The organism is Okeania sp. KiyG1 (genome assembly GCF_014132355.1).
GTDB lineage: Bacteria > Cyanobacteriota > Cyanobacteriia > Cyanobacteriales > Microcoleaceae > Okeania.
Genome location: NZ_BLZO01000011.1, coordinates 115,343 through 163,314, shown reverse-complemented (window position 1 = coordinate 163,314; position 47,972 = coordinate 115,343). Strand labels below are relative to the sequence as shown.

Genomic DNA, 47,972 nt, shown 5'->3' with positions numbered 1-47,972 from the left:
AATAGTGCATCCCAAAAGCATCACAGGTGAATAGAGTTTGGGTTTTGCTGTCGTAGGTAAAAATAGTATCTGGCCAATGCAGATTTGGAGCAGAAACGAATTCTAAAACGTGACCGTTGCCTAAATCTAATTGGTCTCCATTTTTGACAATTTGTTTATTAAATGGTATATGAACTAAATTTTCTAAAAATTGGATTGCTACTTTTGCCCCAACAACTGTAACTTGGGGAGCTAGTTCGATAATGTCTTTGGCTAAACCACTATGGTCTGGTTCGGTATGACTAATAATTAGATAATCAATTTCTGTCGGTTTAATTAGACCCCAGAGGATGTCTAAATATAACTGACGAAATTTTGCATGGGATGTATCAACCAGAGCATTTTTTTCTCCTCGAATAATAAAGGAGTTATATGTGGTACCATTCTGTAGACCAAATTCTATATCAAAGCGATCGCGGTCCCAATCAAGGGAGCGAATGGCCGTGGTATCAGGAGCAATTTTACTTGTCTCTGTTGTTAGTCTATTTTTTACTTGGTCTGTTACTGCTACCATAAGAGACCTCTCTCTAATTTTTTTTAATTTGATTTTTAACAAGCTCTCAACTAACAGTTTTCGGCTTTTTCTACGGAGTTATCCGTCAACAGCTTTGAGGTTTGTACCTTAAATATCCAAAAATTTTATACCTCGGAACTATTTTAGGGTTTTTATCCCTAATAGGTAGTAAGTTGGACAGTTAAGAAGAAGTTTAAATCTCCCCATACACAATTTTTTGGGATTTATCGCAGTGGAAGGGAAAGAGAGGACATATCAAAAGTGGAAAACTCAGACAACGCCAGATGTTTCCTTCTGTCTCCCCCTTTCAAAGGGGGTAGGGGGATGGCTTTTGCCTCCTGCCTTCTGCCTCCTGCCTTCTGCCTTCTGCTATAAGTCAACTTAGGCTGATAGCTTATTACTGAAAGCTGAGAGCTTTATAATATCTTTACACAATTTAACTATAAGTTTTTTATAGAAAATTTTATTAGAAAGTTAAGAATATCAAATAAGGCTTTACTTATTTTCACTTTTGCGAGATATTTTTATCAAATTATGGTAAGGTTATGGGGTTTTGCTACTATCCAATGGCACAAAGGAGAGACAATGAAACACCGATTAACCACCGTGGGAGTTGTTACAACTACTTTAGTGCTGGGAAGTGCGATTCTGCCAATATCGGCACAGGCGCAGCTTTGTTATGGGTATGGCTCTGAGAAAGCAAATTATGAAACGGCCAACTTTAATATTAATATTTGCGAAACTCAAAAGGGTGAATATATATTCATTAGTCAACCTAAGAATGGAACTGAGCAAGATTGGCTGATTGTTGGTAATGCCACAAAAAGAGGTAGTTCTTGGGAAGCTTATGACCCGGTACGAGGAATTGAATATATTATTGGCCCAGACCAATATCGTGTAGATTCGACAACAGAGAATGGCCTCACAGAGCCTGTAATTAGTTACCAGGCCAAAGCAAGGGCTAAATTAAGAACTTGTTATATTCTCAGGCCAAATGGATTATATATTTTTGAGTCACGCAATTCAGCGAGTCGTAGAATTGGAGTGGTAGAAAATGGTCAGAGAATAGAGGTTATGGGAAATGAAGAAATTGGTAGTGGCACTCAAAGATTTATAGAAGTGACAAGTCCATATCAAGGATATCTAGTTTCTAGAGATAGTAATGGAAGCTATATCTCAGATTGTTCTCCTTAAATTAAGTCAAAATTCAAAAGTCAAAAGTCAAAAGTTAGAAGTTAGAAGTTAGAAGTTAGAAATTATATAGAATCTGGTTATATACAGCGCTCCCCGTTGTTATGAGGTACAGTCCGAAGCGGGCAAGATGCCCGCACTACAATACTTTCATCATTTACCAAAAAATGAAGTCCACGCGCCTCCTCTTTTAAGGGGATGAAAAAATATTCACTTCAGTATTTCAATCCCAATGCTTTAGTGGTCGGTACTGATAACTGATAACTGATAACTGATAACTGAAATGACCCTGTACCTCGTTTGCCCGAAATATGCTGTATTATGTGTTGATAATTTCTTAAATTACTTCAATTTCTCCCACTCCCCACTCCCCCACTCCCCCACTCCCCACTCCCCTACTCCCCTACTCCCCTACTCTAATGAATCAATACTATGCCAAGGTTGCTAAAGGGTTAGAAACTATTGCTGCCCAAGAATTAGAAAGTTTAGGAGCTAAAAATGTCTCTCCAGAATTTACTGGGGTAAGTTTTACAGGGGATAAGACTTTACTTTATCGAGTTAATCTTTTAAAGTAAACTTTCAACTCTCAAGATTTAGCTTTCAGCAAGCTGATAATTAGGGTGTTTTGAAAAATTCTTTTGGCAAGGGTAAAAAAAAAGGTTGATTTAATTTTTCTGTTAGTTTTATCATGTCACTATCAAGGGTTAATAACTTAAATTTTTCTCTTTGACCTATTTGATTAGCATTAGCAGTAACTATTCCATTAGCTTCAGCAGACAAATATTTGCCATGAGCAGATAAAAAGCTACATAATTCTCAGATAGTTTTTCTATTTTAAACTTTTTCCAAGAGCTAAATTTGGATTTATTTAGAACTAAATTATTGTTATGTTCAGCACATAAAGAATATCCATCGTTCGTTGTCAAAAAAAACTCTGATTTACTATTTTCCCCAGGAATCTCAACAGCTTTTAATTTAATCAAAGGATTAAAATTTTTCCATGTACAACTACTTTAGTATCTTTGACAGATACATAGAAATTTTCAAAAGTTGCAATTAAAAACATTCTAATTTTCTTGTTACTAAATAGAGTTTTATTTTCAATATCATTATTTTGACGACGTATTATGCACTTAGGTTTATCTACAATAATCTGAAGCTGGCGTTCTGAACAAAAACACTTCACTGCTCTCTGAACTCCTGGCCAAAATGGGTCAAAATCATCTCCTATTAATACTCCTTCTTCAGTTAGCAAATCCCAATATTTGACAAAATCTGAATAAACATTTTCAAAATCATGACCTGCATCTATATGGATAATATCCCCTTTAATTCCAAGATTTTTTAACATTATGGCAGCATTGACACTGGTTTGTGGTATTGGAATAATATTTTTTTCTAATCCTTTCCACATCACATTTGCTAAAAATTGGTAGTATAGTTGAGGGTATCCAAACTTGAGCTGAAGAGATTGTTGAAAATTTTTCGGGTGTTTTGGTTTCCAATGTTCCGGACTACCCAAAAAAGTATCTATGGCAATTACTATTACTTCAGGATTAATTTTTTTAGCTATCTCTGCCATGTGAATTGTGGATTGTCCTTTCCATACTCCAACTTCAATAATCACTTTAGGTTTGACTTCAGATATAATTTCAGCAAACACTTTATGTCTACCATTCCAACCTTGCAAATCTTCTGGGTATTGTTGAAAATCAAAACCATTGTAAGGGTTTTCTGGAAATATTTGAGAAATTAGGTGACTATAGTTAGCTGAATTTTTAGTTGGGTTTGGTTTCATATTTTTTATTTTTTATAGTTAGGGTTTGCTGAAAAAGTCTTATGGGTAAGGGTAGGATACAGGAGGCAACCCACCCCTAACCCCTCCCAACCCACCCTAACCCCTCCCTGGAGGAGGGGGAGACAGGAGACAGGAGAAATGGGAATTATAGAGGAGGTAGGAGCAAGAATTGTAAGAATGATTTTTCTGCCCAAATCTTGACCAAAATCCGCTCATTTTTGAACTATTACCACTTAAAACCTCGCACTTTTTGATACTTAAAAAGGCTAAAAGCTTTATATATAAATACTTTTAGGTTTAATCAGCAAGCCCTAGTTATGATTAAAGAGTTAAATAAATAGTTTTTGATTGATTTTATAAAGTACAAAAATTAGGAAGTTGTTAAATTATAACACTTAAGCGATTAATCAATTAGTGAAATAATTGCTTCATCCAATTTGGGTACATCTCAATTTTTAAGAAAGCTAAAAATTTATCCTTTCTAGGAAAATAGAAAGTAGGAACTGGGAATAGAAAAAAAGTATTTTTGCGAATATTTGAGATGAACTATCCAATTTTTCCAACTCTACCATCAAATCCTGTTATTGTAGGCTAAATACCAAAATTATTATTTCTAGGCAATGAATCAATACTATGCAAAAGTTGCTAAAGGTTTAGAAGCTATTGCTGCCCAAGAATTAAAAAGTTTAGGAGCGGAAAACATCTGTCCAGAATTTACTGGGGTAAGTTTTACAGGGGATAAGACTTTACTTTATCGGGTTAATATCTGGGCAAGAACTATTTTTAGAGTTTTAGTTCCTATTGCGGAAGTTCGATGTGTTAACCGAGAAGTACTTTATAAAGAGGTAAAAAAAATTCCTTGGCAGCGATATTTATCTCCTAAAAATACATTAGCAATTAATTGTACGGGAACTAATGAAAAACTAAAACATACTCATTATACGGCTCTGCAAATTAAAGATGCTATTACCGAGCAACAAATAGAAAAGTTTCGCTACAGGTCAAATATTGATACTAAAAATCCTGATATATTGATTAGTGCTCATATTCAAAATAATAGTTGTATCCTCAGTTTAGATAGTTCTGGTAGTAGTTTACATCAGCGTGGCTATCGTCTAGCAATGGGGTTTGCTCCTCTGAAAGAAACTTTAGCAGCAGCCATTTTAGAAATGGCAGAATATTCTCCAGATATACCTTTTTTAGACCCTTTATGTGGTTCTGGAACTTTACCTTTAGAGGCAAGTTTAAAAGCATTAAATATTGCACCGGGATTGTTGAGAAATCAATTTTCTTTGATGAACTGGCGTGATTTTGACAAGTCTCTTTGGCAAGATTTATTAACAGAGGCTAGAAATAGTCAATTAACAGAATTAAAATCAATAATTGTCGGTAGTGATCGAAATTCTGAAGTGCTTTTTCAAGCTCGAACTAATGCTGAAAGATGTGGGGTAGGAAATCAAATTAAGTTTATTAAAACAGATTTATCTAAATTAAAACCTCCCGCAGATAAAGGGATTATTATTTGTAATCCTCCTTATGGCGAACGTTTAGGAGAAGTTGAAGAATTGGGCGAACTTTATAAAATGTTGGGGGATATTTTTAAACAACGTTTTACTGGATGGACGGCATTTATTTTGACAGGAAATAAACAATTATCTAAACAAGTAGGATTAAGAACTTCTCGGAGAATTCCTGTTTATAATGGAGCCATTCCTTGTACTTTATTGAAATATGAATTGTATTAAGTAAATTAGGAGTCAGGAGTCATTTCAGTTATCAGTTATCAGTTATCAGTTATCAGTACCTCTAGTTAAAGTATTGGGATTGAAATATTGAACTTTATTTTTTTTCATCCCCTTGAAAGGGGAGGCTATTGACCTTATTTTTTGGTCAGGAGTTAGGAATTTCTAATATTAAAAAAGGTTGAGTAAACTCAATGCACGACTTTTGAGAAATGATATAGCAAATTCCTGGTATCAGAAGTACAGAGATTAACAATTGAATTTTTGTAGTGTGGGTATCTTGTCCGCGATGAGTATACTTTACTAAAGTGGAATCTCCTGTATTATATTAAATCTGTTTAATTAGGTATAAAAATATTGGGTAGTCCTGCATAGTAATGGTATATCCCACGTTCCGCACGTCAAGAGCGTAACATCAAAAGTAGCATAAAAAATAGTAGTTTGATAAGTATTTATACTGTAAAAATTATCTTCATTGAGCTTTCTCAGAAGTCAAATTCTCAGGAAAATATTAACCATAAATACTCAAAACACACCAGACAATTAGTCGGTATCATTCCCTACTGACTACTGACTACTGACTATTGACTACTCACCTTTTATAGTACATTTTGATTTTGTCGTGGGGAATGTAGGGTATATAGCAAATGCATAGTAATGGTATATAGCAAAAAGGAATACCTGGCACGGGAGCAAGATGCTCCCACTGTTTTCGTAACAAATATAATGACAATGCAGGATTATTACAATGAATAATCAAAAATATTGGCAAACGAAAAATTTAGAAGCAATTCAGCAAAGAATTTCTTGGCTGCACGAACAACCAGATGGAATAATTTTTTCTCAACCTTCTGGCATACACTTTTTAACTATAAAAATCCAATTCATCATTCAATTGGTATTAGTGGAGCAAGTAACTTTAAAAATGAATTGGGTTCAATCTATACTTAATTTGAATAATCCAATATATTTAATTTTTCCTTATACTCAAGCAATGATGTTAGCTTTAGTCTGGAATAGTCAACCACAAAAAATTTATATAGCAGGTTTTGGAGGGGGAAGTATTCCTCAAGCTTTTCACCATTATTTTCCAGATACAATAATTGAATGTGCAGAGGTTGATGCGAGTATATTGTCAATAGCTCAGAAATTTTTTGGGGTAGAATTAAATGACAGATTAAAGGTGAAAATTCAGGATGGTAGGGAATATTTAGAGCAACAAACTCAGGAGAATCTGTATGATATTATCATGATTGATGTAGCTTTTGGTAATGGTTATATGTCTTATAATTTAGCTACTAAAGAATTTTATGAGTTGTGCGATCGCCATCTATCAAAATCCGGGGTTATAGTCGTAAATACATTAAATAGTAATGACTTTGAAGCAGAGTATATCAAAACTATTAAAACAGTCTTTCCTTATATTTATATCTGTCATACTAGCGGCAAAAATACAATTATTATTGGTACTCGCAGTTATCCTATAAATAAAGCAGAAATTAGAGAAAAAGCTAAACTTCTTCAAGATTATCATCAATTTTCTTTTCCCTTAGTTGACAGAGCAAATGAAATAAAAATGATTGATGAATTATCAAATTTAAACTTAGACCAAGTTTCAATTCTCCAGGATACTGCTTCACCTGCTAATTATTTTGACTCTTGGTTATTTTAAGGAAGAAGGGCAGTTTTAAACTTGGGGGGAGCAGCCTGATCGTTACACTTCAAAAAACCAACATCTAACAAGTTTGCTTCTGGCCTGAACAAACCTTCAAGTTGGCGATCGCTCTCTAATTCTGACCAGTTAATGGGAGAACCAAAGTTGCCATAATTTCTACTATAACTAGGTTGAATTATATATAAATTTATTAAGTCTAAGTAATTTTTGATTATCCGGAACATCTAGAAGTTTTGCTTGAATGGGGATATTTATTGGTTCTGTTTGTTGAATAAATTGCTGCTTACAATTAAGCAATTCTTGATTATTAGGAACATTTATAAGTGCTGCTTCAATAAGTTCTAATATTTTATTTTGTGGCTCAAGCTGAGTAATCAAATTACTCACAATTTGATTATAATTTCCCCCACCAACAATATTGTCAAGAGACACTTCCATTTCCTCTAGAAGCATCATTTTAAAATCTCCTTCAAAAGGAAAAGCACTTTGTATAGCTTCCCGCAATTGCTTATGTTGTTTACCTGTTAGTTTCATAAGTATTTTTGTCTCAGATTAACTTGACTTTGACTTTATTTTTAAGTAAAAAATTAAGTAAGTGGCTATGAAAAATTCTCAGTATGCTTCAATAGGAGGTACTGATAATTGATAACTGAAATGACCTACTGAGAATATTAATAGTTTTACTTATAAAAATACACTTTTAATTCTATTTTTTAATTTATATCTATGGAATGTCCTATTAATTTAGATTGTTCTTTGCTCAGTGATGAAGTTAAGTGTGAAAACTTAGGTTATTGTCGGGATTTAGCTGAACCCATACCTTTACCCGGCCAATATATGGAGATTAATTTGGTAAGTCGTGATGGAAGTATCGAAAGATTTTCTTATTTAATGGTTCTTTTTCTGGGTCATCATATCCTGCGAGGAGATACGAATAAAGAGTTAGAAGAATGTGGGTGGTCTCCAGCATCTTATTCTGAATATTTAGATAGGCATATAGATCGTCGAAAATCTACTTTTATTACTAACTCTTTTCAAAAGTACGGAGACCTTGATACTCTTTATTTTTCCGTTGATGCTCCTATAGATTCTAGGAAAAATTGTCTTGAAGTTATCAAAGATATACCATCATTAGGTTGGTATAAAGCAGTTCCTTTGTGGCAAAGGAAATTTTACTAAATATAAAGTAAGCATTCAGCTCTTCGGTGCGGAATGCTACGCAAACAGCTTTTTTTATAAATTAAGCCAACAAATGAGTTAATAACTAATAACTAAAAGCTGATAAATGACTACTTTTACTTTTTTGACTTTGGAGTGTCATTTCAGTTATCAGTCTAGCTGTTTGCGCAGCATGACAAAGGTCAAGCAAGAGGCTTGACATAAGGAATATTCTTTTTTTATCCCCTTAAAAGGAGAGGCTTTAAATCACTATTTTTCGGTAATAATAAACCGGGTTTATGGGAGGTAGATATTAGTATTTGAGGTATTTAATAAACCCGGTTTGCTCTGCTTTTACCTTTTTTTACTACTCCGAAAAAATTACTTCTCTATCTTCACAGAAAGAATTTTATCTCCCTGACGAATAGCATTTACAACTTCCATATTCTCTGTTTTCCCAAAAGTTGTATGAACACCATCTAAATGAGGTTGGGGAGAGTGACAAATAAAGAATTGACTACCACCTGTATCGCGACCAGCATGAGCCATTGATAAAGTTCCGGCCAAATGTTTATTATTATTAATTTCACATTTAATTTTATAACCAGGGCCACCTGTTCCTGTACCTTGAGGACAACCACCTTGAATCATAAAATTAGGAATAACACGATGAAAATTTAAGCCATCATAAAATCCTTTCTCACTTAGTTCGACAAAATTTTTCACAGTATTTGGGGCATCATTATCAAATAATTCTAGATTAATGGTTCCCTTCTCAGTTTCCATGATAGCTCGTGTCATGTTTGGAATTTCTCCTCAAGTTAATTTGTGACATTATACGCTATTTAGCAACAATATTTTTCTAATCTAGCGACGTTTAAAAAAGTAGCAAGTAAGAAGGAAGAAGAAAGAAGGAAAAAGGAAGAAGGAAGAAGGTTGATATTTCGTTGTTTGAGATATTCCATAAATTCTAATAGTAATGGCAGTTGCTATAATTTATAAACTCTGAATTGACTTATAAATTAGTTAATGATGGAGAATTATGCAAATATGCTATGGATAAAGTTAAAATTATTTTGCTGTGCTATTATAAAAAACAATCAGATAAATTAGTATTGGTTATATTTAGCTATTTTTTGAGTCAGCCTTAACTATTGACCAGAAAATTAGGTTTCAAGCCTCCCTTTTCAAGGGGATAAAGAAAAGAAAATTCCGTATTTTCAAGCTTCCCTACACCAGAAAGTACTGTTAACTGATAACGCAGTTCCTCCGATAGGAGGCTAACTGATAACTAATAACTGAAATTACGAAAAAATTAAGGTATAGAGCCTCTCCATTCATCGAGAAAAAAGAAAAAAATTTCTTTTAACCCAATCCTCTTCTTTTCAAGGAGAGGTAATTCTAAATTCGCGCATTCTAAATTCTAAATTCTTGAAACCTTTCAATTTCCAATAAAACTTGCCATTTAATAATTAAAATTATTCTCAATCAAATCAAAAATAACTCTAAAACTTAGATAATATTCAGACAGTTTTAGTAGCAGATATTTTGTCTTTGTTTATCTTAAATTTAATATCAAGTCTCATGAATTAGACGTAAATATTAATTTTCTGATCACAGGACTTACGCAAAATATCAAATAATACACAATCTGTAGGGGCGAATGGCATTCGCCCTCGCTATATGTAGAGTCTATGCGTAAGTTCTGTTATCAATTAATTATACTTGAGAATCTATCAAATTTCCCCCTACTCCCTACTCCCTACTCCCTACTCCCTATTAAATTAAATAGTCAAAACAATCTTACCAAGCATCGACCCTGCTTCCAACATTCGATGTGCTTCTATTGCATCATCTAAAGCAAATGTTTTATTCACATGAATCTTTAATTTTCCTTGGTCAAATAACCGCCCACATTGTTGCAAAATATTAGCTTGGTCTACTTGAGCTTCCATCAAACCTTTCATCATTGGAGTTAACATTAATTCCAACCCTATTCGCAGATTTCTTTGCCTCGCAACTTTCAAATTTCCTAAGTTAGTATCTGGTTCTAAAATTGTTACTAAATCGCCATAAATTTTCACTGCTGGAATAGTATCATAAAAAACCTTTCCACCAATAGTATCAAAAGCTAAATCTACCCCTTCTCCATTCGTCCAATCTAACACCGCCTGCACAAAATCTGTATTCTTAAAAATCGCTAAATCTGCACCTAAACTTTTGACAAAATTTGCTTTTTCTTCTGAACTAATAGTACTAGCAACCTCAGTTTCTTGTAACTTTGCCAACTGTATCGCCACATGACCAACCCCACCAGCACCACCATGAATTAACACTTTTCTGCCAGCTTCTAATTTTCCTCTGTCATACAAAGATTCCCAAGCAGTAATTAAAACCAAAGGTGCAGCAGCAGCTTCAACAAAGGTTAAAGAAGTAGGTTTTTTTGCCACAAATCTTTCATCAACAACAGTCAATTCAGCATAATTTCCAGGAGTTGCTCCGATGCCACTATGACAAAAATAAACCTCATCTCCCACTTTAAAATTTTCAACATTTTTACCAACTTCTGCTATAATACCTGCACCATCACATCCTAAAATAGCAGGTTTTTGGTCTGGGAAAAAAGTGCCACGAGTGCGTAATTTTGTATCAATAGGATTTACTCCAGCAGCTTTTAAACGCACTAATATTTCTCGGTCATTTTCAATTACAGGGTCTGCAACTTGTTGTACTTGTAAAACTTCCGGTGCCCCTGGTGATGTCATTACAACTGCTTTCATAGTTGATTTTCCGCTGATGTTAACTCTGTTGGTAAAAACATTAAGTTTACATTAATTTTTATATTTTGTCTATAGGGGACAGGGAGTCATTTCAGTTATCAGTTATCAGTTATCAGTTATCAGTCCTACTTCTGACTTCTAACTTCTGACTTCAATTAACGCTCCTACTCCTGACTCCTGACTCTTGTAAGGGCGAATGCCATTCGCCCCTACTACCTGACTTCTAACCGAAGTTTAAAATGCACTCCCGTCACCAATTAAAATCAAAGGCGACCAATAAAACGGATGAATATTATCCCTAACATAACCTAACTTTGCCTGCCGCAACGCCTCAACCTTCGTCATTCCTTCCTTCACATTCTCATAAAAATTCACCATAATATCCTTCGTTATCCCATCCTCCGCATTCCATAAACTAGCAATAACTGCATCAGCACCCGCACGCTCAAATAAATAGGCAACTCCCGCTATTTCTTCACCGTTGGAGTCTGCTTTCATGGCAGTTTGGCAAGCACTCAACACAATTAAGTCTGTATTTTCCAATCCTAAAAGTGCAGCATCGGCAATATTAAAAGTTTCTCTGTTGGCAAACAGAATAGTATTTTCCTCTAAACCGACACCAGGGCAACCTTCTTTTTGAAAGCAACCGTGAGTAGCGAGGTGCACTAAGGGAAAACCCGAAGATTCTGTTTTGAAACTGGCGAGGGTTGCCTTTTCCTGAATTAAGTGTTTGCCTGATAACTTTTCTACGATACTTTTGGCTTCTATTTCTGCTCCAGGGAGGTCTATCTTTGTAGGAGTGGGATTGCCAAATGCTAATACTGTGGGCGAATTGGTGGTTTTGGAATGCTGTTTTCTGGTGGCGGAGATGCGGGTGAGGTTGTGGATAGGGTATTTGGCAATTAGGTATTGGTCAGTTTCTTTGTCGTAGAGGGTTTCAAAGGGAATATAGCGGAGTTTTCCCGTGGCAATAATGGCGAGTTGTTTGGGAGAATAAGCTGTTATTTCTGTTTCCATGGGACGAATGAGATAGTCGTAGAGTTTTTCTTGGTTAAGGTCGTAGTCATCAGCGTTGGGGTTTTCTAGTTGGGCGCGATATTCGGTGAGAAGGCGATCGAATTCTTTGGCATCGATGGGTACTTTTTTGACTATGGTGGGTTTGTCTCTGGTGACAAGGAATATGGCTATGCTATCGGGAATACCTGCAACGCCAGTTAAAATAGCAGGTTGAATAACAACGGTATCCGGTGGAATATTGGCTTTGAGTTTGTCGATGTCTTCGGGTTTGAATTCAAAAAGCTCGGCAACTTCTGGATATTTATTGGTAATGTTGGCAGCGAGTTGGTTAGTTTCTACTTGTAACTGGTTGAGTTGTTGGGAAAGTTGGGTACTTGATACATTATATATCTCTAGAGAAGATTTTGAAAGAAGTTGATTTTTTTCTGGTTGTCGTCGGTTGAGTGGTTGGGGAAGTGGGAGACTCCATTTACCTTCTGCTCTGCCATAAAGAATTTGTAAGGTTTGATAGTTTTGATTCCATCGATCGATGAGTTTTTGTACTTCTTGGTCTTTTACTTTAGCATCAATAAGGCGAGTGTAGTCAGCAAGTTCAAATGTGGTAGCAAGGCTATACCATTTCAATGCTTCATCAGGTTGATTTTCGTCAATGAGGAGATTGATAAGGGCGATCGCTAGACCTTGCTTATTTTCAATAAAAGCTTTCCGGTGTTGTTTTTTTAGGTCTGCTCGTATTTCTAGGATTATTGTTAATGACTCTTGGAAAGATTCTATGGCTTTCTTTGGTTGTTTAGTATTTCGGTAAACAAGACCAATTTGACTGCGAGTAGCAGCTTCCTCTAAGCGATCGCCTACTTCTTGACTAATGAGTAAAGCTTGCTGGTGGTATTCTAATGCTTTTTCAAATCTACCCATTTCCCTGTAAACTCCACCAATGTTATTGAGAGTAACAGTTTGCTTCCGGATGTCACCTACTTCTTGACTAATGAATAAAGCTTGCTGGTGGTATTCTAATGCTTTTTCAAATTTACCCATTTCCCTGTAAACTCCACCAATGTTATTAAGATCATTAGCTTCTTCTTTGCGATCGCCTACTTCCTGCCAGATGGGTAATGCTTGCTCAAAATATTTTAACGCCTCTTCCGGTTTACTCATTATAGCGTAAACCCAACCTATATTATTGATAGTATTGGCTTCTCCTTTGCGATCGCCTACTTCCTGCCTGATGGATAAAGCTTGCTCAAAATATTTTAATGCCTCTTCAAATTTACTCATTTTACCATAAGCTAAACCAATGGTATTGATAATATTAGCTTTTCCTTGGTGACCGCTTAATTCTTTATGTAACGATAAAGCTTGCTCTAGGTATTCTAATGCTTTTTCTGGTTTATTTAGACCAATTAGGTAAGTCATACCAATGCTATGAATAGTGTTAGCTTCTCGACTTCGATCGCCTAATTCCTGATATAAAGATAAAGCTTGATTTAGGTATTCTAATGCTTTTTCAGGTTTATTTAGGCCAATTAGGTAGGTTGCACCAATGCTATGAATAATATCAGCCTGCTTAAGGCGATTGCCTAATTTCCGCGAGACGAGTAATGCTTGCTCAAAATATTTTAATGCCTCTTGAGGTTTATTTATAGTGAGATAAACTCCACCGATATCATCTAGAAGATTAGCTTCCTCAGAACGACCGCCAATTTCCTGCCAGATAGCTAATGCTTCGTGTAGATACTTTAGTGCTTCTTTAAATTTATTTCTGTTGAAATAGAATACACCTATATCATAGAGATCATTCGCTTCTCCAGAGTGATCGTCAATTTCCCGCCTAATAGATAAAGCTCGATCATAGTTTTTTAAAGCCTCTTGCAATTCATCAATACTGTTGTAAACATTAGCGATATTATTGACAGTATCAGCTTCCTTAGAGCGATCGCCAATTTCCTGCCAGATGGATAAAGCTTGTTGGTAAGATTTTAATGCTTCTTGAGGTTGATTGAGAGACAAGTAAATTCTACCAATGTCATTGAGAATATCAGCTTGCTCTGAAGCAATGTCATTGAGAATATCAGCTTGCTCTAAGCGATCGCCCATTTCCCGCCAGATGGATAAAGCTTGCTGGTAATATTTTAATTCTTCTTGTGGTTGATTGAGAAAGAAGTAAACTGCACCAATGGATCTTAGAATATTAGCTTCTCCAAAGGGATATTTCAATTCCCGCCAGATGGATAAAACTTGCTGGTAATATTTTAATACTTCTCCGGGTTGATTGAGAAAGAAGTAAACTGCACCAATCATTTGGAGAGTAATAGCTTCTCTAAAGCGATCGCCCAATTCCCTATAAATTATCAAAGCTTGGTTATATAAGTCTAATGCTTCTTGTGTTTTTCTAACATTACTGTAAACTTCACCAATACCTCTTAGAGTATCAGCTTCCCCAGAGCGATCACCCAATTCCCTATCAATTGTCAAAGCTTGGTTATATAAGTCTAATGCTTCTTGGTTTTTGCCAAAATTACTGTAAACTCCACCAATACCTCTTAGAGCATTAGCTTCCCCAGAGCGATCGCTAAATTCTCTATAAATTATCAAAGCTTGGTTATAGAAGTTTAATGCTTCTTCTGGCTTATCTATTGCAAGTATTAAACCAAGAAGATGGCTTGCATCTGCCTCTTTTGCCTTTTTTTCTTGGTCTGGGAATGTTTTAGCCCAAGTTAATGCCCGTTGAAATCTTTCTATGGTCTCCAGAGATTTACCTTCATTAGCTTGTAGCAGTTTCGTCAATATCAGCTTTTGTCTTGGAGAGAGAAATTGGTCGTATTGTCTTAGCGCTTCTTCTACCTTGCCCATGGTAATATAATTCTTAACTAGACCAAAATGTGCATATGCCTCTTTTTCTTGGTTTTGGATTTCTTTAGCAATAGCTAATGCCTTTTGAAATGTTTTTATCGCCTCCAGAGATTTCCCATCATTAGTCTGTTCCCATCCTTTTTTAAGCAGTTGATCTAACTTTTCTGCCTGAGATTCAGAAGTTTGGGCGTAACTCCGTTGTGGTAATAGTGGCAGTATTAGGGCAGTTGTAGTCAGGGTTGTTATTCCGATTAAAGAAGTAATAATAATTCGTTTCATTGTCTTATTTTCCTGAAATAAATAATCGAATAAAATATAATTGTGTTAACCTAATAAGCAAATTTGAGCAAAGTAAATTTGAACAAAAATAAATAAATAGCCATGAGTAAAACTTTATATTTGGAAACAAGTGTTATTGGCTATTTGACCGCCAGACCAAGCCAAAATCTAATTGTTGCTGCTAATATGACAGTAACCAGAGAATGGTGGGACAATTGCCGAAGCAATTTTGAAATATACGTCTCTGAGACAGTATTCAATGAGATAGCAAAAGGCGATCCAGAAATGGCTCAAAAGAGAATAGAGGTTATTACAGACCTTCCCTTTCTCTTGGATAATGAAGCTGTCACAGACTTGACTCAACAGTTTCTCCAAAAAACGAATCTTCCCCCTAAAGCTAGTGATGATGCTTTGCATATTGCCCTAGCAACTGTTTATAATTTAGACTATGTTTTAACATGGAATTGTCGCCATATTGCTAACCCTGAAATCCAGAGAAAATTATCTGAAATTAGCACTAACTTTGGCTATGAATTACCAATACTTTGTACACCCTATCAATTAGCAAGAAAAAACTATGATGTTACCTGATGAAATTTTAGAAGAAATTTACCAAATTCGAGAAGAACACGCCAAAGCTTTTAACTACGATCCGGAATTAATATTAGCTGATTGTTTGGAGAGACAAAAGCAATTTGAGAAAGAATGGAAAGGGAAAATCAAATTCATTAAAACTCCTTTGAAAAAAAGAAAAATATCAAATCCTTCTGTCAATTCCTAGGAAAAAAATTAACGTTGTTGGGTTGGGAGATACGCTTAACCCAACCTACAAAGTTATTCTTCTCTTGAGTGAGAAGTAGCAGTAATAATTACAATTTGTTGCTCCGGTTGAAACTCAATTTCACTGACAATATAACGACTCTTAATAATATTCCTCATGGTTCTAGGTATACCTTTTCTATCATCTACTCCCACCAAAGCTTCAGGTTTAATCTTAGCAATACCTTTCTCTGTATTCTCCCATTCCAACCCATCCATTTGTACCTGAAAACGTCGGGGTTTACCCTTCATCTCCACCTCATTCCCACGAATAACAATATATCCAGTAGAAGTTGGCCACCAAATATCCCCATCAAACTCAATCCGGGTAATATTAGCGATCGCTTCTTTGCCATTACTTCCATCTCTTGTAATAGTCAGGTGTTGGGAGTTTATTTCTGTCAATTTACCAGATCTACTGTCGCCATCTTTTAGTATCACTCTTGCCTTAACAGGTAATGACATGGGAATAGGTTGTGGTTGTGATTGGGCTTGAGCTTCTACAATAGGGTTAGAATTGCTAATAGCTTGTTTCATGTCTCCTATCACTACTGTAAGACAGGCCACTAGAAAAATAATTATGATTTTAGTTATCTTCATTGTGGATATCAGATAGAAATATTGTCTACTATTATTTCTTCACTAGAAGAGTTAATTTTTCTGAAAATAGCCTCTACTAATATCATTTATCAGTTGTCAGAAGTAAGATTTTATGGACTGAAAACTTTAATACTATTAGGACTTACCCATAGTATAATCCCCCCAAACCCCCCTTAGAAAGGGGAGCTTAGAAATAATGACTCCACTTAGAAAGGGGGGCTTAGGAATAATGACTCCCCTTAGAAAAGCTAGGAATAATTGCTATATTTATAGATAAAATAATTGGCTCCAGTCAAATCATAACTTATACAAAATGTTGGGAAGAATTGCGGGTTTATTAAGTTTATTAGGAATTGGTTTATATTTTACAGGTTGGATTTATCGTTGGGCTTATTTTGCTTATTTTCAACTGGAAGTAACTACTCTAGATTTACCTTTTGAATCATTTTTCATTGTGCCAATACAGGTATTTTTCGGCAACATATCTAGTGGAGATTTTTCAACTTTTTTTCGTACTATAGTAATAGCGATCGCTTCTTTTATTATTGTTCCAAATATTTTCCATCTGATTAAAATTTTCACCCAAAAATTAGATAAAATTCTCAATGAATTGCGTTTAAAATTATTGAAATGGAGCTTAAAAACTAAACACCCAAAAATACCACAGAATATTCAATCATTTCTTTATTTTCAACAAATTAACTATCAGAAATATGACAAAGTTTTAATTAATGAAATTGTCATAGTCGCCTGGTTATTAACAGCCTTATTTTTCCTTGGTCAAAGTCAGGGAAAAATTGATGCTATTCGAGACTCACGCAACGAAACATCATTTCTTCCAGTAGTGACTTTAATAACACCAGAAAATCGACTATCATTGGGCAGAAAAGTTGACGATATTGGAGACGATCCTAATGTTAGCAGTTTTCGTGTTATTGGAGATTTAGAATTATATAAAGAGTTACTACAAGGGGATTTTAATAACAAAACTGACCCTAATTATCCGCAAGTTGTGTGGCGACTACTAATCGATAGAGATAGTCAATATTATATATTCCCTTCTTTGTCAAAAAATGACCAAGCAAATGCTCATCCTCCCGTTGTCGTTATTCAGCAGAGCGATCGCGGGGAATATATCGTTATTCTCAGTCCCGAAGCACCACCCTAAGTGTGAGTGTGGGGAGTGTGGGAGTGAGGGAGTGGGGGAGAAACCGAAATATATCGTTGGAAATATTGGAGATGGGGTATTGATAATTTCAGTATTTCTTTAGTACTGTGGGTACTGTCAGTCCTTAAATTTTATTATAACTGACCTGTCTGAACATGATATTAAAACAGTAGGGGCGAATGGCATTCGCCCTTACAGAGTTATTGTCACATATCCCCACACTCCCCACACTCCCCCACACACCAATGCTACCAGATTTGATATCAGTAGGGCAAACGGCCGTTTGCCCCTACAATACTCGCCTACATAGTCAAAGACTGGGGGTTAGTTTCAATCAATTTTGCTAAATCTTGCAAGAAAGCAGCAGCGTCAGCACCATAAATAATTCTATGGTCGCAAGTAATATTTACCTGCATTTGTCGCTTAACTCCAATCATCCCATCAGCAGTTGCTACTACCTGGGGTTGAGATGAACCGATCGCCAAAATTGAACCCTGACCAGGTGGCAAAATAGCATCAAACTGATTTACTCCAAACATTCCTAAGTTAGATAGAGTAAACGTACCAGTACTATATTCATCTGGTTGCAACTGCTTTGCCCGCGCCTTTTCTACTAAACCTTTCCAAGTGCGAGATAGAGAATATATATCCATCTTGTCAGCATTTTGCAATACAGGTGTAATCAAACCGCCATCAGGCATTGCCACCGCCACTGCAATATTAATCCCAGAAGGATACTGAATACCCCCTTCCACATAAGCAGCATTTAATAAAGGATGTTGTTGCAAAGTCATTGCTATGGCTTTTGCTAACATCGCAGTCATCGTCACACCCTTAGACTTAATCTGTTTATACAACCCATCTAAATTATCTGTAGCGATCGTGTAACTAACATGGAAAGTCGGCACAGATAAACTTACCATCATATTTCGTACCACTGCATTTTGCAGAGTATTCATCTTCACAACTTGTCCAGGAGTCACCGGAGTCGGAGGTGCAGATGGTGGAGGTGGAGGAGTAGGAATAGATGGTTGAGTAGGAATAACGGGAGTAGCGGTCTTCACAGGTGCAGCCGCCGGAGTGGGAGCACTACCTGTCGCCATTTCTACATCTTCTGCCACAATGCGACCATGAGGCCCAGTACCTTTGAGAGTACTTAAATCTACCTTCAATTTTTTGGCCAACTTCCGGGCACGAGGGGAAGCAATAATCCGTCCATTACGGCGACCGTTGTTCTCTTTTGTTTCTGTGGTGACAGAAGTTGGGGCTGTAGCAACAGCGCTTGCAGAAGTAGAAGCAGCAGGAGCAGTTTCTTGCTTAGTTGTAGCACCTCCTTGCTGTTTAGCTGTTTCAATTTCTGCCTCTGTTTCAGCCAATAAAGCGATCGTAGACCCTACAGCTGCCACATCACCAGCTTCCACAATTATATTGGCCAGATATCCAGAGAAAAAGGATTCCACATCCATATCTGCTTTATCTGATTCAACCACTACTACTGTTTCCCCTTTTTCCACCCAATCACCAGTGGATTTTTGCCAAGAAACAATTTTACCCTCGGTCATAGTGGAACTAAGGGCAGGCATGAATACTTCGTTAATCATGTTAATTTTCCGTTGTTTTTTTGTCGATCGATTATCAGGAAAGGCTGAGGAAAGGAGGGAATTTTGATCAGTTATCAGTTATCAGTTATCAGTTATCAGTTGTCAAAATAATTGGGTTGCGCCACCCCGCCTTTTAAAGCGAAATGTTTTTGCAACCTTACTCAAATCCCCACTTCCCCTCCCCTCCTGGGATGGGTTAGGGGTGGGTTGGGAGGGGTTTAGGAGTGGATTAACTTCTGTACGGGCGAATGGCCATTCGCCCCTACTTACTTCTAACTTCTGACTTCAAACAGTACCTCCAGCTAAAGCCAGAGCCTTGAAATACTGAAGTTTACTTTTAAGGGGAGGCTTGAGACCCTCTTTTTTGGTGAGTCCACTATCTACTACCTAACACCTTACCGAAAAATTGTGGTATAAAGCCTCCCCTTTTAAGGGGATCAAAAGCGGTCGTTTGCGAAGCAGTCCGCAGGATGGGATGGCGAGGTCTCCTCGCCATATCCAATCGACCAAGAGAAGAAAAAATTTCCTTTGAGTCAATCCTATCCGTTTTAAAGGAGAGGTAATTCTAAATTCTAAATTCTAAATTCTAAATTCTTGAAACCTTCTTTTTTCCCTCTAAACCTCACCTCGTACTTCCTCAATTACCCCATCGCGGAGGAGAACTTCTACTTGCATTTTCTTGATCAAATTATCTCCTACATCAGCAGTAAATACACTTTCAATTTGACCTTGACTAACTTCTTGCTCTAACTCCAAAGTTTGTACTTGTTGTAATTGTTGTAAAGCTTGATTTTTCTGCTCTACAAACTCATTTTTCTTTTGGCCGATCTGTGCTTGTATATTATTAATTTGCTGTTGTACTTGAGGGCCTGGAGGTTGTACACTTTGCTTTCTAATTTCAGCAATTGCCTTTTGCCCTTGTATTTCAAGCTGTTGTAGTTGGCTATCTAAATTATTAATTTGGGCTTGTAGTTGTTGTTGGGCTTCTTCTTTCCAGCGTGGGGTAACGATTACTCTAACGTTAATCGCTCGCTTTAAAAGTAATTGTGTTTGAGAATACTCCATAAAAGTTGTTCTTGTCAGTTTATTTTTGTTTGTACATAAAGGCGAGAATATTGATTTTAGACTTTAAGATTGCAGAAAATCTGGATGATACTTAATCCAAAATCTAAAATCCCCATATAGCAGGGAACAGGGAACAGGGAACAGGGAACAGGGAATAGAGAGAAAAACATTTCCCTGTCTGAGGTTCATTATTTGAACTCCCCATTTTATGCCTTGAGAGCTGACCGCTGACCGCTGAGGTGCTGACTGCTATTTCAATCAAACATCTTGTTAATCATATCGCGGTAATGGTCCGTGACAATGGGACGTTTGATCTTCAGGGTTTGGGTTGTCATGCCATTTTCTACTGTAAACGGCTCCAGAATCAAGCGAAAAGGCCCAATGCGGTCATCAGGCCGATATCCGGGGCGATTTTTTACCTCCCGATTCAATTCCTGGCGGAACAATTCTTGAATGGTCTTACTTTCCCAATCAATCTTTGGTTGAGATTCTGAAGGATTAAGTTGAATAGTCCATTGTTCCACTGCTTCAATATTAGGCACAACTAAAGCGCCCAAAAATTTCTGGTCTTGCCCCACTAGCATAATTTGGTCAATATATTGACTGCGGGCACAAGCATCTTCAATGGGCTGAGGTTCAATATTTTCCCCATTAGTTAGAACAATTGTATCTTTTGCCCGACCAGTTAATACCAAATCATTTTCTGGGGTTATCCAACCAATATCGCCAGTATTAAACCAACCTTCGGAGTCAATAACTTTCTCAGTAGCTTCAGGATTTTGATAATAACCAGTCATGATTTGTGGCCCTCGTGCCCAAACTACACCTTTATTACCAACTGTGAGAGTTTTGTTAGTTTCTGGGTCTAATACTTTAATCTCAGTAGCTGGAATAGGTTTACCAGCAGACCCACGGAGATTTTTCCAATAGCGTCGAACAGTCAAAACTGGAGAAGTTTCGGTTAAACCATATCCTACCAATAAGCCTATACCAACTATTTCAAAGAAGTTTTCTAAGTGCATCGCTAGAGAACCACCCCCACTTATGGCAAATTTCAGGCGACCCCCAGTAGCTTGCCGGATTTTTTGATAAATGATTTTTTCTCCCAGACGATGAAGAGGTAATAATACCCAACTTTGTAAAGTAGCCAGCAATTTCTGAGACTGAGATGGTGGGTCAAGTTGCAAAACTAATCCTTGACTAATACGTCTAGCTTCAATGTAACGTTGACTTACGCTTAGGAAAAATTGAGCTAACTTTTGTTTATTAGCTGGTTGTTCTCTGAGTTGTTTTTGTACCCCTTCATAAATTAATTCCCAAACTCTGGGCACACTGGTGACATAGTGGGGTTTATATTCTTGGAAGTCTTTTTTCAGAGAACGTTTATTGGTATAAACTTGGGTACAACCTTGGGAGAGGAAAAAATATTCTCCTGTTTTGCCAAAAGTATGCCAAGTTGGTAGGATATTTAGGGTGTATTCTCCTGGATTGGGTTGAATAAGTGCCCCGAGAACATTAATTTGATAGAGCAAGTTGCCATGAGTCAGCATTACACCTTTGGGTTTGCCAGTTGTGCCAGAGGTGTAGAGCAAAGTAGCAAGAGTTTCCAGGTTTTGCTTAGTGGGTTTGAGGGGGCGGTCTTCTCCTGTAGCAATGACTTGAGAAAATTTAACTACAGGTAGACTTTCTTCAGGGTTTGGGTCTTCTTCAGACAGCAGAATAATTAAATGTATGGGTAAGTCTTGCAGGCGATCGCTCAATTTTTTCAACAAGGCCAAATTTTCCACGACCAAACTCACACTGCCACTATGTTGAAGAATATAAGCCAATTCTTCGATATCTGCAGTCCCACTTCTGACCACATCTGCTCCCCCTGCAACAATAATACCTTGGTCGGCAATCATCCACCGAGGGCTATTCTCAGCAAATAAGGCCACTCTCGGAGGTATTGATGCTTCATTTTCTGTAGGGACAACCCCCAATGATTGTAAACCAGCAGCAAATTTTTGAATCTGTTCATTTAGTTCTGCATAGGTAAATTTGACTTCTGGTTTGGCATGGGGGTCATGGAGGGCGATGGTCTGATGATAATGTTTGGCAGCCAGTGGCCATATTTCTGAGAGAGATTGAACTGAGTTGTAGAGAGTGACTTGTTGGAGATTGGCACGTTCGCGATCGCTCATTTGCCAAGAGTCGGGAGATTGTATATATATGGTCATTATCTGCTTCCTAAAACTATTGATTATAAATCTAGTATCTGAGAATTTTGGGCAATTTTACTAATTTTAGGGACAGTTTACCAACTTACCCCTGTATTGATTTTCTCTTATCTTGGCAGAGTATGAGGCTTTTAGAATTCAGAATTTAGAATTCAGAATTTAGAATTCAGAATTTAGAATTCAGAAGTTAGAATTCAGAGGTTAGGAGATATTAATTCTTTTGATATATTGATATGTATATTTTCTTAATTATCAAAATTCCCGATTTTAATATTGTTAAGTTAACGAAAGTTAGCCTATAGAAACTGTTGTAAAAGATTAACAGGACTTACGCAGATTCATCTTGAAAACGCCATATTTAGGGGCGAATGGCATTGGCTAGCGCCAAGCTCCGCTTTATATGTTGCGGAGCAAAATGCCCTCACTTTATTTAGTATCCGTGCATAAGTTCTGTTAATAAAACTGTTATCTAAAACCAGAAACAATAGCTGATAGCTGATAGCTGACAGCTGAATGCTTACAAACTTAAAAATAATGACTAACAGAATACTTAGGCATCGTTATCAAATTATCTCTGAGTTAGGAAAGGGTAGTTTTGGAACTACTTATTTAGCTACCGATCTAGAGCATCCTAATCATCCTCAATGTGTTGTTAAACAACTAACTCCTTCAGACCAGCGACCGAAAGTTTTTCAAGTGGCTAAAAAATTATTTGAAAAAGAAGCAAAAGCCTTACAAAACCTGGGTAAACATAATCAAATACCTACATTTTTTAACTATTTTGAAGAGGGAGGGCAATTTTATTTAGTACAAGAATTTATTGAAGGAAATGACTTAGCCAAAGAGATTTATTTTCAAGGAAGATTTACAGAAAATGAGACCGTTAAACTATTAATTGAAATCTTAGAGGTTTTAAAATATGTACATCAGCAAAACGTAATTCATCGTGACTTAAAACTACAAAATATTATGCGGAGAAAATCTGATGGCAAAATTGTATTAATAGATTTTGGGGCAGTGAAAGAAATTAAAGTATTAACAGTGACAAGTGGGGGTCATGCAACTACAACAATAGCAGTGGGAACTACTGGATATATGCCTAGCGAACAAGCAGCAGGTAAACCTAAATTTTGTAGCGATATTTATGCTGTGGGAACGATCGGTATTGAAGTATTAACTGGAATGCGGGTAAATCAGTTTCCTGAAAACCCATCCACTGGTGAAATTATCTGGAAAGAACGAGTTAATGTGAGTGATGATTTAGGTCGAATTCTAGATAAAATGGTTGCCGAATATTGGAAAAATCGTTATCAAACTGTTGATGAAGTGATCGGCGAATTAAGGAATATTGGTAAACCCCCAATTTCTAATAAACGTTCTAATAAACGTTTGGGAATTGCTGCTGGTATTGCTGCTTTGGTTAGTGTTACTTTGGTTGGTTTTGCTTTGGGTGTTGTTGCTTCTCTATCCTCAAAAGGAGTCATAGAAGCGGGACAGGGGAAAGATGTGGAGGTAATGTACAATCGTTTGGATGCTTTGGCAGAAGCAGGACAATGGCGCAAAGCAGATCGACAGAATTGGCAATTAATTAACCAAATTGGCGATCGAGATGGGGATTACTCTTACATATCGAAGTCAGAAGCAGAGCAATTTTCTTGCCCAGATTTGCAGCGAATTAATCAAATTTGGACACAAAGATCGAAGGGAAAATTTGGCTACACTGCTCAACTTCAAGTAATTGATGAGAATGAGGATACCCTGGCAGCTTTTCGAGAGGATATTCGTGCTTGGCGACGGTTTGCGATCGCCGTAGGATGGAAAGCTGGAACAGATAAGGATGACGATGGTTACTTCTTGAAGAACGACCTTAAGTTTACAATGGATGCTCCAAAGGGACATCTCAGTAGCAACGGTGAAAATTTTGCCTTAATTCTCACTCGTGCTGCCCAGTGTCAATTATGACAAAAGGAGGTTTAAAGACTTTTTTCAGTTCTTTTTTTATACATATATTCTTCTTTCTTCTTCTTTCTTCCCCTCCCCTCCACGGTCGGGGTTAGGGGTGGGTTAGGAGGGGAGGGGCGAGGGGTGGGTTAACTCCTAAGTAATTAAGATTAATATCATGCACTAATTTACCAACGCCAATTTTTATTATTTTGATTTATGAACAAGATATTACTAGTTAAACTACGAAGACTAATACTCCTTCTTAGTATCATAGCCTTTATTGTCATTTCTTGTGCTGAAAATTCTCCTAAATTGAATGGTGACACTATTTCAGAGCGTATTACATTTGGAGAGAAATCCTTAGCAAATCCAGAAGACGTTAGACCTGAAAGAGAAAGAGGAATTAATTCAATTGCTAATAGGAATTACGACCGCGCATTTAGAACTTTAACTAATTACCTAGAATCAAAACCTAACGATCCAGAAGCACGAATTTTTCTGAATAACCTAGAAGTTGAAAAAAATCAAAAACCTTACCACGTTATTGCTGTATCTATGCCAATAAGTAGTAATCTGAATGGTTCTCTGGAAATTTTGCGTGGAGTTGCTCATGCTCAGTATGATTGGAATTTTTCTAAATTGGGTACTGAAGGAATGTTAAAAATAGCAATTGCTGATGATGATGATAATGACCCTAATAACGGTACAAAAATTGCAGAAGAAGTTGCCACAGAGTTAGGAAAGAGAAAGGAAATACTAGGAGTAGTTGGACATTACTCAAGTGACACTTCCATAGCAACAACCGAGATTTACCAAAATTATCAGCTTGTATCTATTTCTCCTGTTAGTACCTCTGTTGAGCTCATAGATAACACCCCTTATTTTTTTCGTACCGTACCTAGCGATCGAGCAGCGGCAGAAGCATTAGCAAAATATGCTCAGACTAAGTTAAACTCAGTAAAAGCAGTGGTGTTTTATAACTCAGATAGCAACTACAGTAAATCACTAAGTCAAGAATTTACCTCTGAGTTAGGGAGAAGGAATATTATTCTGAGAGAAGACCCAGATTGCGATCTATCTACATGGTCAAAAAATCCTGAAGATTGGCGTGGGAAAGCAACTAAAGTTCTGAATAGGGCAAAAGATTCAGCAAATGTGTTAATGCTAGCTCCCAGTTCAGGTTATTTAGATCGATCTCTGGAAATAGTTCAGGCTAATAAAGGGAATTTACCAGTATTAGGTGGGGATGATGTTTACTCTGCAAAGACTCTTGAGAAAGGTCGAGATAGTGCTGTAGGAATGGTTGTAGCGATAGCATGGGATATTGAAGGAAATGAAACAGGTTCAGATTTTCCCAAACGCTCTCAAAAACTTTGGGGAACTTCAAGTGTGAATTGGCGAACAATTACTGCGTATGATGCAGTTCAAGCTCTGGTGAAAGCAATTGACAATCAAGCTCAACCAACTCGTGAAGGTGTTCGGGAGGAGTTATCATCAGGGTTTTCTACACCTGGAGCGTTCAAAGCAGTTAAATTTTCAGACACTGGTGACTATGATGGTGATATTCAATTAGTGGAAGTTGTGAAGATTGGCGATGGGTATGACTTTGTACCTCTTAAGCGTTAAGGAAGTGGCGGGGGCGGGTTCATCAGATAGTTTGTCATATCAAATAAATTAATTCTGATATAGATCCACTCAGGGGTTCTATTAAGCATCTCCTCCACGCATAGGGAGTAGGGAGTAGGGAGTAGGGGGAAAGAATTGATGAATCACAGTGCAATAATTGATTTGATTTTTGGGCGTTGCTGATTCTGGGTATGATGCAACCCACATTCCGCACTTCAATTTGTAACATGAAAATTAGTATAAAATCCTTAGGTGGCTTAGGTATTTATACTATATAAATTATCTTCATTTACCTTTATCAAGAGTCAAATTCTCAGTTAAATATTAAGCATAAATACTTACTGAATTGTTTATTCTGATTGACCAGTATAATTTTATTCTTAATGCATGACTTTTGACTTTTGACTTTTGACTTATATTTTTATGCTACATTTTGTGGTGCGGAATGTGGGATGCAAGCCCCCCTAGCCCCCCAAAATTGGGGGGAATAAAACTATAAAAGTCCCCCCTTATTAATCCCCCTCCCGTCCCCCGCAGGATCGGGGGTAGCCAGAGGATGCTGCGCTTTTTGTTGAATGGGGGATGCGCGGGGGCGAAGGCGAGAACCAAACAATCACACATTCATACTTCAATTCAGCAACGCCGATTTTTGATTGTTGGAGATATCTATCTATAGTAATTAAATATCAATATCCTCACTTCTTGGCCTAAAAACCCTACCTTTGCAAGGATACCAAATGGCTTCTATAGAATCCGGTTATATAGTATATGTTGATAATTCTATAATTACTTCAATATTTAATCTCCCCCACTCCCCCACTCCCCCACTCCCCTCTTCCCCTCCAGGGAGGGGTTAGGGGTGGGTCCCCTACTCCCAACTATACAATAACTATTCAACCGGATTCTATATAATCTCCCCTACTCCCCTACTCCCGCACTCCCGCACTCCCCCACTCCCCCACTATACAATAACTATTCAACCGGATTCTATATGACTCCTGACTCCTCCTCTAATAATAATCCTGCATCGCCTTCACCTCCAACACTTCAGACTTCAACGCTCGAATCGCCGCCGCCGTTGCTTTCGCACCTGCAATAGTCGTAATTAACGGCACCTTATAATCTAACGAACTCCGCCGAATTTTAATCCCATCAGCACGCGCTTCCTCCCCAGAAGGAGTAGTAATAATTAACTGAATTTCTCCATTTTTAACCCCATCCAAAACATTTGGCCGTCCTTCATGCAACTTCAACATCAACCCCACATCCAAACCATGGAAACACAATACCTTACGAGTTCCCTCAGTAGCTATCACTTTCAAACCCAACTCAATCAGATCCTTAACCACTGGCACAACTGCTTCCTTATGCCGATCGCTCATCGACACAAACACTGTTCCCTCCAAAGGTAATTTTTGCCCTGCGGATAACTGCGCTTTTGCAAACGCTTTACCAAAGTCAACATCAATACCCATCGCCTCCCCAGTAGAGCGCATTTCCGGTCCTAATATTGTATCTGTACCAGGAAACTTAGCAAATGGTAACACTGCCTCTTTCACAGAAACATGACCGGGAACTTGTTCCTCTACAAAACCTAATTCCTCTAATTTTTTTTCCAGACATCACCCGCGATGCCATCTTTGCCAAGGGTACACCTATTGCCTTAGAGACAAAAGGTACTGTCCGTGATGCACGGGGGGTTAGCTTCTAAAATATATACTGTTTCCCCTTGCACCGCAAACTGAATATTCATTAACCCAATAACATTCAAAGCTTTTGCCAGAGCAACAGTCCATTGGCGAATTGTTTCCACCGCAGCAGGAGCTAAAGTTTGATAAGGAATAGAACAAGCAGAGTCTCCAGAGTGAATACCCGCTTCCTCAATATGTTCCATTATCCCACCGATAACTACCTGACCCGTACCATCAGCAATAGCATCCACATCTACTTCAATGGCATTTTCCAAGAATTTGTCAATCAAAATTGGATGTTCTGGTTCCACCTGTACCGCAAACTTCATATAACGTTCCAACTCTTGGTCAGAATAAACAATTTCCATTGCTCTACCTCCCAAAACATAGGAAGGTCGCACCACTACTGGATAACCTATTTTTTGTGCAACTGCCAACGCATCTTCAAAACTACGAGCGAGACCGTTTGCTGCTTGACGAATATCTAAATCTCGTAAAATGTGCTCAAACCTTTCTCGGTCTTCTGCGGTATCAATAGAGTCTGGAGAAGTACCCCAGATTTTAGTTTGGGAAGGGGTTGCTGTTTGCTCTAAATACTTCTGGAGAGGAACTGCTAATTTCAGAGGAGTTTGACCGCCAAACTGAACTATAATTCCTTCCGGGTTTTCCGCTTCGATGATATTTAGTACGTCTTCTTTAGTTAAAGGTTCAAAATAAAGGCGATCGCTCGTATCATAGTCAGTCGAAACAGTTTCTGGGTTAGAGTTAACCATTATTGTTTCAAACCCATCCTCTCCCAGAGCATAACTAGCATGACAACAACAATAATCAAATTCTATTCCCTGACCGATGCGGTTGGGTCCCCCTCCCAGAATCATTACTTTCCGTTTTTCAGAAGGCAAAACTTCTGACTCTTCTTCATAAGTAGAATAATAGTAAGGAGTCAGCGCCTCAAATTCTGCTGCACAAGTATCCACTGTTTTATAAGCAGGTTTAACTCCCAAACTCAACCGATAACTTCTAACTTCATCCTCAGTAGTTTTACTGCAATAAGCAATTTGGCGATCGCTAAAACCCTGCCGTTTTATATGCCATATCTGCTCTTTTGTCAACTCATTAAGCGGAGTCAGCTTAATCAATTTTTCTGTATCGGTTAACTCCCGCATCTTATCCAGAAACCAAATATCAATTCCGGTGAGTTCATAGACTTCCTCTACTGTCATTCCCAACAATAAAGCATGACGTACTGTAAATATTCTTTCTGGGTTAGGGGTGCGTAACCCCGCTCTTACTTGTTCCAAACTGGGCAACTTTTCCCAGCGATCGCCACCAAAACCAGCTCTACCTGTTTCTAGAGAGCGCAACGCTTTCTGAAACGACTCCTGGAATGTGCGACCTATTGCCATTGCTTCTCCCACCGACTTCATTTGAGTAGTCAGCACTGCTTGGGAACCAGGAAACTTCTCAAAAGCAAATCTAGGAATTTTCGTGACTACATAATCAATAGTCGGTTCAAAACTAGCTGGTGTCTTTTTAGTAATATCATTAGGAATTTCATCCAAGGTGTAACCCACTGCTAATTTTGCTGCCATTTTAGCAATAGGAAAACCAGTAGCTTTTGACGCCAAAGCAGAAGAGCGACTCACCCGAGGGTTCATTTCAATCACAATCACATCTCCATTCACCGGGTTAACAGCAAATTGAATATTAGAACCCCCAGTTTCTACCCCTATTTCCCGGATAATTTTAATCGAAGCATCTCGCAGTCTTTGATATTCTTTATCCGTCAATGTTTGCGCCGGAGCAACAGTAATGGAGTCTCCTGTATGCACACCCATCGGGTCAATGTTTTCGATCGAACAGATAATTACTACATTATCTACTAAGTCTCGCATTACCTCCAATTCATATTCTTTCCAACCAATCAACGATTTTTCCACTAGGATTTGAGATACTGGACTAGCATCTATCCCTGCTTGTGCCATTACTTCGTATTCTTCCTGATTGTAAGCAATACCTCCTCCTGTCCCCCCCAGTGTGAAAGCAGGACGAATAATTAGGGGATAAGTGCCAATTTCGTTAGCGATCGCCTTTGCCTCTGCCCAACTACTAGCAATACCTGATGGACAAACTGGGATGCCAATTCGAGCCATTGCTTCTTTGAATAGCAGTCGGTCTTCGGCCATTTCAATTGCTGGTAGTTTAGCCCCGATTAACTCAACACCATACTTAGCTAAAGTACCATTTTTGGCCAAGGATACTGCTATATTTAGAGCTGTCTGACCCCCCATTGTGGGTAGGAGAGCATCTGGTCGTTCTTTGGCAATAACTTTTTCTACAAGTTCAGGAGTCAGGGGTTCGATGTAAGTACATTCAGCAATTTCTGGGTCTGTCATAATTGTTGCTGGATTGGAGTTGACCAGTACAACCTCAAATCCTTCTTCTCTAAGAGCTTTACAAGCTTGTGTACCACTATAATCAAATTCACAAGCTTGGCCAATAACAATTGGACCAGAACCAACAAGTAGAATTTTGCGTATATCTTGGCGACGCGGCATAGATTTATATTTATTTGTTTGACAATTAAAGGGTTAATCCACAGTATTTTAAGGGTGAGTATAGTTGTAGTGTTATGATATACAGACCATTTTTATATTTGGGCATTTATTTAAATGATAAGTTTTAAATACTCTGAAAAAAGAATAGGGTGAGAAACTGTTTGATAATTTCTACCCATAACTAGACAAATATTACTGTTTGTCCACCTTTTCTCTCGCCATGCGTTCAATTACATCGCTTAAACTATTGGCACCTAACTGATGTTGTTTTTCTTCTAACCACTGAATCGCTGTTTCAGTCAAAGTCATTGTAAACCTACGCTTTGACTCTCCGTAAATCTTTTTTCCAGCCATATTTACAATTCCATACTTATCATATATGATATGAGTATTACACATTTGAAAGGTCGAGTCAAATGCTTTTAAGTATTAAGGTTGAACTAAAACCAAACAATAAACAAGTTACAGCCTTTCGCAAAGCATCTGGTGTGGCAAGGCACGCTTACAACTGGGCTAATGCCTTAGTTAAAGATGTCTTAGTGCAACGGGAAACTGACAAAACAATTAAAGTACCATCAGCTATTGACCTTCATAAAAGATTGGTTGCCGAGGTCAAGTCTGAGAATGCTTGGTACTATGAAACTAATAAAAATGTTCCACAACAAGCATTAAAGGAATTGCGAACAGCTTGGGATAGATGCTTTAAGAAAATTGCTAAACAACCAAAATTCAAGAAGAAAGGTCAATGTGACTCGTTCTACTTAGAATCAGGTAGCAAAGCTGCACCAAAAATTAAAAATGATGGTAAACGAATTAAATTACCTTCAATAGGTTGGGTGCGTCTTGCCGAACCATTACCTGTAACAGCAACACATAATTGTGTGATTTCTCGTACTGCCGATAAATGGTTTATAGCGATTAAATATGAAGTTGAGAAACCAAGTATTGAAGGACAAAGACCTACAGTTGGTGTCGATATTGGAATTAAGGAATTAGCCGTTTGCTCTAACGGTAAGGTGTTTAAAAATCCAAAAACTTATAGACGCATGAGTAAGCGTTTAAAACACCTACAACGTCAAGTAAGCAAGAAAGTGAAAGGTTCTAATAATCGCAAAAAAGCGGTGACAAAACTAGCAAAAATCCACGCTCGGATCGCAAACATTCGCAAAGACGCTATCCATAAATTAACTACCTATCTTGCTAAAAACCACAGCATTATAAAGATAGAAGATTTGCACGTTAAGGCATTTCTGAAAAATCACAGATTAGCTGGCGCAATTGCCGATTGTGGGATGTATGAATTCAGACGCCAATTAGAATATAAAACTGAGAAATTCTCAAGTCAACTAATCCTAGTAGATACGATGTTTCCAAGTTCCCAGATCTGCTCTAATTGTGGGAATCATCGTCATAAGATGCCATTAAAAAACCGTGTTTATATCTGCCCTGATTGTGGTCACATCGAGGACAGAGATTTAAACGCCAGCAAGAATATAGAACGATGGTTTGAAGGAATATTTATTCCGACTTTACCAAGTCAAACGGTAAGCTCTACCGGGATGGCCTGCGGAGTGGACAAACCCTTTAGTTGCCAAACTAAAGCCACGTTGAAACAGGAAGTTAACGCCAAAACTACCTATGTTTAGTTAAGTTTAGATTTGGGCAGTTTTGGGTCAGTTTAATAGAGCGGAATGATTAATTGTTAATTTAATTAATTAATATAATCTTCCTATATTATGATTAATTAGTCTGGCTTGATAGAAGTCGGAATTAATATTTTTAACTTTTGTCCAAGAAATAAGGTCTCAGACCTTTCCTTTTAAAAGGAGCAGGACTTACGCAAAATATGAAAATATGAACCTAATAATTGGTAACTAATAACTAATAACTAATAATTGGTAACTAATAACTAATAACTGATAACTGATAACTGATAACTGATAACTGATAAAGATATGCCTAGAAATCCTGATGAATTTGCTATACACCTATTGTTAGAAGGTGGCGCTCGCGAAGAAGTACGTTTTCTGACTCTTAAAGAATTTCAAACTTGGTACAGTGGTGTTATAGTTCCAAAGCATGATTCTCCAGAGTTTGTAAATGTACCAATTAAGACTATTCAAGGAGAATATATGGTTGTTCGTCCCTCTGCTATAATTGCTATCCGGGTTGAACCTATATTTAATTCTAGTGTTGAAAGATTTTAAGTGAAGTTCTCTCCCGTTAAATCTGAGATGATTAGAGAAAGCTCGCAGACAAGCATAACTGTTACCAATTTCCTTCTGAAGTTTCTTGTTTTGCTGGGGAAATTATACAAGAACACAGACTAACTAACATGAATATTCAGGTAATAGGTATTGATATAGGGGGGACAGCAATTAAACTGGGGCGTTTTGACAAAGATGGAGTTTGTCATCAATTTTTGAATTTGCCGACTCCTCAACCTGCAACCCCAATAGCAGTAATTGATGTGATAGTAGAAGCGATTTTATTATTGCAGCGCTCCGCGAACTCTGGTTTAAGATATAGTTCTTCACTCAACAATTCTAGTGTTAATCCACCCGATTTATCTGTAGCTGAATCTCAACCAGATAACTCAGCAGTTATTCAAGCTATTGGTATTGGACTACCTGGCCCTACTGATGCCCAAGGTAGAATATCTAAAGTAGCAATTAATTTGACAGATTGGCAAAATGTTCCCTTGGCTGAGTGTTTGGAGGAAAAGACTGGTTTACCAGTAGTTATCGCTAATGATGCTAATTGTGCTGGTTTAGGAGAAGCTTGGCTAGGTGCGGGTCGTCCGTTTAAAAATATGATTATGCTTACCCTGGGTACTGGTGTGGGGGGAGCAATTATTTTAGATGGTCAATTGTTTGTAGGTCATTTAGGGGCTGCGGGAGAGTTAGGGTTAATTACTTTAAATCCTGATGGGCCAGAGTGTAACAGTGGTAATAGTGGGTCTCTAGAACAATATGTTTCTGTTCAGGCAATTCGTCGAGCTACTGGTAAAGAACCATTGGAATTAGCAAACTTGGCTCAAACTGGAGACAAATTTGCCCTAGAATTCTGGGAATATTATGGCAGACTTTTGGGTGCAGGTTTGGCAAGTTTGATTTATATCTTGACACCAGAAGCTGTAATTATTGGAGGGGGAGTGAGTGCTGGTGCAGAACTTTTTTTGCCTGTAGCTAAAGCAGAAATTGAGAGACGAGTTTTGTTGAGTTCTCGTTTGGACTTAAAATTATTAACGGCTAAATTAGGTAATCATGCTGGTATTGTAGGAGCTGCTAAATTAGCTTGGGCAAGTTTCCATACTCATTAGGGTTTGCTGAAAAAGTCTTTTAGTAGGTGTAGGAGTCAGGTAGTAGGGGCGTTAACGATAGTTATGCGCAAGCTTTTGGCCGTTCGCCCGTTACCTCGATCAGGAGTCAAATTCTCACTTAAATATTAAGCATAAATAGGGCTTGCTGAAAAATTCTTATATCAAATCCGGTGGGGTTGCACATAGAATCCGGTTATATAATATCTATTTATAATTTATAATTTCTTAAATTACTTCAATATTACACATCTCCTCCATCCATAGTAGGGACGCCCTTATGCAACGTCTGTACAGAGAAATTATTGATTTGATTTTTTATTATTGAAGATGTCTATTTAATCTCCCCTACTCCCCCACTCCCCCACTCCCCACTCCCCTCTTCCTCCCAACCCACCCCTAACCCCGACCGTGGAGGGAGGGGAGACAGGAGAAAAGGGTCGGGAGCGAGGAGGTAGGAGCGGGCGTTTTGGATATAGTGATTTTTCTGCCCAACTATGCGCCTAAAATACGCTCAAATTTGAGCGTGAAGAGCTGTTCCCAGGCACTGCAATTCGACCCCAAAAAGGCACTTACCTTTATCTGTAAATACTTTTAGATTTAATCAGCAAGCCCTAAATACTTGCTAAATCGTTGACTCCTAATTGACCACTATATATAATTTACTTCTTAAATTCTTACTTTTGACTTTTTATTTTTGACTTTTGACTTTTGACTTTCTTCCTTCTTCAAGGTAAAGAATACCCTGTTACTTTTGTGATAAATTCCACAACCTTTTTATAAGCTTCCGGATCTATATTAGGACTAATAATAATATCTTTTGTACTATCTGGTAGCCAAAAAGTTATACGACCATTTGGTTCAAAAGCAAATGTACTAATACAATTCAAATTGATAAACCATTCATGGCGGTCGTACATAATTTGCACCCAAAATTCACTATTAGGTAGATAGTTTATCTCAATTTTGTCTTTAATATATTCTAGGACTAACTGATACTCATATTCGCAACTTTGTTTATTTAAAATAATTAGCTGACTGCTATTTGGCAACCAGAAAGTTAGTCGCTTATTTGACTGACAAGAAAAAGCAGTAATACGATCAAGATCGATCAAGTATTTACTTCTTTCATAATCTATTTTAATCCAGTAGGCCATAAGACCCCCTCAAAGCTTTGATTTCTTGCATTTCTCCAAATTAGTGCAAGTTACAGTAGAAGGCAGAAGGCAGAGGGCAGAAGGCAGAAGGCAGAAGGAAACATCTTGCCTGGTCTAAGTTTTAGATTCTTGAGCTGTCCTAACCTTTGCTTTAACTGCTATACTCTAAAAGTCCAATCAGCACTATTGAGTCACCCTCGATCTGGTAAATTACTACTCAATGAAAAAGATTTCTTCCTTAATCAAAAAGTTAACCACTTTTGAACGATCAAAGGTAACTATCAACAATTAATATTAGAAAATATAACAATACTTAATGCTGTACTTAAGATTATTTAGTAATTACCTAAGATAAGGCGATTCAACCTGATAACAAACAATAATAAAAACTTTTTTAGTAACTAATAACCTAGTCAGCACTTAGGATAGAACCCGTGTTAACTACATTATCTAGAATAGCTTCAGCATTATTTACAGACAAATCATAACATTTTTCTTGTGAACTAGCAGCTTGAAAAAAGCTATAAAATAGAGGATGAGGGGTACTAGGTCGAGATTGAAACTCTGGATGAAATTGTGTAGCAATAAAGAAAGGATGAGTGGGAAGTTCAATAATTTCTACTAATCTACCATCAGGAGAAGTTCCGCTAATAACATATCCTGTTTCTAACAACAAGTTCCGGTAAGCATTATTAAACTCATATCTATGACGATGACGTTCATAAATCACCTCCTGTTGATAAGTTTTAAATGCCAATGTATCCGTTTGAAGACGGCAAGGATAAAGTCCCAGTCGCATAGTGCCACCCAAGTCCACTACATCTTGTTGTTCGGGTAACAAATTAATCACTGGGTTTGGTGTTTCAGGGTCAAACTCCGCACTATGAGCAGATTCCAATTTTGCTATATTGCGTGCCCACTCAATTACCGCACATTGCATTCCCAGACATAACCCCAAAAAAGGAATTTTTTGCAACCGAGAATATTCAATAGCAGCTATTTTTCCATCAATACCTCTCACGCCAAACCCTCCCGGAACAATAATCCCATTCACCTTTTCCAGGTAGGTCTTTGCTCCTTTGGCCTCCACATCTTCAGAACTGACCCAACGCAGATTTAAGTCCACACCAATAGCTATTGCAGCATGGCGTAATGCCTCAACCACTGATAAATAAGCATCGCTCAGTTGAATATATTTACCTACTATGGCAATTTCAATAGTTGTAGCAGTAGATGATTGGACATTTTTTGTCTCTATTTCAGGATTGTCCCGATGATAAAGACGATTGACCAAAGTTTGCCACTTACCAAGATTTGGCTGGCGTTGCTCCATATTTAATAATTCTAGAGCTTGCACCGCTAGTCCTTCTGCCTCTAACATTAGAGGTACCTCATAAATACTTTCGGCATCTTTTGATGTAATTACGGATGCTACAGGTACATCACAGAATTCAGACATTTTTTCTTTTAAGCTGGAGCTAAGTTGGCGATCGCATCGACAGACCAGAATATCTGGCTGAATACCAATAGAGCGCAACTCTTTGACTGAATGTTGAGTAGGCTTAGTTTTCATCTCCCCTGCTGCCCCAATCCAAGGGACTAGGGTAACATGGATATATAACACATGATTTCGTCCCACATCTTTACGAAATTGCCGAATAGCTTCTAAAAATGGCTGAGATTCAATATCTCCTACGGTCCCCCCAATTTCTGTAATTACTACATCTGGATTAGCATTTTTGGCGACTCTATGTACCCTCTGTTTTATTTCATTGGTAATATGAGGAATAACTTGAACTGTGCCTCCTTTATAATCGCCTCGTCTTTCTTTATTGATGACTGCTTGGTAGATTGAACCCTGGGTAACACTATTCAGGCGGGACATGGAGGTATCTGTAAATCGTTCGTAGTGACCCAAGTCAAGGTCTGTTTCTGCCCCATCTTCTGTGACAAATACTTCTCCATGTTGGAAGGGACTCATGGTACCTGGGTCTACATTGATATAGGGGTCTAGTTTCAGAATAGATACGGAATAATCCCGTGATTTGAGCAAACGGCCTAAGCTTGCTGCTACAATTCCTTTACCAATGCTGGAAACTACTCCACCAGTTATAAATACAAATTTACTCATAAATTTTTTTTTGAAGAAGGTTTTGGGTTTGAAGAAGGTTTTAAGTGGTAGGTGATAGGTTTTAAGTGGTAGGTGATAGATTTTAGGTGGTAGGTCAAAGGCTAGAATAATTTCATTTCAATAGTTATAGTTTTTGGCATTTTTGTGTGGATTTTAGGTAATAAATACTTATAAATACTTAGATTTGAAGTTATTATTTGCTGTTGGACGTTGAATCTACATCATCACTAACTTGTATAGTTCATAAAAATATAGTCAAATATGACATATCCTTCGGAGCGCAGGTGTTACTCTGACGCTGGTGTTAGCGCAGCTCCTCCGGAGGAGGCACTACAACACCACGCCAGCTGCTTTAAGTCGGGGGACCCGCCCAACGCACTGGCTTCTCTATCCCATGGTCAAAGACATTTGGGACTACTTTTTTCATAATGTTCAAAGAACCGTTCACGTGACTCATTAATTAATCCAATGCTTGCGGTACAATTGCATTCCTCTTTGTCTTGATGCAGTCGTTCATGGGGGAAACCCCCTTTGGCGGCGCTGCATCGCTTTATTCTTTTTCCTGAAAAGGTGACATTATTTTTCTCACCTTCAGTGTAAACTGGAATCAAATCATTATCTATAAAACTTGATGCGGAGGTGTAAGATTCTTCTGTAATAATTACATCTATCCCTACCATCTTGGCTTTATAAGATAACATTTCTATTAACCTGTTATAGGGAACAGATACAAAATATGAAATATTTCTTTTCCCTAAGTTTATCTTCTGCTTCCACTCTGGATTGTGTCCTATTATTACTGTTCCTATTTTCTGATTAATCAGGGTATTAATAATCAAACTAGATGGTTTATGAAGATAATCGTTGATTTTAAATTCTCTTTTTAGCATCAGCTTTTTCAGCCTCTTACTCCATTGATTTTCTTTGAGTTGAGATTGTAAGGAACTCTTAACTTTGTTGTAGTATTGATTTATAGATTTTAACGGTCTGCCATTGATCACTCTTGGGTTTTATTCCGGCGCTTATTAAAGGTTTCGGCTGTCGCCGACATGAAAATGTAGCTAAGTTGTTTAATCCTATATCAATACTGGCACAACGATTTTTCTCTAGCTCGTATTGTTTCTCGCATTGCTTCATAAATGACCTCAATTACATAATGATTAAGTCTAGGAATGAGACGAACTTGTTTAATTTGTGAAGTAGGTACTAATGTTTTTAGATAAATCCCTGTTTGACTGGGATTAATAATTCCTTGTTTTAATTGCTTCTTGCTGATTGCTTGTGTGGTATAAACTACAAGAAATCTTCCCTTTATTTTATTTTTATATCTAGGAAGACGAGGACGAGCATTTAAACTTTGATGGGTTCTTTAGATAAACTTCGTTTGCTGCTAAAAACTTTTCGGTGTTTCTATCTAAAATCATCAAGATTTGTTGAGATACTTTAGCTGGTATTGCTTGATAATCTGATTGAGTAGAGAGTGTTTTTTGCAGGTCATAATAAGATAGATTTGTCTTTTCAAATATAAAAGACTGACGAACTAAATAATTAGCATAGTTATAGAGATTTTTAGACAATAAACACAGTCGGTCAATTTCAGCATAAAACCGATGATTTTTGTATGGGATATGTCTCTCAACTAATTTCATAAATCAAGGGGTTAAAATTATATTAGGATTCGAGGAGTTCGGAATTTTTATGATTATTTAGTCTGAAACTAAGCGTGCCAATTTCATTATACTATTAAACCTTTAGCCTTGGAGTTATTAAATTTTGTCAAATATTTAGTAGCTATGCTTGTATAAATCAACGAAGATATTTGACATCACTTGACTATATATGACTATATTTATGTATAACTTTTATTATACTTACAATTACTTTTAATCTGTTTCAGCTAAAGTTCAACTAAAATTTCCCACCAACCTAATTAATATCTTAAATTTTTCTAAAATTTGGGTGCATCTCATATTTATTTGCAAAAATACTTTTTTCCTATATATTCCCTGTTCCCTGTTCCCTCTCTTGGTCAGCATTCCCTTGCGTCTAACGCCGACGCGGGGTCTGACCGCTGTTCCCTAAAAACGATAAATTTTTGGCTTTATTCACGCATTGAGATGCACCCTAAAATTTTGCTTTAATTGTAAAATAGTAATCTCCACCAGCTTCTAGTTGATAATCCCATTTTTCTAGAAACCTACCTAAAGGTTCTTGAATTAAAGCACGTCCTTGAGAAGGTTGAATGTAAAGGGTTTTTTTATGGCGAAAACCCCATTTAAAATGCCAATTAAATGACCCAGCACTTACTTCTCCTTCGATAGTGCCTTTTTGCCAAGACTGACGAGTTACTCTGACATAAGCAGTAGTTTCTGGTAAACCTTTATAACTCATTATTGACATCCTCTGCCGTTAAATCTAAAGATTATAACGGAAGATTCCCAAACCTCACGATTTAGGGTGACAGCTTAAGTGGCACTTATCTAGATTGTCTCCAACCCCCGACAGTACGCCAACGAGCGTCAATTTGTTGAACCACGATCTGCACTCGGCCGCAGTAACACCTCGATGACAAATTACTTTTGCTGCTGCTACATCACGGTTTATTTCGTAGTGACATTCAGGACATCTATGAATACGTTCAGACAAATCTTTTTTGCCTGTATGTGATCCACAATTTGGACAAATTTGACTGGTATATCTGTAGTCTACCTGGCCAAAATAAACCCCTCGTTTCTTGCATACCCAAGCTAAGATATTGAAGAACTGACCGAACCCTGCATCTTAAGCATATTCCTATTGTTTCATAATTCTATCTGAATGGAGTGCTAGCTTGTTTGTTTAGTCGCGATTTATCTCCCGGTATAATCTCCCATTTACCAGGAGTCCTCACTCGCTCCATTTTTGATAGTAAATTAATCTTCTGGTAAGCTGACACTACGACTGTTATAGAGACTCATCGCTTTTTCTATTCCTTGTCTCATAGAAAGCTCTACTGCCTCTACAACTAATTTCAGTACTTGAGTCATTAATTGACTTTCCGTTGGGCTAAACTTTCCTAAAACATGACCAATAGTATTTGGATCTCTACTTTCAGCACCAGCATTCTTTGGCTTACCTATACCTATCCGTAAACGAGGAAATTCTTGAGTCCCTAAATGAGCGATCGCTGACTTCATCCCATTATGGCCACCTGCCGACCCTGATAGCCGTAGTCGCAGTCGTCCCATTGGTAAATCCATATCATCATATATAATCAGCACTGAATTGGGTTGCAATTTATACCAATCTAACACCGCACGCACTGATTGGCCAGACCTATTCATATAGGTCAAGGGTTTGAGCAAATAAATTTTATCGGATTTTATACCTCTGCCTTCTCCAATTTCCGCTTTAAATTTCCGGTTTTCAGATAGAGAAGTTTGCCACATATTGGCGATAGTATCAACTGCTGCAAATCCTATATTGTGCCTAGTTCTTTCGTATTTCGGCTCTGGATTTCCCAAACCTACAATTAATTGAGGAATCACTAAATTTTGCCCTGATGCCTCCTCTTTCATTACTTTAAGAATTAAAATTAAATTGTCAAAAATATAATAATTTTTTGGATTGGCTCAGGTGATTTTTTTCTCTACTTTTACCAACTACTTCAGGATGGCATAAATAACTAACCAGTTACAAAATCTTAAAAGTCTTTCCAATCAATACTTTTGACTTTTGACTTCCCCGTAGCGGCACTAGCTTTTCTGGCTTGTCTCTGTAGGAGAAGAAACAGTTACTACTTTTTCTGACTCTGATTCAGGTGCATACTGACTAACTTGAGACCCTTCTTCTAACTGTTTTGCCTCTCGTTTAAACTCATTTTCAAACTCTTTAGCTCCTGCCTTAAAACTATTTATCGCTTGCCCTAAACTACGACCAATTTCTGGTAGCTTCTTTGGACCGAATATCAAAAGAGCTACGACTAAAATTACAATCATTTCCGGGAGACCAATACCAAAAATATTCATCTTGTTTTTTACTCCTAAAATTTATCTGAGATTAGTACTTAAGGATATAGCTAGGGCTGGAGAAATTTTAGTTATTTGAATTTCTTCGCCCTACTCTTTAATTCATCTTATTTAGTGAGACTAGCCCAGTCCACATCAACATTCTCTAACAACAACGAAGAGTTGTAGATTTGGAGAATAATCAACAAGAAGACAAAAAATAAGCCAATAAAAACTGCCATTAATAGTGTAGTTCCCCAACCGGGAGATACTTTACCATATTCAGAGTTTAAAGGTTTGAGCAGGTCTCCTAATCCAGTTCTTTGTGCCATAAGTTTCTATGTAATCTATAATTCAGCAGAATTTTTTAATCTTTTGTAATAATATTGTATAATAAACGTTGTACATAAATATAGTCTTATGTAGTTAAATATACTCTTTTGTCTCCAGAAATTTGGGCGACTACCTTAGATAATTTAACAATTTCTGCAATAATAGACAATCAAATAGCCTCAAGAGTCAACGATCTGATTTTAATAGGGTGAAATTCCTGGACTGACACGCTACCTCTAGACACATCAGAACCTACGTCCAAGCCTCTGTATTATGACCAAGCAGAAATTGAATCAGGGAGATAATCATGCAAAGAGGAAAAGAAAAAGTAGTCCCAAATTTCCTTGGCCATGGAATAGAGGAGCCAGTGCGTTGGGCGGGTCCCCCGACTTAAAGCAACTGGAGTGGTGTTGTAGTGCCTCCTCTGGAGGATCTTTCCTAGGTCATGCTAGGCAAACGCTAACACCCAGCCATGGCAACACCTGTAAAATAAGGATATGTCTTATGTGACTATATTTTTATAAACTATAACACTCATAATTTTAATGAATTATATGGAACCTGCAACAGTTCTTAGTATCTCCATCGGTGTAATGGTTGTGGCCATTACTAGCTTTTCAATTTACACAGCCTTCGGACCTCCCGCTAAGGAGTTAAGAGACCCTTTTGATGAACACGAAGATTAGGTGTTGATTAATACTCTCTCGTTGTCATTATCCAGATTTAACGGGAGATTATTACTGATTTTAACTGGCCTCTAATAATAGGGTCTTGAAACTAAAACTTAAATATTAAAGGGCTAAAAAAACCCGATTGAGCAAGTCAATTAATGATGGTGGATGGGGACAATTCCTAACTATTTTAACTGTCAAAGCTGTTAGTGTTTGGCCAGCATGACCATAGGAAAGCTCCTCTGTTTGCGTTTGCGCAGCATCCCGTAGGGAAGCATGACCTAGGAAAAGAGGCCAAGACTGGACGGAATACTATAGCAATAAACCCAAAAAATACCAGCCAAGATTGCTCAAATTGTGGTTAAAAAGCTAAGAAGGAATTATATAAAAGAATCCACTCTTGCCCCCACTGTAGCATAGTAATAGACCGCGATGTAAACGTGGCGATAAATATTATAAAAAATAGGGAGGCAGGGCATTCCGTCCTTAAACCTCGTGGAACCCGATTCAATGGCAGGTCAGCGAAACGAGAAGACCACACTATAGCGTAAGCTTAGTGTGGGAGTATGTCACTCAACTGCTCTATAAAACTGACACAAAGCGTCACATAACGTGACAAATTGATGTTTACTTCACTGCTGTAAGGAGGTTGCATGCAACGTCCCTACCGTCGGCGGTTACTCATCCACAGGCATTGACGGGTCTTGCCCAACCGCATCTGTTCAGTCTATACCTACATTTAAGTCTTTGTCAATCAACATCAGAAAAAATCCTCAAACCCTGACTGTACCGTTTCTAGTAGGGAGCGGGATTTCTGGAGAGGTCTATGTCTATATAGATAGACTGCCAGAAATGTTTAAGTCGCGATTAGTGCAGAAGATACAAATTTCACCATCGTTACTACTTGAGTGTGAGAACTAGCGTATTATATCGCGCTCCGTATCGCAAATTGTTAACTAAGTCGAAACTCTCGACCGAGCAAAGTATTTGCCGATCGCTGAGTGCTTTCTTGAAAGAAAACAGGTTAAAATATAGGTCTTAATCCTTTATTGTAGTTTGAGTTTCATGGGCAACACATTTGGACATCTATTTCGGGCCACAACATTTGGTGAATCCCACGGAGGAGGAGTAGGAGTTATAATTGATGGTTGCCCTCCAAGACTAGAAATAGATGTTGCAGAAATTCAATATGAGTTAGACCGTAGGCGTCCAGGTCAAAGCAAGATTACTACGCCACGCAAAGAAACAGATATTTGTGAAATACTGTCTGGAGTATTTGAAGGTCAAACTTTGGGTTCGCCAATTATGATTTTGGTGAGAAATAAGGATGCTCGTCCACAAGATTATCAGGAGATGGCTAGTAAATATCGTCCATCTCATGCCGACGCAACTTATGATGCTAAGTATGGTATCAGGAACTGGCAAGGTGGGGGGAGGTCTTCAGCTAGAGAAACAATTGGACGTGTTGCTGCAGGGGCGATCGCTAAAAAAATTCTCAAACAATATTCTGGCGTGGAAATTGTCGGTTATGTGAAGCGCATCAAAAATTTAGAGGCCATTGTTGACCTAGAAACGGTGACTATAGAGCAAGTAGAAAGTAATATTGTCCGTTGTCCAGATACTGAATGTGCAGACAGGATGATTGAATTAGTAGAGCAAATACGGGATGTGGGAGATTCTCTGGGAGGTGTGGTTGAATGTGTGGCCAGGAATGTGCCGAAAGGTCTTGGTTCTCCTGTATTTGATAAGTTAGAAGCAGATTTAGCTAAGGGTGTAATGTCTTTGCCAGCGAGCAAAGGATTTGAAATTGGTTCTGGTTTTGCGGGTACTACTCTGACAGGTAGCGAGCATAATGATGAATTTTATACAGATGAGCAAGGGGAAATTCGGACTGTTACTAATCGTTCTGGAGGGGTACAGGGAGGAATTTCTAATGGAGAAAATATTGTGTTGCGGGCAGCATTTAAACCAACTGCTACAATTCGTAAAGAGCAGCGTACTGTGAGTCGTAGCGGTGAAGAGGCATTGTTGGCAGCTAAAGGAAGGCATGACCCTTGCGTTTTACCTAGAGCTGTGCCTATGGTAGAAGCAATGGTAGCTATAGTGCTATGTGATCATTTATTACGCCATCATGGACAGTGTGAGAGTTTGAAACATAAGGCGCTACGCGCTGGGGAATAGGGAATAGGGAATAGCTAACTTTAAAAGGGTTTTCGGTGCGGAAACGCTCCACGAACAGGATTGAAAAATGTCTTAACCAATTCTTGTGGTGCTCTATGTCTCTGTCCCTAGTTCAATTTCCCAAAAATTCAGAAATCTTTAAATTAATAAAGTGGAAACTGCTATAAGAAAATTTATATGGAAACTAAACCTTCTTCTGAAGTGCTAACTCAAGATTGTGTTGATTTCTCCAAGGTGCCTGAACAAATAGGAGATTTTTTAGTGAAGTTCTGGGGTGTAAGAGGTAGTGTTCCTACTCCAGGAAAAGATACTATTAGATATGGTGGAAATACTTCCTGCATAGAAATGCAAATAGCTGGTAAGCGCCTGATATTTGATGGCGGTACTGGTCTACGAGAATTAGGTGAGGAAATGATGCAGGAAATGCCAATAGAAGCTTATATGTTTTTCACTCATTATCACTGGGATCATATTCAAGGTTTCCCTTTATTTACTCCTGCTTTTACCCAAGGAAATATTTTTCATATCTACGGAGCTATACCTCCAGAAGGGGAGTCAATGAAAAAGCACTTCATACAGAGAATCTTACATTATAACTCTCCTATTCCTTTAAATGGTATTCAGGCTGACTTACGTTTTTATGAGCTTCAGCATGGGGAAAAAATGATGCTGGATGATATTGAGATTGAGACTGGGTCTCTTAATCATCCTAACACAGCAATGGGATATAGAGTGACATGGAATGGACAGACGGTAGTTTATTGTTCTGATACAGAACATTTTCCCGACCGCTTGGATGAAAGTGTGGTACATTTATCCCGCAATGCTGACGTATTAATCTACGATGCTATGTACACTGATGATGAGTATCATAATCCCAAGTCTTCTAAGGTTGGTTGGGGACATTCGACTTGGCAGGAAGCAATCAAAGTAGCTAAAGCGGCAGGAGTCAAACGGGTGGTAATTTTTCACCATGAACCTACTCATAGTGATGATTTTCTAGATGAAATAGCAAAAAAAGTCAAAGCAGCTTTTCCCCAGGCAGTTATGGCCCGCGAAGGTTTAGTCCTGCCAATGGGAGTTTAAAAAGCAGGGGAGCGGGGAGTGGGGGAGTGGGGGAGTGGGGGAGATTAAATATTGAAGTAATTATTGCTGTGCTGATTAAATGTAAAAACGTTTACTGGCAAAGGTTTTAGCCTTTTGAAATCCGGAAGGGGTGCAACTTTTTTAGCTGGAGCGACTAAAAAATTAGGATTTTGAGCTGACTATGGCAGAAAAATCAATGGATAATTCTTCTTACTGCTTCCTCTAAATTCCCCATTCCTCCTGACTCGGTCTTCCTGACTCCTGACTCCTACAAAGAGCAAAAAGACTTTCCATACGCAAACCCTAATTAGGGTTTGCTGAAAAAGTCTTATGGGTGAGGGTAGGAGACAACCCACCCCTAACCCCTCCCAACCCACCCTAACCCCTCCCAGGAGGGGAGGGGAAGACAGGAGAAATGGGTACGAGCGAGGAGGTAGGAGTAAGAATTATCAGAATGATTTTTCTGCCCAACTATGCGCCTAAAATACTAACTTTTTGAGGGTTTTAGGCTGAAAACCAGGCACTTTTTAAAGGCCCCAAAAAGGCTAAAACCTTTATCTGTAAATACTTTTAGATTTAATCAGCAAGCCCTAATTATAGAATTATGAACATAACTATATAACCAGATTCTATATGAAGGGTTAATAGCTGATAGCTAGTTAAAATGAAGAACTATTTTTAGTACAAGTTTAATAATAGTTGCTTTCGATATTCTTTACTGGTAGAGTTATCATCTCCTAAGATATTAAATATTGCCAGCATTGCTTTGCGTGCGCCGTCATTTTTATATTTACGATTCCTGGTGACTATATCTAAAAATAATTTTAGTGCTTCTTCATAGTTAGCTGATAGTGTTAAGCTACAAGCTTGAGCATACATTTTATCTAGTTCAGTATCACCAGGGTTTTCTGCTTCTTGTTTAAAGTGAATTAGTCCTTTTACTGCTTGTACTTGGGGATAAAATTCTCGGTTATTTTCTCCTATAGTTTCTATTAGTTTTTGAGCTTCTTCTAATCGATTTAAGCTTACTAAAAATTTCGCAGCTTCTATGATTAAACTAATATTACGAGGATATTTTTGAAAAAGCTGGTCTAAAAGATTTTTTGCTTGTTTTAGTTCTCCAGATTTTGTTAAGTTCCGCAGTGTTTCTAGTTCTGTTTCTAGTTCTGATTTAAGGTTAAGTTCACCTAGAAAGTTTCGTAGTTTTGGCTCTGAAAGAACTCCGACAAAACCTGGTTTAACTTCTCCTTGAGTTACGACTTTAACATCTGGTACTCCCTCTACACCATAAGTCTGAGCTAATTCTGGATTATGATCTACATCAACTTTAGCTAAGATAAAGTCATATTCTTGAACCAATTTTTCTAAGATTGGTTTGAGCATTTTACACGGACCACACCAAGTAGCGTAAAAGTCTACTAAAACAGGTTTTTGGTGGGAATTTTTTAAGACTTCGGTGGCAAAGGTTGTTTTGTCAACTTCTATAGATATACCCATTGAATTTCTAGAATATTTTGTGTTACTAACTATTATCTCATTATGTCGGAATTGAGTAAATAAATAAGGGAGTAGGAAGTAGGGAGTAGGGATAATAGGAATATTTACTCTGTGTAAGAAGATAGGTTTTTTTCATCTAAATAAGGGAGTAGGGAGTCGGGATAATAGGAAGATTTACCCTGTGTAAATAGATAGGTTTTTTTCATCTAAATAAGGGAGTAGGGATAATACCAGTTTGATAAATCTTTGCTACAAATATTTAGGTTACTGCTTAGGAGTCAACCCACCCCTAACCCCTCCCAACCCACCCCTAACCCCGACCGTGGAGGGGAGGGGAAGACAGGAGTCAGGAGTCGTATGGGAATAGGTTTGATACCATTTTTTATATAGTAATTTATCTTTTTCGTCCAATAGATATTTTCTATAAATTACTTTAATACTGCTTACTATTTAAAAGACAAGTGCAGTGGATGTCTATTTGACGAAAAATATAATTTCCGACCTAAAAAACGATATCGAAGCCATTTATTCTGAGTCGGTGACTCCCCCTCCCAGGAGGGGTTAGGGGTGGGTTAACTCTTAAGAAATAGCCAGTCTATTTGTAGCAAATATTTATCAAGCTGGTATAATCTACAAACTTTATTTGATATAGTAGAAGGAAGAAGAAAAAGGGAAGAAGGAAGAAGATGTTTAGTTATTTAGGAGAGAAGCAAAAATATTGCGTTGTTTGAGTTTTAAGCTTATAAATGTGCCAATTACCTATTACCGAATTATTAATTATTAATTATTAATTATTAAATAATTCGCGCCTTGAAGCCTCCCCTTTTAAGGGGAAAAAAAAGCGGTCGTAGCGGAGCTTCCCGTAGGGTGGGATGGATGGGTTTCCTAACCATATCCAATCGACCAAGAGAAGAAATAATATCTCCTGATATTCAATTCCGTAACGGTTTTAACCAGAGGTAATTATCAATTATCCATTATCCATTATCCATTATCCATTAATGAACAACTTTTATGTCATCAAGCACCAACTTAAATCCGAATACACCTGAAGAGTATGCCAAACTTGCAACTATATATGCTAAACAGAAAAAATGGGAGTTAGCAATTGAAAACTACCATCAAGCTATTACACTAAAGCCTAATTTTTCTTGGTATTACTATCATTTAGCACAGGTTTTACATCAACAAGAAAACTGGGATGAAGCTATAAAATTTTACTATCGCGCTATAGAATTAAATCATAATTTTTCTTGGTCTCATTATAATTTGGGAGA

General features: G+C 37.6%; 39 protein-coding genes and 3 pseudogenes (1 of these 42 cut by a window edge). 18 read left to right on the top strand and 24 right to left on the bottom strand.

Annotation, left to right across the window (positions count from 1 at the left end; translation table 11 throughout):
* The coding region (locus SAGCYANO_RS01365; protein ID WP_202218440.1) for an FprA family A-type flavoprotein at window positions 1-553 on the bottom strand (553 nt) is incomplete at its 3' end.
* A 534-nt stretch (window positions 554-1,087) separates the two neighbouring features.
* On the opposite strand from SAGCYANO_RS01365, the gene SAGCYANO_RS01360 reads away from it, so the two are divergent.
* Both SAGCYANO_RS01360 and SAGCYANO_RS01355 read left to right on the top strand, forming a co-directional pair.
* Window positions 1,088-1,747, top strand: coding sequence for a hypothetical protein (locus tag SAGCYANO_RS01360; RefSeq protein WP_202218439.1), 660 nt, complete (start codon window positions 1,088-1,090; stop codon window positions 1,745-1,747).
* Between the two features lie 416 nt (window positions 1,748-2,163).
* Window positions 2,164-2,310: pseudogene (locus SAGCYANO_RS01355) on the top strand (RNA methyltransferase); the annotation flags it as partial.
* Window positions 2,311-2,359: 49 nt separating this feature from the next.
* Here SAGCYANO_RS01355 and SAGCYANO_RS01350 read toward each other — a convergent pair.
* Together SAGCYANO_RS01350 and SAGCYANO_RS01345 are read right to left on the bottom strand one after the other, a co-directional pair.
* Window positions 2,360-2,524, bottom strand: a complete 165-nt coding sequence (locus tag SAGCYANO_RS01350) for a hypothetical protein (protein ID WP_202218438.1) — start codon at window positions 2,522-2,524, stop codon at window positions 2,360-2,362.
* 199 nt (window positions 2,525-2,723) lie between these two features.
* Complete coding sequence (locus SAGCYANO_RS01345; protein WP_202218437.1) at window positions 2,724-3,542, bottom strand: class I SAM-dependent methyltransferase; 819 nt, start codon at window positions 3,540-3,542, stop codon at window positions 2,724-2,726.
* A 620-nt stretch (window positions 3,543-4,162) separates the two neighbouring features.
* Here SAGCYANO_RS01345 and SAGCYANO_RS01340 point away from each other — a divergent pair.
* Together SAGCYANO_RS01340 and SAGCYANO_RS01335 are read left to right on the top strand one after the other, a co-directional pair.
* On the top strand, window positions 4,163-5,287 hold the full coding sequence (locus tag SAGCYANO_RS01340) for a class I SAM-dependent RNA methyltransferase (RefSeq protein WP_202218436.1): 1,125 nt from the start codon (window positions 4,163-4,165) through the stop codon (window positions 5,285-5,287).
* A 745-nt stretch (window positions 5,288-6,032) separates the two neighbouring features.
* Window positions 6,033-6,956 carry a spermidine synthase gene (locus SAGCYANO_RS01335; protein ID WP_202218435.1) on the top strand — a complete coding sequence of 308 codons (924 nt, stop codon included), beginning with the start codon at window positions 6,033-6,035 and terminating at the stop codon, window positions 6,954-6,956.
* 168 nt (window positions 6,957-7,124) lie between these two features.
* On the opposite strand, the gene SAGCYANO_RS01330 is transcribed toward SAGCYANO_RS01335, so the two are convergent.
* Entirely contained in the window at window positions 7,125-7,493 is a 369-nt protein-coding gene (locus SAGCYANO_RS01330; protein ID WP_202218434.1) for an effector-associated domain EAD1-containing protein, read from the bottom strand.
* Window positions 7,494-7,685: 192 nt separating this feature from the next.
* Here SAGCYANO_RS01330 and SAGCYANO_RS01325 point away from each other — a divergent pair, with 192 nt between their 5' ends.
* On the top strand, window positions 7,686-8,138 hold the full coding sequence (locus tag SAGCYANO_RS01325; RefSeq protein WP_202218433.1) for a hypothetical protein: 453 nt from the start codon (window positions 7,686-7,688) through the stop codon (window positions 8,136-8,138).
* Between the two features lie 360 nt (window positions 8,139-8,498).
* On the opposite strand, the gene SAGCYANO_RS01320 is transcribed toward SAGCYANO_RS01325, so the two are convergent.
* From SAGCYANO_RS01320 to SAGCYANO_RS01310, 3 genes are all read right to left on the bottom strand, one after another.
* Window positions 8,499-8,918 carry a peptidylprolyl isomerase gene (locus SAGCYANO_RS01320; protein WP_202218432.1) on the bottom strand — a complete coding sequence of 140 codons (420 nt, stop codon included), beginning with the start codon at window positions 8,916-8,918 and terminating at the stop codon, window positions 8,499-8,501.
* A 983-nt stretch (window positions 8,919-9,901) separates the two neighbouring features.
* Window positions 9,902-10,897: a zinc-dependent alcohol dehydrogenase family protein gene (locus tag SAGCYANO_RS01315; RefSeq protein WP_202218431.1), complete on the bottom strand. Its 996-nt coding sequence runs from the start codon at window positions 10,895-10,897 to the stop codon at window positions 9,902-9,904.
* Between the two features lie 234 nt (window positions 10,898-11,131).
* On the bottom strand, window positions 11,132-15,043 hold the full coding sequence (locus SAGCYANO_RS01310; protein ID WP_202218430.1) for a tetratricopeptide repeat protein: 3,912 nt from the start codon (window positions 15,041-15,043) through the stop codon (window positions 11,132-11,134).
* Between the two features lie 102 nt (window positions 15,044-15,145).
* On the opposite strand from SAGCYANO_RS01310, the gene SAGCYANO_RS01305 reads away from it, so the two are divergent.
* Window positions 15,146-15,634 (top strand): type II toxin-antitoxin system VapC family toxin, encoded by a 489-nt coding sequence (locus tag SAGCYANO_RS01305; protein ID WP_202218429.1) that lies wholly within the window; start codon window positions 15,146-15,148, stop codon window positions 15,632-15,634.
* Window positions 15,621-15,824: a hypothetical protein gene (locus SAGCYANO_RS01300; RefSeq protein ID WP_237395509.1), complete on the top strand. Its 204-nt coding sequence runs from the start codon at window positions 15,621-15,623 to the stop codon at window positions 15,822-15,824. Before SAGCYANO_RS01305 ends, SAGCYANO_RS01300 begins: the two co-directional genes overlap by 14 nt.
* 53 nt (window positions 15,825-15,877) lie before the next feature.
* Here SAGCYANO_RS01300 and SAGCYANO_RS01295 read toward each other — a convergent pair whose 3' ends face one another.
* Window positions 15,878-16,462 carry a hypothetical protein gene (locus SAGCYANO_RS01295; protein WP_202218428.1) on the bottom strand — a complete coding sequence of 195 codons (585 nt, stop codon included), beginning with the start codon at window positions 16,460-16,462 and terminating at the stop codon, window positions 15,878-15,880.
* Between the two features lie 313 nt (window positions 16,463-16,775).
* Here SAGCYANO_RS01295 and SAGCYANO_RS01290 point away from each other — a divergent pair, with 313 nt between their 5' ends.
* Window positions 16,776-17,630, top strand: coding sequence for a hypothetical protein (locus tag SAGCYANO_RS01290; protein ID WP_202218427.1), 855 nt, complete (start codon window positions 16,776-16,778; stop codon window positions 17,628-17,630).
* A gap of 302 nt (window positions 17,631-17,932) precedes the next feature.
* On the opposite strand, the gene SAGCYANO_RS01285 is transcribed toward SAGCYANO_RS01290, so the two are convergent.
* From SAGCYANO_RS01285 to SAGCYANO_RS01275, 3 genes are all read right to left on the bottom strand, one after another.
* On the bottom strand, window positions 17,933-19,231 hold the full coding sequence (locus SAGCYANO_RS01285) for a dihydrolipoamide acetyltransferase family protein (protein ID WP_202218426.1): 1,299 nt from the start codon (window positions 19,229-19,231) through the stop codon (window positions 17,933-17,935).
* A 615-nt stretch (window positions 19,232-19,846) separates the two neighbouring features.
* Entirely contained in the window at window positions 19,847-20,296 is a 450-nt protein-coding gene (locus SAGCYANO_RS01280) for a YlqD family protein (RefSeq protein WP_202218425.1), read from the bottom strand.
* 254 nt (window positions 20,297-20,550) lie between these two features.
* Complete coding sequence (locus SAGCYANO_RS01275; protein WP_375339854.1) at window positions 20,551-22,479, bottom strand: AMP-binding protein; 1,929 nt, start codon at window positions 22,477-22,479, stop codon at window positions 20,551-20,553.
* Between the two features lie 570 nt (window positions 22,480-23,049).
* Here SAGCYANO_RS01275 and SAGCYANO_RS01270 point away from each other — a divergent pair.
* Entirely contained in the window at window positions 23,050-24,477 is a 1,428-nt protein-coding gene (locus SAGCYANO_RS01270) for a GUN4 domain-containing protein (protein ID WP_202218423.1), read from the top strand.
* A gap of 198 nt (window positions 24,478-24,675) precedes the next feature.
* Window positions 24,676-26,085, top strand: a complete 1,410-nt coding sequence (locus tag SAGCYANO_RS01265) for an ABC transporter substrate-binding protein (protein ID WP_202218422.1) — start codon at window positions 24,676-24,678, stop codon at window positions 26,083-26,085.
* A gap of 1,010 nt (window positions 26,086-27,095) precedes the next feature.
* Here the strand turns inward: SAGCYANO_RS01265 and carB are convergent.
* A pseudogene (gene carB / locus SAGCYANO_RS01260) lies at window positions 27,096-30,334 on the bottom strand (carbamoyl-phosphate synthase large subunit).
* Window positions 30,335-30,526: 192 nt separating this feature from the next.
* Window positions 30,527-30,688, bottom strand: a complete 162-nt coding sequence (locus SAGCYANO_RS01255) for a hypothetical protein (protein ID WP_202218421.1) — start codon at window positions 30,686-30,688, stop codon at window positions 30,527-30,529.
* A gap of 62 nt (window positions 30,689-30,750) precedes the next feature.
* Here SAGCYANO_RS01255 and SAGCYANO_RS01250 point away from each other — a divergent pair, with 62 nt between their 5' ends.
* The 3 genes from SAGCYANO_RS01250 (at window position 30,751) to SAGCYANO_RS01240 (ending at window position 33,656) form a co-directional block, all read left to right on the top strand.
* Window positions 30,751-31,980 carry a transposase gene (locus SAGCYANO_RS01250; protein WP_237395506.1) on the top strand — a complete coding sequence of 410 codons (1,230 nt, stop codon included), beginning with the start codon at window positions 30,751-30,753 and terminating at the stop codon, window positions 31,978-31,980.
* A gap of 309 nt (window positions 31,981-32,289) precedes the next feature.
* Window positions 32,290-32,541 (top strand): hypothetical protein, encoded by a 252-nt coding sequence (locus tag SAGCYANO_RS01245; RefSeq protein WP_202218420.1) that lies wholly within the window; start codon window positions 32,290-32,292, stop codon window positions 32,539-32,541.
* Window positions 32,542-32,669: 128 nt separating this feature from the next.
* Complete coding sequence (locus SAGCYANO_RS01240) at window positions 32,670-33,656, top strand: ROK family protein (RefSeq protein ID WP_202218419.1); 987 nt, start codon at window positions 32,670-32,672, stop codon at window positions 33,654-33,656.
* A gap of 725 nt (window positions 33,657-34,381) precedes the next feature.
* Here SAGCYANO_RS01240 and SAGCYANO_RS01235 read toward each other — a convergent pair.
* The 10 genes from SAGCYANO_RS01235 to psbH all read right to left on the bottom strand — a co-directional run bounded on the left by SAGCYANO_RS01235 (window position 34,382) and on the right by psbH (window position 41,259).
* Complete coding sequence (locus SAGCYANO_RS01235; RefSeq protein ID WP_202218418.1) at window positions 34,382-34,810, bottom strand: hypothetical protein; 429 nt, start codon at window positions 34,808-34,810, stop codon at window positions 34,382-34,384.
* A 409-nt stretch (window positions 34,811-35,219) separates the two neighbouring features.
* The gene (locus SAGCYANO_RS01230) at window positions 35,220-36,941 is read right to left on the bottom strand and encodes a CTP synthase (protein WP_202218417.1); all 1,722 of its coding nucleotides are present in this window, start codon (window positions 36,939-36,941) and stop codon (window positions 35,220-35,222) included.
* 398 nt (window positions 36,942-37,339) lie between these two features.
* Window positions 37,340-37,942, bottom strand: coding sequence for an IS200/IS605 family accessory protein TnpB-related protein (locus tag SAGCYANO_RS01225; RefSeq protein ID WP_237395504.1), 603 nt, complete (start codon window positions 37,940-37,942; stop codon window positions 37,340-37,342).
* The gene (locus SAGCYANO_RS01220; protein WP_202218415.1) at window positions 37,890-38,078 is read right to left on the bottom strand and encodes a hypothetical protein; all 189 of its coding nucleotides are present in this window, start codon (window positions 38,076-38,078) and stop codon (window positions 37,890-37,892) included. The genes SAGCYANO_RS01225 and SAGCYANO_RS01220 overlap by 53 nt, the downstream gene beginning before the upstream one ends.
* Before the next feature lie 191 nt (window positions 38,079-38,269).
* Window positions 38,270-38,590, bottom strand: a complete 321-nt coding sequence (locus SAGCYANO_RS01215; protein WP_202218414.1) for a transposase — start codon at window positions 38,588-38,590, stop codon at window positions 38,270-38,272.
* Between the two features lie 475 nt (window positions 38,591-39,065).
* The gene (locus SAGCYANO_RS01210) at window positions 39,066-39,332 is read right to left on the bottom strand and encodes a DUF3146 family protein (RefSeq protein ID WP_202218413.1); all 267 of its coding nucleotides are present in this window, start codon (window positions 39,330-39,332) and stop codon (window positions 39,066-39,068) included.
* Between the two features lie 54 nt (window positions 39,333-39,386).
* Window positions 39,387-39,695 (bottom strand): transposase, encoded by a 309-nt coding sequence (locus SAGCYANO_RS01205; RefSeq protein ID WP_307785794.1) that lies wholly within the window; start codon window positions 39,693-39,695, stop codon window positions 39,387-39,389.
* Window positions 39,696-39,853: 158 nt separating this feature from the next.
* The gene (pth, locus tag SAGCYANO_RS01200) at window positions 39,854-40,498 is read right to left on the bottom strand and encodes an aminoacyl-tRNA hydrolase (RefSeq protein WP_202218412.1); all 645 of its coding nucleotides are present in this window, start codon (window positions 40,496-40,498) and stop codon (window positions 39,854-39,856) included.
* Window positions 40,499-40,675: 177 nt separating this feature from the next.
* Window positions 40,676-40,948 carry a TatA/E family twin arginine-targeting protein translocase gene (locus SAGCYANO_RS01195; RefSeq protein ID WP_124154466.1) on the bottom strand — a complete coding sequence of 91 codons (273 nt, stop codon included), beginning with the start codon at window positions 40,946-40,948 and terminating at the stop codon, window positions 40,676-40,678.
* A 107-nt stretch (window positions 40,949-41,055) separates the two neighbouring features.
* A complete protein-coding gene (gene psbH, locus SAGCYANO_RS01190) occupies window positions 41,056-41,259 on the bottom strand; it encodes a photosystem II reaction center phosphoprotein PsbH (RefSeq protein ID WP_124146298.1) in 204 nt (67 codons plus the stop codon).
* Between the two features lie 555 nt (window positions 41,260-41,814).
* Between psbH and psbN the strand changes: the two genes are divergently transcribed.
* The 4 genes and pseudogenes from psbN to SAGCYANO_RS01170 all read left to right on the top strand — a co-directional run bounded on the left by psbN (window position 41,815) and on the right by SAGCYANO_RS01170 (window position 45,198).
* Window positions 41,815-41,946 carry a photosystem II reaction center protein PsbN gene (gene psbN / locus SAGCYANO_RS01185; RefSeq protein WP_124146299.1) on the top strand — a complete coding sequence of 44 codons (132 nt, stop codon included), beginning with the start codon at window positions 41,815-41,817 and terminating at the stop codon, window positions 41,944-41,946.
* Between the two features lie 371 nt (window positions 41,947-42,317).
* Window positions 42,318-42,482, top strand: a pseudogene (locus SAGCYANO_RS49880) (hypothetical protein); the annotation flags it as partial.
* A 514-nt stretch (window positions 42,483-42,996) separates the two neighbouring features.
* Window positions 42,997-44,112, top strand: a complete 1,116-nt coding sequence (gene aroC, locus SAGCYANO_RS01175; protein WP_202218411.1) for a chorismate synthase — start codon at window positions 42,997-42,999, stop codon at window positions 44,110-44,112.
* Between the two features lie 177 nt (window positions 44,113-44,289).
* Window positions 44,290-45,198, top strand: a complete 909-nt coding sequence (locus tag SAGCYANO_RS01170) for an MBL fold metallo-hydrolase (RefSeq protein ID WP_202218410.1) — start codon at window positions 44,290-44,292, stop codon at window positions 45,196-45,198.
* Window positions 45,199-45,876: 678 nt separating this feature from the next.
* On the opposite strand, the gene SAGCYANO_RS01165 is transcribed toward SAGCYANO_RS01170, so the two are convergent.
* Window positions 45,877-46,695 carry a tetratricopeptide repeat protein gene (locus SAGCYANO_RS01165; RefSeq protein ID WP_202218409.1) on the bottom strand — a complete coding sequence of 273 codons (819 nt, stop codon included), beginning with the start codon at window positions 46,693-46,695 and terminating at the stop codon, window positions 45,877-45,879.
* Window positions 46,696-47,709: 1,014 nt separating this feature from the next.
* Here SAGCYANO_RS01165 and SAGCYANO_RS01160 point away from each other — a divergent pair.
* Window positions 47,710-47,972: the 5' portion of a tetratricopeptide repeat-containing sulfotransferase family protein gene (locus SAGCYANO_RS01160; protein WP_202218408.1), read on the top strand. 1,609 nt of this gene lie beyond the right edge of the window; the window shows 263 of its 1,872 coding nt (coding positions 1-263); its start codon is at window positions 47,710-47,712; the stop codon falls past the right edge of the window.

Bases quoted from the DNA above. Each gene is read 5' to 3' on its own strand.
- SAGCYANO_RS01360 (WP_202218439.1), top strand. From the start codon at position 1,088: ATGGTAAGGTTATGGGGTTTTGCTACTATCCAATGGCACAAAGGAGAG.
- SAGCYANO_RS01345 (WP_202218437.1), bottom strand. From the start codon at position 3,542: ATGAAACCAAACCCAACTAAAAATTCAGCTAACTATAGTCACCTAATT.
- SAGCYANO_RS01340 (WP_202218436.1), top strand. From the start codon at position 4,163: ATGAATCAATACTATGCAAAAGTTGCTAAAGGTTTAGAAGCTATTGCT.
- SAGCYANO_RS01335 (WP_202218435.1), top strand. From the start codon at position 6,033: ATGAATAATCAAAAATATTGGCAAACGAAAAATTTAGAAGCAATTCAG.
- SAGCYANO_RS01330 (WP_202218434.1), bottom strand. From the start codon at position 7,493: ATGAAACTAACAGGTAAACAACATAAGCAATTGCGGGAAGCTATACAA.
- SAGCYANO_RS01325 (WP_202218433.1), top strand. From the start codon at position 7,686: ATGGAATGTCCTATTAATTTAGATTGTTCTTTGCTCAGTGATGAAGTT.
- SAGCYANO_RS01320 (WP_202218432.1), bottom strand. From the start codon at position 8,918: ATGACACGAGCTATCATGGAAACTGAGAAGGGAACCATTAATCTAGAA.
- SAGCYANO_RS01315 (WP_202218431.1), bottom strand. From the start codon at position 10,897: ATGAAAGCAGTTGTAATGACATCACCAGGGGCACCGGAAGTTTTACAA.
- SAGCYANO_RS01310 (WP_202218430.1), bottom strand. From the start codon at position 15,043: ATGAAACGAATTATTATTACTTCTTTAATCGGAATAACAACCCTGACT.
- SAGCYANO_RS01305 (WP_202218429.1), top strand. From the start codon at position 15,146: ATGAGTAAAACTTTATATTTGGAAACAAGTGTTATTGGCTATTTGACC.
- SAGCYANO_RS01300 (WP_237395509.1), top strand. From the start codon at position 15,621: ATGATGTTACCTGATGAAATTTTAGAAGAAATTTACCAAATTCGAGAA.
- SAGCYANO_RS01295 (WP_202218428.1), bottom strand. From the start codon at position 16,462: ATGAAGATAACTAAAATCATAATTATTTTTCTAGTGGCCTGTCTTACA.
- SAGCYANO_RS01290 (WP_202218427.1), top strand. From the start codon at position 16,776: ATGTTGGGAAGAATTGCGGGTTTATTAAGTTTATTAGGAATTGGTTTA.
- SAGCYANO_RS01285 (WP_202218426.1), bottom strand. From the start codon at position 19,231: ATGATTAACGAAGTATTCATGCCTGCCCTTAGTTCCACTATGACCGAG.
- SAGCYANO_RS01280 (WP_202218425.1), bottom strand. From the start codon at position 20,296: ATGGAGTATTCTCAAACACAATTACTTTTAAAGCGAGCGATTAACGTT.
- SAGCYANO_RS01275 (WP_375339854.1), bottom strand. From the start codon at position 22,479: ATGAGCGATCGCGAACGTGCCAATCTCCAACAAGTCACTCTCTACAAC.
- SAGCYANO_RS01270 (WP_202218423.1), top strand. From the start codon at position 23,050: ATGACTAACAGAATACTTAGGCATCGTTATCAAATTATCTCTGAGTTA.
- SAGCYANO_RS01265 (WP_202218422.1), top strand. From the start codon at position 24,676: ATGAACAAGATATTACTAGTTAAACTACGAAGACTAATACTCCTTCTT.
- SAGCYANO_RS01255 (WP_202218421.1), bottom strand. From the start codon at position 30,688: ATGGCTGGAAAAAAGATTTACGGAGAGTCAAAGCGTAGGTTTACAATG.
- SAGCYANO_RS01250 (WP_237395506.1), top strand. From the start codon at position 30,751: ATGCTTTTAAGTATTAAGGTTGAACTAAAACCAAACAATAAACAAGTT.
- SAGCYANO_RS01245 (WP_202218420.1), top strand. From the start codon at position 32,290: ATGCCTAGAAATCCTGATGAATTTGCTATACACCTATTGTTAGAAGGT.
- SAGCYANO_RS01240 (WP_202218419.1), top strand. From the start codon at position 32,670: ATGAATATTCAGGTAATAGGTATTGATATAGGGGGGACAGCAATTAAA.
- SAGCYANO_RS01235 (WP_202218418.1), bottom strand. From the start codon at position 34,810: ATGGCCTACTGGATTAAAATAGATTATGAAAGAAGTAAATACTTGATC.
- SAGCYANO_RS01230 (WP_202218417.1), bottom strand. From the start codon at position 36,941: ATGAGTAAATTTGTATTTATAACTGGTGGAGTAGTTTCCAGCATTGGT.
- SAGCYANO_RS01220 (WP_202218415.1), bottom strand. From the start codon at position 38,078: ATGAAGCAATGCGAGAAACAATACGAGCTAGAGAAAAATCGTTGTGCC.
- SAGCYANO_RS01215 (WP_202218414.1), bottom strand. From the start codon at position 38,590: ATGAAATTAGTTGAGAGACATATCCCATACAAAAATCATCGGTTTTAT.
- SAGCYANO_RS01210 (WP_202218413.1), bottom strand. From the start codon at position 39,332: ATGAGTTATAAAGGTTTACCAGAAACTACTGCTTATGTCAGAGTAACT.
- pth (WP_202218412.1), bottom strand. From the start codon at position 40,498: ATGAAAGAGGAGGCATCAGGGCAAAATTTAGTGATTCCTCAATTAATT.
- SAGCYANO_RS01195 (WP_124154466.1), bottom strand. From the start codon at position 40,948: ATGAATATTTTTGGTATTGGTCTCCCGGAAATGATTGTAATTTTAGTC.
- psbH (WP_124146298.1), bottom strand. From the start codon at position 41,259: ATGGCACAAAGAACTGGATTAGGAGACCTGCTCAAACCTTTAAACTCT.
- psbN (WP_124146299.1), top strand. From the start codon at position 41,815: ATGGAACCTGCAACAGTTCTTAGTATCTCCATCGGTGTAATGGTTGTG.
- aroC (WP_202218411.1), top strand. From the start codon at position 42,997: ATGGGCAACACATTTGGACATCTATTTCGGGCCACAACATTTGGTGAA.
- SAGCYANO_RS01170 (WP_202218410.1), top strand. From the start codon at position 44,290: ATGGAAACTAAACCTTCTTCTGAAGTGCTAACTCAAGATTGTGTTGAT.
- SAGCYANO_RS01165 (WP_202218409.1), bottom strand. From the start codon at position 46,695: ATGGGTATATCTATAGAAGTTGACAAAACAACCTTTGCCACCGAAGTC.